The 56447-nt window shown below is 62.7% G+C and carries 58 protein-coding genes (1 of these 58 running past the window's edge); 30 read left to right on the forward strand and 28 right to left on the reverse strand.

What is annotated here, in order from left to right:
- Positions 1-122 precede the first annotated feature (122 nt).
- From ACE3P0_RS08155 to ACE3P0_RS08165, 3 genes are all read left to right on the forward strand, one after another.
- Positions 123-536: a S1/P1 nuclease gene (locus ACE3P0_RS08155; protein ID WP_374401916.1), complete on the forward strand. Its 414-nt coding sequence runs from the start codon at positions 123-125 to the stop codon at positions 534-536.
- A 407-nt stretch (positions 537-943) separates the two neighbouring features.
- Positions 944-1984: an SIR2 family protein gene (locus ACE3P0_RS08160; protein WP_374401683.1), complete on the forward strand. Its 1041-nt coding sequence runs from the start codon at positions 944-946 to the stop codon at positions 1982-1984.
- On the forward strand, positions 1981-3744 hold the full coding sequence (locus ACE3P0_RS08165) for an ATP-binding protein (protein ID WP_374401685.1): 1764 nt from the start codon (positions 1981-1983) through the stop codon (positions 3742-3744). The genes ACE3P0_RS08160 and ACE3P0_RS08165 overlap by 4 nt, the downstream gene beginning before the upstream one ends.
- 279 nt (positions 3745-4023) lie before the next feature.
- On the opposite strand, the gene ACE3P0_RS08170 is transcribed toward ACE3P0_RS08165, so the two are convergent.
- Positions 4024-5295: a hypothetical protein gene (locus tag ACE3P0_RS08170; RefSeq protein ID WP_374401687.1), complete on the reverse strand. Its 1272-nt coding sequence runs from the start codon at positions 5293-5295 to the stop codon at positions 4024-4026.
- Positions 5296-5443: 148 nt separating this feature from the next.
- On the opposite strand from ACE3P0_RS08170, the gene ACE3P0_RS08175 reads away from it, so the two are divergent.
- Positions 5444-7000, forward strand: coding sequence for a hypothetical protein (locus ACE3P0_RS08175; RefSeq protein ID WP_374401689.1), 1557 nt, complete (start codon positions 5444-5446; stop codon positions 6998-7000).
- A 16-nt stretch (positions 7001-7016) separates the two neighbouring features.
- Here the strand turns inward: ACE3P0_RS08175 and ACE3P0_RS08180 are convergent, their stop codons facing one another.
- From ACE3P0_RS08180 to ACE3P0_RS08190, 3 genes are all read right to left on the reverse strand, one after another.
- Positions 7017-8051 carry a DUF4145 domain-containing protein gene (locus tag ACE3P0_RS08180; RefSeq protein WP_374401691.1) on the reverse strand — a complete coding sequence of 345 codons (1035 nt, stop codon included), beginning with the start codon at positions 8049-8051 and terminating at the stop codon, positions 7017-7019.
- Between the two features lie 74 nt (positions 8052-8125).
- Entirely contained in the window at positions 8126-8932 is an 807-nt protein-coding gene (locus ACE3P0_RS08185) for a restriction endonuclease (RefSeq protein ID WP_374401693.1), read from the reverse strand.
- A gap of 14 nt (positions 8933-8946) precedes the next feature.
- Positions 8947-10293: a DUF4041 domain-containing protein gene (locus ACE3P0_RS08190; protein ID WP_374401695.1), complete on the reverse strand. Its 1347-nt coding sequence runs from the start codon at positions 10291-10293 to the stop codon at positions 8947-8949.
- A gap of 316 nt (positions 10294-10609) precedes the next feature.
- Here ACE3P0_RS08190 and ACE3P0_RS08195 point away from each other — a divergent pair, with 316 nt between their 5' ends.
- The 3 genes from ACE3P0_RS08195 to ACE3P0_RS08205 are packed head-to-tail and all read left to right on the forward strand — an operon-like array spanning position 10610 to position 12268.
- The gene (locus tag ACE3P0_RS08195) at positions 10610-11173 is read left to right on the forward strand and encodes a PAAR domain-containing protein (protein WP_374401697.1); all 564 of its coding nucleotides are present in this window, start codon (positions 10610-10612) and stop codon (positions 11171-11173) included.
- 1 nt (position 11174) lies between these two features.
- Positions 11175-11741: a hypothetical protein gene (locus ACE3P0_RS08200; protein ID WP_374401699.1), complete on the forward strand. Its 567-nt coding sequence runs from the start codon at positions 11175-11177 to the stop codon at positions 11739-11741.
- On the forward strand, positions 11738-12268 hold the full coding sequence (locus ACE3P0_RS08205) for a hypothetical protein (RefSeq protein ID WP_374401701.1): 531 nt from the start codon (positions 11738-11740) through the stop codon (positions 12266-12268). Before ACE3P0_RS08200 ends, ACE3P0_RS08205 begins: the two co-directional genes overlap by 4 nt.
- Before the next feature lie 91 nt (positions 12269-12359).
- Here the strand turns inward: ACE3P0_RS08205 and ACE3P0_RS08210 are convergent, their stop codons facing one another.
- The 6 genes from ACE3P0_RS08210 to ACE3P0_RS08235 all read right to left on the reverse strand — a co-directional run bounded on the left by ACE3P0_RS08210 (position 12360) and on the right by ACE3P0_RS08235 (position 19893).
- Positions 12360-13505, reverse strand: a complete 1146-nt coding sequence (locus ACE3P0_RS08210) for a TniQ family protein (protein WP_374401703.1) — start codon at positions 13503-13505, stop codon at positions 12360-12362.
- Between the two features lie 14 nt (positions 13506-13519).
- Complete coding sequence (locus ACE3P0_RS08215; protein ID WP_374401705.1) at positions 13520-14386, reverse strand: TniB family NTP-binding protein; 867 nt, start codon at positions 14384-14386, stop codon at positions 13520-13522.
- A 3-nt stretch (positions 14387-14389) separates the two neighbouring features.
- Positions 14390-16312 carry a Mu transposase C-terminal domain-containing protein gene (locus ACE3P0_RS08220; RefSeq protein WP_374401707.1) on the reverse strand — a complete coding sequence of 641 codons (1923 nt, stop codon included), beginning with the start codon at positions 16310-16312 and terminating at the stop codon, positions 14390-14392.
- A complete protein-coding gene (locus tag ACE3P0_RS08225; RefSeq protein WP_374401708.1) occupies positions 16296-17045 on the reverse strand; it encodes a TnsA endonuclease N-terminal domain-containing protein in 750 nt (249 codons plus the stop codon). Before ACE3P0_RS08225 ends, ACE3P0_RS08220 begins: the two co-directional genes overlap by 17 nt.
- Positions 17046-17902: 857 nt before the next feature.
- A complete protein-coding gene (locus tag ACE3P0_RS08230) occupies positions 17903-18682 on the reverse strand; it encodes a LytR/AlgR family response regulator transcription factor (RefSeq protein ID WP_374401710.1) in 780 nt (259 codons plus the stop codon).
- Entirely contained in the window at positions 18679-19893 is a 1215-nt protein-coding gene (locus tag ACE3P0_RS08235; RefSeq protein ID WP_374401711.1) for a sensor histidine kinase, read from the reverse strand. Before ACE3P0_RS08235 ends, ACE3P0_RS08230 begins: the two co-directional genes overlap by 4 nt.
- A gap of 209 nt (positions 19894-20102) precedes the next feature.
- Between ACE3P0_RS08235 and ACE3P0_RS08240 the strand changes: the two genes are divergently transcribed.
- The 12 genes from ACE3P0_RS08240 to ACE3P0_RS08295 all read left to right on the forward strand — a co-directional run bounded on the left by ACE3P0_RS08240 (position 20103) and on the right by ACE3P0_RS08295 (position 30937).
- Positions 20103-20561, forward strand: a complete 459-nt coding sequence (locus tag ACE3P0_RS08240) for a hypothetical protein (RefSeq protein ID WP_374401712.1) — start codon at positions 20103-20105, stop codon at positions 20559-20561.
- Positions 20562-20740: 179 nt separating this feature from the next.
- Complete coding sequence (locus ACE3P0_RS08245) at positions 20741-21049, forward strand: hypothetical protein (protein ID WP_374401714.1); 309 nt, start codon at positions 20741-20743, stop codon at positions 21047-21049.
- A gap of 28 nt (positions 21050-21077) precedes the next feature.
- Positions 21078-21950 carry a DUF2306 domain-containing protein gene (locus tag ACE3P0_RS08250; RefSeq protein ID WP_374401716.1) on the forward strand — a complete coding sequence of 291 codons (873 nt, stop codon included), beginning with the start codon at positions 21078-21080 and terminating at the stop codon, positions 21948-21950.
- A gap of 57 nt (positions 21951-22007) precedes the next feature.
- Entirely contained in the window at positions 22008-23942 is a 1935-nt protein-coding gene (locus ACE3P0_RS08255) for a hypothetical protein (RefSeq protein WP_374401718.1), read from the forward strand.
- Between the two features lie 60 nt (positions 23943-24002).
- Entirely contained in the window at positions 24003-24284 is a 282-nt protein-coding gene (locus ACE3P0_RS08260; protein WP_374401720.1) for a hypothetical protein, read from the forward strand.
- Positions 24274-24909 (forward strand): response regulator transcription factor, encoded by a 636-nt coding sequence (locus tag ACE3P0_RS08265; protein ID WP_374401722.1) that lies wholly within the window; start codon positions 24274-24276, stop codon positions 24907-24909. The genes ACE3P0_RS08260 and ACE3P0_RS08265 overlap by 11 nt, the downstream gene beginning before the upstream one ends.
- A gap of 558 nt (positions 24910-25467) precedes the next feature.
- Entirely contained in the window at positions 25468-26685 is a 1218-nt protein-coding gene (locus ACE3P0_RS08270; RefSeq protein ID WP_374401724.1) for a hypothetical protein, read from the forward strand.
- A gap of 50 nt (positions 26686-26735) precedes the next feature.
- Positions 26736-27473, forward strand: a complete 738-nt coding sequence (locus tag ACE3P0_RS08275) for a hypothetical protein (RefSeq protein WP_374401726.1) — start codon at positions 26736-26738, stop codon at positions 27471-27473.
- 298 nt (positions 27474-27771) lie between these two features.
- Positions 27772-28644 carry an alpha/beta fold hydrolase gene (locus ACE3P0_RS08280; RefSeq protein ID WP_374401728.1) on the forward strand — a complete coding sequence of 291 codons (873 nt, stop codon included), beginning with the start codon at positions 27772-27774 and terminating at the stop codon, positions 28642-28644.
- A gap of 467 nt (positions 28645-29111) precedes the next feature.
- Positions 29112-29453: a nuclear transport factor 2 family protein gene (locus ACE3P0_RS08285; protein ID WP_374401730.1), complete on the forward strand. Its 342-nt coding sequence runs from the start codon at positions 29112-29114 to the stop codon at positions 29451-29453.
- A 159-nt stretch (positions 29454-29612) separates the two neighbouring features.
- Positions 29613-29849 (forward strand): hypothetical protein, encoded by a 237-nt coding sequence (locus tag ACE3P0_RS08290; RefSeq protein ID WP_374401732.1) that lies wholly within the window; start codon positions 29613-29615, stop codon positions 29847-29849.
- Positions 29850-30694: 845 nt separating this feature from the next.
- Complete coding sequence (locus ACE3P0_RS08295) at positions 30695-30937, forward strand: hypothetical protein (RefSeq protein WP_374401734.1); 243 nt, start codon at positions 30695-30697, stop codon at positions 30935-30937.
- A gap of 561 nt (positions 30938-31498) precedes the next feature.
- Here ACE3P0_RS08295 and ACE3P0_RS08300 read toward each other — a convergent pair.
- On the reverse strand, positions 31499-32179 hold the full coding sequence (locus tag ACE3P0_RS08300) for a hypothetical protein (RefSeq protein WP_374401736.1): 681 nt from the start codon (positions 32177-32179) through the stop codon (positions 31499-31501).
- Between the two features lie 437 nt (positions 32180-32616).
- Between ACE3P0_RS08300 and ACE3P0_RS08305 the strand changes: the two genes are divergently transcribed.
- Positions 32617-33453: an abortive infection family protein gene (locus tag ACE3P0_RS08305; protein WP_374401738.1), complete on the forward strand. Its 837-nt coding sequence runs from the start codon at positions 32617-32619 to the stop codon at positions 33451-33453.
- Positions 33454-33749: 296 nt separating this feature from the next.
- Here ACE3P0_RS08305 and ACE3P0_RS08310 read toward each other — a convergent pair whose 3' ends face one another.
- Together ACE3P0_RS08310 and ACE3P0_RS08315 are read right to left on the reverse strand one after the other, a co-directional pair.
- Positions 33750-34133: a hypothetical protein gene (locus ACE3P0_RS08310; RefSeq protein WP_374401739.1), complete on the reverse strand. Its 384-nt coding sequence runs from the start codon at positions 34131-34133 to the stop codon at positions 33750-33752.
- 3 nt (positions 34134-34136) lie between these two features.
- Positions 34137-34892: a hypothetical protein gene (locus ACE3P0_RS08315; protein ID WP_374401741.1), complete on the reverse strand. Its 756-nt coding sequence runs from the start codon at positions 34890-34892 to the stop codon at positions 34137-34139.
- Between the two features lie 711 nt (positions 34893-35603).
- On the opposite strand from ACE3P0_RS08315, the gene ACE3P0_RS08320 reads away from it, so the two are divergent.
- From ACE3P0_RS08320 to ACE3P0_RS08335, 4 genes are all read left to right on the forward strand, one after another.
- The gene (locus ACE3P0_RS08320) at positions 35604-35852 is read left to right on the forward strand and encodes a hypothetical protein (protein ID WP_374401743.1); all 249 of its coding nucleotides are present in this window, start codon (positions 35604-35606) and stop codon (positions 35850-35852) included.
- A gap of 116 nt (positions 35853-35968) precedes the next feature.
- On the forward strand, positions 35969-36472 hold the full coding sequence (locus ACE3P0_RS08325; RefSeq protein ID WP_374401745.1) for a hypothetical protein: 504 nt from the start codon (positions 35969-35971) through the stop codon (positions 36470-36472).
- An 802-nt stretch (positions 36473-37274) separates the two neighbouring features.
- A complete protein-coding gene (locus tag ACE3P0_RS08330; protein WP_374401747.1) occupies positions 37275-38564 on the forward strand; it encodes a YifB family Mg chelatase-like AAA ATPase in 1290 nt (429 codons plus the stop codon).
- Between the two features lie 47 nt (positions 38565-38611).
- Positions 38612-39010 (forward strand): hypothetical protein, encoded by a 399-nt coding sequence (locus ACE3P0_RS08335; protein ID WP_374401749.1) that lies wholly within the window; start codon positions 38612-38614, stop codon positions 39008-39010.
- On the opposite strand, the gene ACE3P0_RS08340 is transcribed toward ACE3P0_RS08335, so the two are convergent.
- On the reverse strand, positions 39007-39414 hold the full coding sequence (locus ACE3P0_RS08340) for a hypothetical protein (RefSeq protein ID WP_374401751.1): 408 nt from the start codon (positions 39412-39414) through the stop codon (positions 39007-39009). The two genes, ACE3P0_RS08335 and ACE3P0_RS08340, sit on opposite strands and share 4 nt — an antisense overlap.
- Positions 39415-39770: 356 nt before the next feature.
- Here ACE3P0_RS08340 and ACE3P0_RS08345 point away from each other — a divergent pair, with 356 nt between their 5' ends.
- The 3 genes from ACE3P0_RS08345 to ACE3P0_RS08355 are packed head-to-tail and all read left to right on the forward strand — an operon-like array spanning position 39771 to position 42578.
- On the forward strand, positions 39771-40388 hold the full coding sequence (locus tag ACE3P0_RS08345) for a DJ-1/PfpI family protein (RefSeq protein WP_374401753.1): 618 nt from the start codon (positions 39771-39773) through the stop codon (positions 40386-40388).
- 35 nt (positions 40389-40423) lie between these two features.
- Positions 40424-41596, forward strand: coding sequence for a class I SAM-dependent methyltransferase (locus ACE3P0_RS08350; protein ID WP_374401755.1), 1173 nt, complete (start codon positions 40424-40426; stop codon positions 41594-41596).
- Positions 41586-42578: a DUF2804 domain-containing protein gene (locus tag ACE3P0_RS08355; RefSeq protein ID WP_374401757.1), complete on the forward strand. Its 993-nt coding sequence runs from the start codon at positions 41586-41588 to the stop codon at positions 42576-42578. Before ACE3P0_RS08350 ends, ACE3P0_RS08355 begins: the two co-directional genes overlap by 11 nt.
- A 6-nt stretch (positions 42579-42584) precedes the next feature.
- Here ACE3P0_RS08355 and ACE3P0_RS08360 read toward each other — a convergent pair whose 3' ends face one another.
- From ACE3P0_RS08360 to ACE3P0_RS08375, 4 genes are all read right to left on the reverse strand, one after another.
- Entirely contained in the window at positions 42585-42926 is a 342-nt protein-coding gene (locus ACE3P0_RS08360; protein ID WP_374401758.1) for a hypothetical protein, read from the reverse strand.
- A gap of 34 nt (positions 42927-42960) precedes the next feature.
- A complete protein-coding gene (locus ACE3P0_RS08365) occupies positions 42961-43155 on the reverse strand; it encodes a hypothetical protein (protein WP_374401760.1) in 195 nt (64 codons plus the stop codon).
- Between the two features lie 292 nt (positions 43156-43447).
- Positions 43448-44257 (reverse strand): alpha/beta hydrolase, encoded by an 810-nt coding sequence (locus ACE3P0_RS08370; protein ID WP_374401762.1) that lies wholly within the window; start codon positions 44255-44257, stop codon positions 43448-43450.
- Positions 44254-44874 carry a glutathione S-transferase family protein gene (locus tag ACE3P0_RS08375; RefSeq protein WP_374401764.1) on the reverse strand — a complete coding sequence of 207 codons (621 nt, stop codon included), beginning with the start codon at positions 44872-44874 and terminating at the stop codon, positions 44254-44256. Before ACE3P0_RS08375 ends, ACE3P0_RS08370 begins: the two co-directional genes overlap by 4 nt.
- Before the next feature lie 78 nt (positions 44875-44952).
- Between ACE3P0_RS08375 and ACE3P0_RS08380 the strand changes: the two genes are divergently transcribed.
- The 3 genes from ACE3P0_RS08380 to hemE all read left to right on the forward strand — a co-directional run bounded on the left by ACE3P0_RS08380 (position 44953) and on the right by hemE (position 46708).
- Entirely contained in the window at positions 44953-45147 is a 195-nt protein-coding gene (locus ACE3P0_RS08380) for a DUF2905 family protein (RefSeq protein WP_374401766.1), read from the forward strand.
- Positions 45144-45554: an STY0301 family protein gene (locus ACE3P0_RS08385; RefSeq protein ID WP_374401768.1), complete on the forward strand. Its 411-nt coding sequence runs from the start codon at positions 45144-45146 to the stop codon at positions 45552-45554. The genes ACE3P0_RS08380 and ACE3P0_RS08385 overlap by 4 nt, the downstream gene beginning before the upstream one ends.
- Before the next feature lie 86 nt (positions 45555-45640).
- Positions 45641-46708 carry a uroporphyrinogen decarboxylase gene (gene hemE / locus ACE3P0_RS08390; protein ID WP_374401770.1) on the forward strand — a complete coding sequence of 356 codons (1068 nt, stop codon included), beginning with the start codon at positions 45641-45643 and terminating at the stop codon, positions 46706-46708.
- 62 nt (positions 46709-46770) lie between these two features.
- On the opposite strand, the gene ACE3P0_RS08395 is transcribed toward hemE, so the two are convergent.
- The 10 genes from ACE3P0_RS08395 to ACE3P0_RS08440 form a co-directional block, all read right to left on the reverse strand.
- The gene (locus ACE3P0_RS08395) at positions 46771-47670 is read right to left on the reverse strand and encodes an FHA domain-containing protein (protein WP_374401772.1); all 900 of its coding nucleotides are present in this window, start codon (positions 47668-47670) and stop codon (positions 46771-46773) included.
- Between the two features lie 36 nt (positions 47671-47706).
- Entirely contained in the window at positions 47707-48678 is a 972-nt protein-coding gene (gene ttcA, locus ACE3P0_RS08400) for a tRNA 2-thiocytidine(32) synthetase TtcA (protein WP_374401774.1), read from the reverse strand.
- Positions 48679-48964: 286 nt separating this feature from the next.
- Positions 48965-49708 (reverse strand): pteridine reductase, encoded by a 744-nt coding sequence (locus ACE3P0_RS08405; RefSeq protein ID WP_374401776.1) that lies wholly within the window; start codon positions 49706-49708, stop codon positions 48965-48967.
- Between the two features lie 12 nt (positions 49709-49720).
- The gene (dusA, locus tag ACE3P0_RS08410; RefSeq protein WP_374401778.1) at positions 49721-50728 is read right to left on the reverse strand and encodes a tRNA dihydrouridine(20/20a) synthase DusA; all 1008 of its coding nucleotides are present in this window, start codon (positions 50726-50728) and stop codon (positions 49721-49723) included.
- 45 nt (positions 50729-50773) lie between these two features.
- Positions 50774-51556, reverse strand: coding sequence for a DUF2145 domain-containing protein (locus ACE3P0_RS08415; protein WP_374401780.1), 783 nt, complete (start codon positions 51554-51556; stop codon positions 50774-50776).
- A complete protein-coding gene (locus ACE3P0_RS08420; protein WP_374401782.1) occupies positions 51553-51996 on the reverse strand; it encodes a hypothetical protein in 444 nt (147 codons plus the stop codon). The genes ACE3P0_RS08415 and ACE3P0_RS08420 overlap by 4 nt, the downstream gene beginning before the upstream one ends.
- Positions 51997-52223: 227 nt before the next feature.
- The gene (locus ACE3P0_RS08425) at positions 52224-52523 is read right to left on the reverse strand and encodes a hypothetical protein (RefSeq protein ID WP_374401784.1); all 300 of its coding nucleotides are present in this window, start codon (positions 52521-52523) and stop codon (positions 52224-52226) included.
- 140 nt (positions 52524-52663) lie between these two features.
- The gene (locus ACE3P0_RS08430; protein ID WP_374401786.1) at positions 52664-53929 is read right to left on the reverse strand and encodes a hypothetical protein; all 1266 of its coding nucleotides are present in this window, start codon (positions 53927-53929) and stop codon (positions 52664-52666) included.
- 120 nt (positions 53930-54049) lie between these two features.
- Complete coding sequence (locus ACE3P0_RS08435; protein WP_374401788.1) at positions 54050-55642, reverse strand: response regulator; 1593 nt, start codon at positions 55640-55642, stop codon at positions 54050-54052.
- 167 nt (positions 55643-55809) lie between these two features.
- Positions 55810-56447, reverse strand: the 3' portion of a protein-coding gene (locus ACE3P0_RS08440; RefSeq protein ID WP_374401790.1) for an ABC transporter ATP-binding protein. The gene runs 196 nt beyond the window's last position; the window shows 638 of its 834 coding nt (coding positions 197-834); its start codon lies off the right edge, out of view; it ends in the stop codon at positions 55810-55812.

Genomic DNA, 56447 nt, shown 5'->3' on the forward strand with positions numbered 1-56447 from the left:
GACCATCCTAAAAGTGTCCATCCCTATGACCATCGTGATGGACAACCTAGTGTGGCCAATTTATTGATCTGCCAATAATCCCTTCGGTCCATTTTGTATAAACTTAGATGTAGCATCAGCCGCTGCATGTTTCCGACAACGGCGACCGAGGCGGCAACGACGTCACCGTCATGTTCGCTGGCGCGCGCAAACCACTCGAGCGCAACCTTCACGAAGTGTGGGACGTGGAACTGGTCAAACGGGAGTTACGCGGGGTCTCGGATGAGAAGTATGCCGAGCAACTCGTTGCATCGGCTAAGGCGGATCTCGACACGATTCGCCGAGGCAACATTAGCAACTGGGCGGCGCATAGCTACAGCCTAGCCAAGGAAGTCGCTTATGCGGATCTGCCGGGCTGGCGATGCGGTGCGACAGCGTCGACGGTAGTGGCGCTCGATGCGCGCTACCTCGCGACCGGCAGGGCCATCGTTCAAATGCAGCTGCGCGACGCGGGGGTACGTCTGGCCGAAGTACTCAATCGCGCATTCGGTCCTTAATCGCCGTAGCTTGCGCACAGTCTGCAGTCAGATACTCCTGCGGGAAAATGACGGCTTCGCATCGATAGCTGCCCCTGCCCGTTGGGGGATCTGTACCCGCTGAGCTGTTAGAAGCGATCGCTCCGCCTTGTTCCGGGCGCTAGTCTGAGTTGCAGTTCTACTAGAAGTTTTGGCAGTGGGGTTTCAACCGAAGGTTCGCGCCGCGCGGCTGACGTTTTCCCTTTCGTCGCGATATCTGGACTGATTTTGAGTCGCTGTTGGTTCGCGAACTGCGTTGCTGCCTTCTAGTGCAGTATGCGACGGCTCTCCACGCCGGGAGCTGTTCGAACTGCGTTGCCATTGTAGGCTGGCCTGAATGATCTCCAGGACGGTAGGATCATGAGCATCTTAAATTCGTAGCGCTGCTCATGACGCTGAACGAAATCAAGATGCACCTGCAAGGCCACCTTAGCGACGGTCTAGTCACCGTTATCGGGTCAGGACTGTCTTGTGCCGAAGGTTTGCCCGGTATGGGTGAGCTGGCGGATCATTTATGCGCCACCATCGGCGCGGGACTAGGTAAGGCCGATCTGGCTATTTGGGGGGAGATAGTTCCGCTCATCAAAGAAATGGGATTGGAAGGCGCTCTGCATGAAAAGGTGCCGACGCCGGCTCTGGAGTCGGCCTTGTCCGCTGCGACGGGCGCGATGCTTGCTGAGCGAGAGCGGCTTGTCATTTCCTCGGTGTTCAACGGTACGCGGCAGTTGCGGCTGACTCGGTTGCTCGGTCACATGCTAAAACCCTCGTCCGGCCTCCCAATCGTGACGACAAACTATGACCGTTTGGTCGAGGTGGCTGTTGAAGAGGCAGGGATCGGTGCCGACACGATGTTTGTTGGTCGGTTCGCTGGCTCCCTCAACGAACGCGAAAGCAAACTGAGCTTCTGCCGCAACGTCACCTACAAGAAGCCGAGGGTCATCTACCACTACACCCCCCGTGCGCTGATCTGCAAGCCGCACGGCAGCCTTGATTGGTATCTTCGGGGAGGCAAACCTGTCTGCTATGCAGGTGACCTGTCCGATGCTACGCGACTGATCATCACACCAGGGCAGAACAAGTTTCGCAACGGTTACGAAAGCCCGTTCGATCATCATCGAGCCAAGGCCAACGACGCGATTGATCGGGCTAGTCGGTTCCTCTTCCTTGGTTATGGGTTTAACGACGACCACTTGGAGACGCATCTGTCTCCCGCGATCAGGGGCGGAAAGCCGACACTAATGCTTTCGCGAACGCTTACGCCAAACGCTGCCGCGATTGCTCTTGCCAACGCGAATGTCACCGCTCTGGAGCACCACGTTGAGGCTGGCGTCGCGGGTACTCGGCTTACTATTAACAAGGCCCAGCAATTCCTTCCAGGGCTCACCCTCTGGGACGTGAACTCATTCATTGACGAGGTTCTTGAGCCATGAACGACACCCCTGCCGCCCTACAATTCACGGACGCCGAACTACTAGGCAAAGTCGCGGCCGTGGACACTAGCCGCGTCAGCATTGATGTCTCCAACTCGGTGCTCCTAACGCGCATTGGAATTGGCAACCTGATCGCCGTGCGCGGAAGCACCGAGCGCGAGTACCTAATCGCAGTGACGGAACGCGTCACCAGAAGCATGCGTGACGAACTTGCGGCTGAGCTGCCGGAAGATGGCGAAGACGCAGAACTCGTCCCGGTGCCGACCGATCTTGTGCGCGGTGCCTTGATTGGAACTTTCCGAACCGTCGATGGGGACAAGAAGAACACTTTCAAGCGCGGCGCTGACAGTTTTCCGCAGATCGACCGCGAGTGCTACGTTGTCGATGCTGCCAACTTGCAGCGCTTCATGGGTATCCTGGGTACAGACTTTCCCGAGAACGAACGCCTGCGGCTGGGTGTGTTCGTTGCCGACAGGAGTGCGGATGCCATTGTCAGCGGCGACAAGTTCTTTCAGCGACATGCCGCCATTCTTGGCAGCACGGGTTCAGGCAAGAGCTATGCCGTCGCCCTAATCCTGGAGCGAGCGGCCAAACTCAAGTTCCCCAACATCATCGTGTTCGACATGCACGGTGAGTATGCCCCTCTGGCTGACGCTAAGAACGGCGGCTTCGCGAAACGACTTCGAATAGCTGGCCCTGGCGATCTCGAAAACCCTGGCGACGACGCGCTATTCCTTCCGTACTGGCTATTGAATCGCGATGAAATGCTCTCGATGATTCTGGATCGCAGTGACCAGAACGCGCCTAACCAAGCATCGCGATTCACGCTGCACGTCCGAACGTTGAAGCAAAAAGCCCTTGAGGCCGAGAATAAGCCTGAGATCGTCAAGACATTTACGGTTGACTCTCCTGTCCCTTACGCAATCAAGAATCTCGTTTCCCTGCTGGGCGTCGACAACACGACAAAAGGCAAAGGAAAGAACGACACACCAATCAAGGGAGAGTGGGAAGACAAACTGACCAGGTTCATCTCCCGCCTCGAGGCTAAGTTGGATGATCGTCGCTACGGCTTCATGTTCTCGCCCCCGGCCAAAGCCAACACATATGGGTGGCTCGCGGCGCAGGTCGCCCAATTACTTGGGTCTAGTGGGGGCGACGGCATCAAAGTAATCGACTTTTCCGAAGTGCCATCTGATGTGCTGCCAGTTGTCACCGGCACGCTCGCTCGGCTCCTTTATGACGTGCAGTTCTGGATGGACCCGGCGAAGCGCACACCCGTCACGCTGCTTTGCGACGAGGCGCACCTCTACCTTCCTGTTCGCGATGACGCCGACGCGGTGCAGCGTCAGGCGCTTGGTGCGTTCGAACTAATCGCCAAGGAGGGGCGAAAGTACGGCTTCTCGCTGCTAGTGGTCAGCCAGCGCCCATCGGATGTCAGCAAGACCATTCTGAGCCAGTGCAACAACTTCCTGTCGCTGCGCCTCACCAACGACACGGACCAAGCCGTCATCAAACGCTTGATGCCGGATTCCTTAGCGGGCCTTACGAGCATTCTGCCTCTTCTGGACACTGGTGAGGCCTTGATGCTCGGTGATGCTGTTCTTCTCCCATCGCGGATTCGGCTCGACAAACCGGCGATTACTCCAGACAGCGCTACCCGCGACTTTTGGAAGGAGTGGGGCAGGCTGGCGCCCGATGTCACGGCCATTAACCTTGCAGTCGAAGCTCTCCGCAGTCAAACACGACCGAAGACGGCGTGATGCGCCGGCGACGCGATTGCTTTCAACTCGTGGCTAGTGGGTGTACCCACGCCAGCGTGATGGAGATGAAAAGGACGTCCACAGCGCTGGCTGTCGAATGCCCGGTGTTAGCTGCTGCGGTCGCTCGCTCCGCCGAGCGCGGACGTCCGACTTCAGCCTCGAGCGGGTTTCTGGCAGAGGCGAGCGACTCTAGACCTGCGCGCCACCGCGAACCTCGCAGGAAAGTTCCCCTGGCCTTTGACCTGCTGAGACATAACCCTTTGTGGGCAGTTCACGCAGCTACTTCGCGCCACCAGCCCGCACCGTCGCAACTCTCCAGTCGACGATTACAGCGCGCGGCAAGACCATGTAGTCGACGGCCTCGGTGCGGTTGTCCTTGGCATCGTCGACCGCCGTCAGCTCAACCGGCCAGTCGGCCCCCACCCTTGAGAGAATCGTCACCCCCCGAATTCTATACAGACGTCCGTTCGCCGAAACTGTCGAGCCGGAGGGCATCGCTGCCGAACCGCATGACGCGATATCGATCGCTTCCGAGGGCCTCGATGAGCCGTCTATAGCCTCGATCTTCGCCCCGCGGAGCTTGAGCGGACGACAAGCGGCCTCAGTAACAATCAGCGTCGCGTTAGGTACGCGCAGCGTCACGGCCGTCATCAGGTTATTGAGCATTGGGCGATTGAGTCCAAGCCCAATGGCGCCGGTAAGCAGAACGAGCCCCAATACGGCGGTGGCAAGAATGACTCCGTCGCGCCTCACGCGCGCGGCCAAGGAGATCCACAAGGCAAATGCTCCTACACAAGCACAAGCCAGCGGCGCGCCGTAGTAGATGACTGTAGCAAGAGGCTCGGAGACGTTTCGAAGGACCGGCGCACTACCAATGAGGAGAAACAATACAAGCAGCGGCGCGCTCGCAAGCGCGCCCACTGACGCGTAGGCGGCAACCCTGCGCCAGAAGAACTCACTGCTTAAATCGGCAAATCCGTATACCAGCGCCCCCACCACGAACGCCATCAACGCAAGCACAAAGGCCGGAGCCGCAGAGACCGGTGCCGAGGTCTGGAAGAGCGCGGCCACAAACAGTCCGCTTGCACCTTGAGAACACAGCAGGAACGCGAAGCAACGAGCGAAACCGATCCGCCGACGCGCCTTGCCAAAAAAGGGCGTCACCAGCGGATCCGAACGGCCGGCATCCGCGATTAGCGCAAACATCAGAGCCGGGGCGCCGAACAAGAACAAGAACGAGGCACCCCCAAGGCCACCTATCAACGCCACCGGTGCGGCCAAACCGGCGATCGCACTGGGACTCTCGAATGGAAAATACCCGATCGACATGTAATACATCAACACGATGAGCGTGGCGCACACAAGCGCGACCTCTGCAGTCTTCCTCACCGCCAAATAGCCCCGTTGGATCATGCTTGTGAGCTCGCTGACCTTCGGTTCCTTGGCGCCAGGCGACCTTCGCCGCGCCGACGAAGTGCTAGTCGTCAGACGCCATTTTGCTTTCATCGGCTTTGCTTGTTGAGCCACGCGAGGTTCTGTGCTGTCGTTCATGGATTTGGCCGTTCGGGGAACGAAAGGTTTCTGGGCATGTCCGGTTGCGATGCGACTTGGTTCAAACACTGCTGCAAAGCGTGCAGCAGCGCTCGGTGCGTGAAATATATGGTTTTCACATCCTTGACGGCAGAACCATTATCCCGCCATGAACTTTCTCGATCTACCGCCCGGACGTCGCGTTCTCAGTTGGTTCGGCGACCTCTCGTTTCCAGATTTGAACAATCGTTCCTCCAGCCCGAGCATCGCCGTCTGTTTCGTAGACGACGGCTCTGACGCATTAACCCGGTCGGCCGCCCCGGTTGAACGGTCGGTTGGCGTTGGTTTTCTGCCCATGCTCGCTATGGGCATGGTGTTCGATGGCACCCAACCCGCTGGGACGATTCCGCTCGATACACTGGTAGCCAACGTAGACACCACAGCGGTCGGCGTCGCACTCTTGAAGGCCGGGTGCACCGACGATCGCGACGACCGGACCGGTCCTTTTCTGCTGCCGTTCGACGCCTTCGCACTTCATCGAAGACACACGTCCGCCTACTGCCAGATATTGCCGATACTTGGCGATACGGCCGACCTCATCATCCCGTCTGTAGAGATCCTTTCTCGCTACTTCGGTAGTTCGTCGGCACTGATCAGCCGAATCTTGTCGACGGACGACAACGACCGCATCTATGGCTCATGGCACAGCGGCGGCGGATCTACGCCACCCTTCGTACAGTTGGCTCCTGGAATTCCCGTTACGTCCGCGTTCGATGTAGCGCGGGTGGTCTTTGACGACGCTGCGCGGCGCGCCGCCTTTGGTGTTCGACCATCACTCCAGCGCCAAGCACTTCGTGGTCAAAGACCATATGTCCAAATGTCGTTGCCCTTCCAAGGGTTCAGCGAGCTGACGGTTGAAGGCCGCTGGCTTCCAAGTACGGCCGGCGCTCGGCGTCGATTTATGGTTTTCCGGATCAAGCGCTGCACCCATCCATTTCCGGTAGATGCGCTACGTTGTCAAACCACTCGCGCCGACGAGTTCACGCCCAAGAAGGCGAAACGCAAACGGCTTGCTGAGGCGACGTCGAACGATGCAAAGGCACACAGCACGAAAGCCTTGGCGGCCGGACCACTGTCTGACGCAGAGCCACAGAAACGCTCACACGGACGCCCAGTTGAAATCGAGCTTGGTCCCCTGTTTCCAGATCTCATCTCGAAGCCACTCTACGCGTATCGAGAGACCACCGTCGGAACCGGCGATGAGGAGCCGGAGGCATCTGGGCGCTCGACACCAAATCGCGCCGAACGGGGTGTCGGAAATAGCCTCGAGGGCAAGTCCAAAGGACCCCGTGAGATGTCGGATTCTGAATGGGCGGCATGCCGGGAGGAGGTCGTCGCGCTACTCGCCAACGCGAGAGAAATCATCCGGTCGAAGGTCACCAACACGAATGCTGTCTTCCGCAAGATCGTCTGCGGTGAGGCGCGTCTTGAGATCGGCGTTCATGTAACTACGGCCGACAGAGCACTGATGATCCTCTGCGCTACTACAACCATCGGCTGCTGGGCGCCGTGTCGTCCGATCGCGGCAGCGTCAGCGGCTAACGACGACATCAACTGGGAAACCGCTGGGGGCGAGCTCAAACCTACCAAGAAATCGACTGAGTTCAAGCCGCTACTGAACTTCGAGGCGGCCATGAGAGCGGCGGCCGATAGTTTGGTGCTTTGACCGGGAGTTCAGCTCCTCAACGCTTTGGTTTGGGCGGACGAGGCGGGGTCGCAGCTCGAAGCTGTACTGTCACTCCATCAAGAACGTAGATCGATTGCAACAGCACCGAGAGCGCGGACATCATTGCTCGCAACTCGTCTGCTGACGGAGTGAAACCACGGTGAGCAGCCGCGTTGCCCGCCTCGACGACGGCATCTAACGCCTGGTGCTGCTGTGCAGTCAACCGTCCCGATTCTGCAATACGGCTAAGCTTCTCCTTGAAGGTACCGAGGTCCTCGCCAAAGTGGTCGAAAATGACAAGATCAACGATGGTCCTGATGCCCATCGCGGTGAGTGCCCTCAAGTCCGCGGCGATCCCGGTGTGAACCTCGCCGAATATGCTGGCAACCTGTCGCGGCAACTTATCTGCCCAACTCGGTAAGGGCGGCACGGCGACGGAGGGAGGCAAAGCACCGCCAACAAATTCGCTTTCATTTGATAGGAAGCTGATCACCTGTCCCGCGCGACTGTTTGCAATTCGGTCACTTTGCCAGCGCCGGACTTGAGCTACGCAATCTGAAAATCGCTCCCAGTCGAGCACGCGCTCCTGCACAGCGACGTACTGATACAGAGAGTCTGCAGGGCATGACTCAACGGGACAATCCGGAAACTCACGCATGTACGTATGCACACGGGAGACCGTCTCGACGTCTAGCTCCAGCTGCACGGACAGCTCCTTGAGCCCCACTGGCGCTTCGAAGTGCGTCTGGTAGTGCGACTGATACGCCGCCCACAAGGACTCGGCCACGCCCATGATTCGCCGTGCTTCCTCCGACGACTCTGACAGCTGCCAAATTCCCGGCAACAAGACTCTGTAGCAGTCGCGCTGACCGTCTCGAACTCTCCGGATGTACTCGTCGCACTCGAGCTCGTTGAGGGCGACTCGCCGCTCAGCGCTGGCGACCCGAAACGGCTTTGCGTCCGCATATCCGCCAGACGCTTCGCATTGCTGAAGTAGCGTCCGCAGGAGTTCCGCGTGTGCCTCGTCCAGCGCGTGGAGTCCGTCAATCATGCTGCCGCTGCGGCCACGTTGCTCCAACTAGTGAGACTCCTACGAGATCAACAAGACGCAAGCTGCCGCCGCTCTCAGAGCGGCGCGGTCCCCTTGCAGCGCGGGTAGTTTTGGCACCCCCAAAAATCCGCGCCGGCGTTCACTCCTCGACGTGCCCGCCTACGAACCATCGCGGCCCCACATCTTGGACAGGTGCGCTGGGTCTCACTAGTTGAGCGACGCGGCGCAGCGCCCCGAACCAACGAGACAGCATCGACAAGCTCGATGGAGCGTCCCTCAACGAAGCGCTTGGCTTCGGACGTGAACGCACCGGAGGCCACGACAAAGCCACCGACCGCGCCTTCAGCAGACATGACGCCAAACAGCTCTCGAACAGGAGCGACGCTGACGGACTTGGACTTCCAGTGCTTGCACTGCACGAAGTACTTGTCCGAACCGAGGCGCAGTTCCAGATCCACACCGCCATCGGGTCCGCTTCCACCGCGTTCGTGCACTGAGAATCCGCGTTGTCGGAACGCCTCACCAACAAGGGTCTCAAATTCCTTCCAGGTGAAGCCGGATAGACGATCCTCCTCCGGCACCGCACGAGCATCGAAGTAGAGCTGCTTGGCTTTTCTCGCCTTAAGGCCTGATACCAAAGCACCGAGCAACAACGCTCCCGGAACAACATACTGCAAGATGCCGCAGAAGGTCGTAACCAGCGTGTGTTGTACGGTCCCCGTCATGTCAGCAACCGTCCGAGGTGCTGGCATTGCCGGCAGCACAGCGAAGTGGTGCAGCACGAGGTACGCGGCAAGAGCTAAACCAACACCCGCCCACCAAGGGAGCATCGCGGCTATCGCCACGATGTCGTCAAAGACTCCAGACTGCTTCTTTGCCATAGGAATTCAGTGCACTAAGCCTGCATCATTTCGGCCAGCTTCTGGCTTTCGCGAAAATGCTCAGCGGGCGCGTGATGGACGAGATCAAAGACGCGATCGTAATTCTCACGCAGAACAGCCTCAATCTTCTTCAGGTCCGCTCGGAAGAATTCCTTTCGGTTATTGATCCTGTTCAAGCGGTCCGAGTCAAAATGACCATGCAACTTCGCCTCAAGGGCCGGGGCGTCGTCCGAAAAGATCATCGCGTGAACATCGAAGACAAACGGCACCGATGCATCGCCGAGTTCGTGCACCCGCTCGTACGGGTCCAAGCGCCGGGTCATGCCGATCTTGTAGACACCGTCGCCAAATGACCCCAGGTTCGAGATGATGTAAACGTAACCCGCCTTGGCGTTCTTCTCTCGGTAGTCGACGACCTTCTCTTCATCTTCCAAGGCGCGGAACAACTCGTTCACCTCAGTTAGCTTATCCTGCAGATTCTGGCGATCCGCGGCGTCTGATGAGGCCGCCAGCTTTGTCTCGAGATCCTTGATTGCCGCTGAGAAGTGCTTTTTCTCCTTGGCAATTTTGTCTCTTGCGGCCTTGATTTCCTGCTCAAGCTTCTGCTGTTCGCGCTGCTCTTCGCGCAACCGCCGCAGCTCTTCTTTCTCATCCTGTTTCTTGACCTGGTATTCGAACGCCAGCTGCAACTCGTCTAGCTTGAGCTGTTTGAATGAATCAGTAATCTGAGCATTCAGGATGCGGCCAAGTTTCTTGACTGCATCGAACGACTTCTCGATCCTCGCACGATGATTTTCGACGTTGCTGAACTTGACGTTATCGACGCAGTAATCGCACTCATTGTTGAAAGAGCGGAGCAGCAGCTTTTTCATGTCGGAGACCATCTTTCGGCCTTCTGACGCACTGCCGTTAACGGTCCACTGCTCATTGGCTGTAACGGCCAACCCTTCCTTGATGAGTAGCTTTTGTCTTTCTCTTACCTGATCCAAGCGTTCCTTGTAATGGGGACTGCTGGTGAAGGAGAACTTTGGCTTGTACAGCGCAAACGACTCCAGCAGCAGCTCGTCATCAAGAACGACAAGGTCTCGTGTTCGGTCGCGAATAGTCTGCTCAAGCGCCGCGTGACGCTGCTCTTGCTCCACGATGTTCTGATTGAGAGCGTGGGCTTGCTGTTCATACGACTGGATCACGTCTTTGAGCTTGAGCACGTCACCCGCGCCGATCTCAACGAACGTCGTCTGGAGCTGCTCATGCGCTTGAGTCAGCGCCGCGATCTCGGCGCGAGCAGCATCTCGTTCAGCCTCCAAACGCGCGCTCTTCGCCTTGATCTCCGAAATCCTGAAAACGTCCATGAGGCCCATGCTGTCACCAAGGTGAGAACGAATTGAGCAGATCATATGAGCAGAATGCGCGATCGGGCTATGAACGAGTTCTTCGATGACTTAACCGGCTTTGGCTGGGAGCCGTTCCGCCAAAAGGCGAAGCGTCGACACGGCTACTCCAAACACTCGTGCGCGGCGTGGGAGGTTGGGGCGCGGATTCCCCGCAGGGCGTACAACGCGGGGGGCCGCGCACCCGAAGTGATTGGGGCAAGACGTGCCGATGCCGTGACGTAAGTGTTCCTCCTTGCACTACCGTCCGCATAGAATTAGGCGATTGTCATTATTTGAATGTCGCATGAATCGCCCACTCATTCTCGTCGGCGACAAGACCGACAATGGCGGCACGGTGATTACCGGCGCGCCGGGCTCGGACGCTGGCGGCAAAGCAATCGCCCGTGTCGGCGACAAAGTCACCTGCCCGCATAAAGGGCACGGTGGCACCACCACGATCGTGTCGGGGGATCCCACCCTGATGATTGATGGCATGCCGGCCGCCCGCGAAGGAGACAAGACCGCTTGCGGCGCCACGTTGATCGCCGGTCAACGCGTGACGACTGACGGTAGCGGCGGGGGCTCAGGATCAGATTCAAAAGGCGCGGCGACTGCCCCGGCGGCACGCGCAGCATCCAGCGTCAATCCGGACAACTCCTACGACCAACATTTCGCCATCACCAACGAAGCTACCGGCGAGCCTCTGGCCGACTACCCCTACATCATCACCTTGGCATCGGGAGCGCGGATCGAGGGGCGCACAGACCGAGATGGTCTGACCGAAAAGATCTCAAGCGCAGAGGCAGAGACCGCAACGCTGGAAGTCTATGAAGAGACCCCGCCACTGAATCCTGGCTGGGACCGCTAATATGACTCAGAAGAAACTTGTTAAGCGCAGTGAGGCCGCTCTGACGCCTAAGGCGGACACCCAACCTGTATCGGTTCAAGTGGATGACGCCGCACGGCTGCGGGAGATCAGAAAGCTGGTGCAGGCCAACAATCAATCCAAGCTCGACGACAACGTGGTCATCTGCCAGATCTACATGGAGTCTCGCTTCGACGCCAATGCAGGCGCGGCGCATGACGCTAAAGGTCTGATGCAAATGCAGCTCAACGCCGTAAAGCAGGTCTACAAGTATCGGAAGCAGAAAGAGCTTGGGCACATGCCCAGCGACAAGCAAACGAAGGCTGCCTTCGACGAAGGCGCCAAGTTTCACGCAAGCGCGAGCATCCTCGACGAGGCCCAGAACATCCAGTTGGGTACCGAGTACATGCAGTACTGGCTCGACACCTCGAGTTCGACTGAAGAGGCCTACAAACGCTACCGCGGCGTCGCCAACGGGATCTACTACAAGAAGATCAGCGCTTGCGCTGAAAAGCTCAAAGCGGCACCTGAGTCCATGCAACTGCTGCGCGACATGGTGAAGGTGCAATGAAGCATTTGTTGCTTTCGCTTGGGTTGATCGCGGTGCCTGTCGCCGCGGCGCCGCCAAGACCGATTCTCTCGTGCCCGATGGCTGATGGGACAAGGGCCATTTTGCTCGCCCAGTCACACGGGCTGGATGGTAAGTCACTGTTCCTGCAAATCGACGGCAAGACGGCACCTGCCTTCCAGGACATGCCAGACACCGAATTCGTGGGTGACGTCGTGCTCGCGAAGTGCGCAGACAAGACGATCGTGTTCGCACTCAACTACGGTCCGCCGTATCAGAAAGGCATCGCCCTGCGAAAGAATCCCGTCTCGCATGCGGAGGAGCGCCTCTACTTCGCGGAGAAGGCGCTGCCACGGTGGCTCTACACGTCCGATCGCGACATGTTGGTCGTGATACCGAACGAGGGATTCGAGACTGACCAGAAATACCTCGTCTATCGCTTCAATGCCGGACAAGGACAGCCAGAGGAAAGCATGCCGACTGGAGTGCTGCCCCCTGCCGAGGGGCATCGAGTTTCGACTCTGCGATAGTCCATCGCGCTTCCACCGTCGCGCAGGCCGCCGGACGGGCCAACCATAACCCGCATGGCACGGGCACGGGCCACGATCGTGGGCGCTCAGCTCAGGATGCCCGCTTCGCCTTCTGTTTGTACGCGACACCTAAAGCCTTCCGAACAGTATTCGGATTGACGGTCCTTCCCGATCTCCGCAACCACTCCGCCGCAGCCGCCCACTCCATCTCGCTGGGCGAGTAGTGCTTTCCGTAGAGCGCCCATCGTATCGGCTGCTCGACCCAGTATGGGATCGTCGCCCGGTACCGCTGGAAGTACGAACTCGACAGTCTGATTTGCTTAGCCAGACTGACAAAACCCACCGGCCAGTCCATAAAGAGGTCTTGGACGTAGCTGAGCAATAGGAATCTGTCGCCGACGCGCAGGTTCTCAAAGCGCCCCCGGCATCGACCAAAGGCTGGCGACAGTGGCAGCAGCCCATGGCGTCTTGCAATCACGTCACGAAGCTTGGCGGTTGCTCCCATCGACGCCATGGCTGACGCAAGCACGTGCAGACCTTTATAGAGCACCAGCGGGATCGCGACATCTTCGCGGGGTGCGGACGACTCGTCGAGAGTAAGGATGTCTTGGAGTTGTCCTACGAAACCGCACAGCGCGTCAGGAGCTGCCTGGAGGTCATCGCGACTGAGCGTCCGAAGGTCTGCGCCACACGACACGCAACGCGCCAAGTTCATCGGGTGTCGATACAACCAATCGCCATAGTCCGCGGTATGGAACGCAACGCAGGACCGGCAGACAGGGCAGGCGTCGAGCATCACCACGCGGTGCTTCGGGCACACCACCGAGAACGCGAGGCGCCACATGCGTCGAAAGTACGGCTCGGGGTCCTCCGACAAACACAAAGGACAATACTGCTGCGCATATCCGAGTCGAGCCCGGCCGCGCTTCTTAATCTCAAGAAGCCATTGCGTATTCACGCAGCTTTCGGAATCCTCGAATAGCACGCCGCCCAGACCGCGCAACGTGGTTTCGCTGACGCGCGCCACAGGAACTCCCGTAGCGTTGGAGAGTCGCTCGAGGTATTTCTCCGGGCACGATCGATCGAGGTCAATCTGCCAGAGTGTTCGATCCCCGTCGAACAGTCTTCGCGTGAACGGATGAACCTTTGTCAGGTTCGCCCATGCCAAGCGGACCAGCCAGGAGGAGAGGAGTTCGTCATCCTTGGGGCGAGGGCGAAACAGCAGAAGCTGGCCCATCGCAGCGTCGGAGCCTAGGCCTCGGCCACCCGTTCGCGCGGTCTAGTCCAACGCACCGCAGCGAGCACCTCTTTCCCAATATCCTCCTCGACGATCACTCGCCGCCCCTGGGCTGCCGCCCGCTCAGCAATCCGAGAAAAGAGCGTGGCGGTCTCCCCGATCAGCCCGTCAGTCTGCCGGAGCCACTCTTTTACGAAGGGGCCGCGCGAAAACAGCGGCGACGCGTCGAAGCCGACGGCTTGTTCAAAGGTTTTGAGTAGACTCACATACTGCCGCGGTTCGCCCTCCCAAGAGGGGAGGTGGTAGGGTTCAAACCGATTGGCCAACTGCGGATCGCGCCGCAGAAGCGCTCCAATCTGAGGAACACCCGCAACCACAATCGGAATCTGCAATGCGTTACCTAAACCCTTAATGGCGTTCAGGAACTTCATCTGATGAACCGGCCCGCCAGCAAGCGCATTCGAGAATTCATCGAGGATCAGGATCCGCGTCCCCAGCCGTTCCAAGATGTGCTTGAGCCGATGGAGTTTGGTATCTATGGGTTCGCGGTTTGGGCCCGGCGACAGCAGCCTTTCCAGCAATGCCTGGTACAGCCGACTCTCGCTGGCCTCTGGCGGCACGTCGATCATGACGATAGGAATGCTCGACTGCTCGGCATCCGGATCTGGTTCCCCTACGTGCCTATCAACGAAACGCCGCAGCAGCAACGTCTTCCCGTTGTTCGTCGGCGCGGTGAGCACCATGTTCGGCATTCGGTGCGTCTTTGGAAGATTGATGAGCTCCTCAAGGCGGGCAAGCACACTCCTTGCAGCGGGATAGCCGACCCAAGATAGGCGCGGAAGTGGGGCGATAGCTACCGCGTCGGAATGCACTTGTTCCATGCGCTACTTCTCCGAGGATTGAGAGACTTCGATTTCGTCGAACGGCGTAACGTCCGAGTAGTCCTCCTCGTCCGGCCGATTGGCTTGCGGGAGCTCCACTGCGACCCGCGCGACGCGTTTGGGCTTGGGGGAGCTCGCAGCCTTCTTTCGTTGTTTCTCGTGCTGCCTTACGCGTTCCTGTTGCCGACGTGCATCGCGCGTCTTATCCGTGCTGTCGACGACGATCGACCGCATGCGCGTAGCGGCCCGAAAGACGGCGTCCTCGTCTTGTGAGCGATCCCCCCGCTCCTTAAGGTAACGCTGTGCCGCCTTCAGCTCCCAAAGACTGATCGCGGGGTGGGACGAATCGCGATACGGAACTTCCAGATAGGTCTGCAAGTCGGGGTCAAAGAACCAGATATGACTGATGTCCCGAGGATCCCGCTTGCATACGAACCGGCGCGCCTCCTTCCGCGAGTCCTTGTCACGCGCGCCGATCCATCGGGTCAAGGCGCCCGAGTAATAGAAGATGCCATCCAGCACGATCCCCTGCGCTGAGACCGAACGCTCGATACTCGGGAGAAAATCGAGAAGCAGCCGTTTAGGGTCGCCGACAACGGGCAGAACCCCGATCCCTGGCGCGTCGTCACTCCCCTCGATGCCTTCTCGAAACCGAGACAGCGGCGAACATCCGATTCCTTCGTGTTTGGTGTTGTGATAGCGCCCAAGAATCAACTCGGCCAACCACACTTCGAGCTCGCCGAGCGTGAGCACAGCATTGGCGGCGGAATCGTAGTCCTTTCGCTCTTGAACGTTGGAGAACGTCGTACCGGGAAGCTCATGGATCCACGTCGCAAGCGTCCCCATCAAGCGCTCAATGTGCGCACCGAACTGTGGGGTCTTCACGGGACGGAACTGCAGGTCGATCCCATGCTCTTGGCACGCGCGTTCAAGAGAGTTCCCGCGGAACTCTTTCGCGTTGTCCAGGAGAATCCGAGCTGGCTTGCCCTGACAAGGCCACGCGTAGTCGACACCAAGGTTCTTTAGCAGCTCGTGCTTCGGAAGAATGCCTTGAACAATACAGACCCCCGTGGCGAGCGTGCCTGGGCTGTCGAAGCTCACGTACCAACCGACGACGACTCGACTGAAGACGTCAATTGCGACGGTGATCCATGGCCGGCCGATCGGCGCGCGGTATCGCGAGTCTACGAGCTCCAGGTCCAACAGTGTGTGGTCGATCTGAATGACCTGGAGCGGCGTCGTTACATCAGCCAGCGCCCGTCCCATGGGCGTAAGCCGACTAGCGGCATGCCGATTACCGCGTCGCGTCGATTGCGCGTGCGGCGTAATCGCGTCGATTCGTCGAACAAATGTTGGTCGTGAGATTGGCTTCAACCTGAGCAAGCGACAACGCTCTTGTAGCACCCGATAAGCGGCGGCAAGGCTCTTCCGTTGCTTGTTGAGGTACTCGCTTTGGATCACCTCTTCGATCAGCGCTACGAGCCTCTTGTCCTTCGTCCTTGGCTTTCCATTGTCGGAGCGGCGCCGGCGCACCATATCAGTGACCGCACCGCCATTGTCGAATCGCTTGATCCACCGGTAGATGGTGGCGCGGGACACTCCCTCAGAGAGGGCAAGACGATCGACTGCCGCGACGGAACGGTCATTGTCATCAAAGAAACGAAGGAGCAGATCGCGACGCCGTACCGCCTTGTTCCAGTGATCTGCTGGGATCGTTGAAAGGTCCCTTACAGTGCTCGATTTCGGTGCGGCAGCCGCGATTTCCGAGATGGGAATCCGAACTTCGCTACCGTCCGAGACATCACGGCAGATCACAGCCTCAGTAGTATCGAGGCGTACTATCAAATACGTCTTACCGCCATGGTTAATATAATCACCGGGCGAGACCGCTACCGTCAGCGGTGTTGCTTCAGCGGGTGCGCCCATGTTCGATCCAGATACTACTCGCCATCGTCAGCGGCTCATTGAGATTGGTTCGGATCTGGCCGGTACCGATCAAATGCCACACCCATGGAAGCATCCGGCTACGTTCATCCGGATCCTTTGCCCATCGTTCGAGCAACCGACGCGGCGTTCCTTGACGCATGCCCGCTAGCAGCGAGCGCATGTGTTCCAGGGTCGCCGCCATTGATTGCGGGTCGTCGGTCAGGTCCTCTAGCCGAAAGCGTTTGAGAAACGTGATGTTTGCGAGTTCTGGGCCGCGAATCCGCGCCTCAGTGACCACACGGAACGCAAGCCCAAAGCTGCGACACCAACGACGCGCGGCGATCCACTTCGGTTTGAGCTCCTTCCACTGCGCCTGAATCACGCCAGCCGGCTTTACTTCAAACACGGTGTGTCGTCGCCAAGGATTCTTGGCGAGCTCGGCATCGGTGTATTTGACGATCACGTCAGGCGTGTAGTGCGAACGCCGGCCCGATGGCAGGACCCACGGAATGCAAACAGCTTGGGACGCAAACCGTTCGACGCGGTGATCGCTTTCGAGCAATCGAAGGAAATCTGCCTCCAACAGCGACTCGGCGTGCTGCGAGCGCGTGTTCTTGGTCGAGGCAACCTTGCCGGTCAGACTGACCGACGAAGGCGGCACGCGGCGCCGCTTGACGTCCGCGCCGTCCAATAGTTTCGATACCCAGAGCAGGTCTTCGTCACCGAGCGACAAGGTCCTTGTCCTTTGTCCAATTGCTAGTCTCCCGACCACTCTAGACGGTAAAACCCCTCGCTCGCAAATTACGGGCGCTCTACAAATCGCGCTTGGTATTCCCTAGACCGAGAGACGCTCGAGCGGCTTTGTGTGGCAGCCTGACTGCATACGCAGGCGACAGAGATAGTGATGGCTACTGTCGCGCCGGCTCTTCATCTATGGAACAGCAGTATGGCTTTCAACGTTGCCTCCCGCGACGATGGAAGAGCGCGTGAGAGCAGTGCGTCGCACGCACTCGCTGCGGGTGTGGATTGCAAGTATGTCGTCGCCGCGCCTGCTTGTGCCGTTGCCACGACGCATCGGTTCTGCCTACGGATTCCGGCGGAGCTGGCCAGCCGTGCCGGTGATCTCCGACCGGATCGTTGGTCATGACCTAAGCGGTGGGTCAGCCCGCGGCCAGGGGCGGCTTGTCACCCTTGGCGCAAAGCCGCAATCCGAATGGCCGCTGTGCTTTCAAGCCCGGCGGATGGGCAATTCACACTACTCGGCCGAAGCGGCCGGTGAGCACCAAGGGGAACCGCTCGCGAACGTCAGCTAACGAGCGTCGGGGCGCTCATCGGCAATCGGCCAGAAGGAGTCAGTGACCAAAGACAGCTATTCGGAAGCATGGAACTGGTTCCGCGGCATCAGAGCGCATCAATCAACGCCCACGCCAAGACCTCGCGGCGATCTGGGCAACGAGTTCGCGCAGGACCGAGGTAGTCGCAGTCGAAGGCTCGAAATTCAGTCGGCGCACAAGCACGTACACAAAGGAAGCGCGCGAAACGCGGGAAGCCCCTGGGCATGGTCGCCCCAGTTTTGAACGCCAAGACGGGTCACTGCATCTGCTTGAAGTGATAAGTGAAGTTCCGACTGGCGCGCAGCACCTCGGAGCGACCCTTCAGGTGGATGTCCGCCGTCTCGTTCGCGCCGCGCACGACATGGCTGATCGACCCGAGGTTGACGATTGCCGAGCGGTGCACCTGAACGAACTGGCCGGGATCCAGTTGGGCAAGCAGATCCTTGAGGGGCACGCTCACCACGGCTTCGCTGACGGCACCTTCGTCGTTGCGCCACGCCACGACGGTGTACTTGCTGTCGGCGCGCAGATAGTCGATGCGGTCCACTGGAATCAGCCGTAGCGCCGCACCGACTTGTGCCCGCAGCCATCGGAGCCCTGGCGGCCGGCCGCTGCGCTGCAGCTGATGCGCAAGCTGGCGCAGCAACTCCTCGGTGTGGTGTACCGGCGCGACGGCGTCGATGCGCTCCCTCAGTCGGCTGACGGTGTCGGCTAGGCGCAGCGGCTGCACCGGCTTGACCAGGTAATCCAGGGCGCCCCGTTCAAAGGCCTGGACGGCGTAATGCTCGAAGGCAGTCACGAAGACCAAGTGCGCGCGTCGGCCGATATGATGTGCCGCCTCGACGCCGCTCATGCCTGGCATCTGCACGTCCAGGAAGCAGACGGTGGGCTGCAGACTCTCGAACCGCTCTACCGCCTCCCGGCCGTTGCGGACCAGCGCCACGACGCGCAGCCCGGGCCAGGCGCACGCCAGCAGGTCGGCGAGCTCTTCGCGCAGTCGAGGTTCGTCGTCCGCAATGAGGGCGGTGGGCGTCATGACGAGTCTCCACAGCGCGCCGGGAACTCGGCTTCGGCCACCGTGCCACCGGTGCGTGCACTGCCGAGCCGAACCTGGGCATCGTCACCGAAGGCCAGTGCCAGGCGCTCGCGCAGGTTCGCCAGGCCCGTGCCGGCCGACTCGCCGCGTCGCGTCTGCAGACCGACACCGGTGTCGGCTACACGCACCTGCACTCGCTGACCGCGGACCGTCACAAGCACATCAACGCTACCGCCGGTTTCGCTGGGATCGATGCCGTGCTTGATGGCGTTCTCCACGAGCGTGAGCAAGGCCATGGGCGGACAGTGCAGCAGCAACGCTTCGGGATCGAGGTGCACCGTGTAGCCAAGTCGGTCCGGCATGCGCATCCGCATCAGCTCAAGGTAGGCGCAGACGATCTGCTGCTCATTCTCAAACGTCGCATGGTCGACGTCCAGCTTCGGCACCGCCGCACGCAGGTAGGCGATGAGGTGATCGAGCATTTCAGTTGCGTCCACGCTGCCCGAGCGGCGCACCAGCGTACGGATGTTGGCGAGCGTGTTGAACAGGAAGTGCGGTTCGACCTGCGAGCGCAGAAGTCGCAGCCGTGCGTCCAGCGCCTGGCGTTCCAGTTCGCTGCTTCTCAGCTGGAAGGCAAGGGCCTGCTCCCGCGCGAAGGCTTCGCTGCGGTGCAGCTGAGCACCCAGCGCGATCCAGGGGCCGACCAGAATGCCCATAAAGGACGTAATCAGCAACCCGTTGCGGTAGGTGGTTCCGAACGACAGCACATCGAGTGTGCCGAGGGTGGCGGCATAGCCGAGGTAGACCGCCGGCGGCATGACGAACAGCACGGCCAGCAGTTGCAGGATCCAGCGCGGTGCCCAGCGAGGCAGATGTCGCGGCCATTGATCCAGCACACCGTAGGTCAGAACACCCAAGCCGGCTGCCAGACTGCAACGGAGCAGCCATTCCACCAGACCGGTGGTCTCGGAGGTGAGCGCACGGATTAGCGCCCAAAGCACGGTCACGACCAGCCACAGCCTGATCCGCGGCCAGGAGACCAGGTGGTTGCTGCCGCGATGGCGAAGCTGATCGAGTTCGACGGCGGATGTCACGGTTCGTAGTGTTGCCAATCGGGGGGCGCTGGTTCGAGACCGAAATGTGCCGCAGCCGAGTGCCCCGCCATCAGCGACCTCCGACGGGATGCGGGACGGGGCAGCCGAGCGACGCATGGAGGCGATGAAGCGTCCGACGGGCCGCGACGCCGGCAAGATACAGCACCATCGCTGTTCGTCCGCGCCCGTCGTCGCTCGGGCGCCGATCCCCGTCTCTCATCGGGCTCCGCTGGGCGCCGACCGGCGGGCCGTCCACAGTGCGTGACCACGCCATCGGCACGTCTGTCGATCGCCTTCACGACCCAATCACTGTCTGCAGGACGGCCATGCAAAGCACCCGAGCACCTGAGTTTCCCTCCGTCGCGATGTGGCGCATCCACATGCTGCGCTTGGAATACCTGCTGATGGCTGGCGTGATGGGCATTTTCGTCTGGCAGCAGGTCCTCTTCGAGACCGGTCCCTGGCCGGCACCACGTGTCATTGCCAAGTCGATGCTGGCGGCGCTGGCTCTGTTGAGCATTCTGGGGTTGAGATACCCACTGCAGATGTTGCCCCTGATGTTGCTCGAGACGCTGTGGAAGACGGTGGCGATCCTGCTGATCATCCTGCCGGCTTGGCTGGCGCACCGGATGACGCCCGAACTGCAAGTGCTCTTTGGCGAGTGCATCGGGATCGCGGTGGTCTACCTGATCATGCCTTGGCGCTACGTCTGGATCCGCTACTTCCTGCATCCGGGGGAGGCCTGGCGCACCGACGGCCCGGGCCCTGGGAAGAACTTCGCGTGAAGCCGCCGCGGCGCGCACGCGGCATCGCGGCAAGACATTTCCGTGCTGAAACGGTCGCGATCCGAGCAGCCGAATCTTAGAACCCCCGCTCAAGACAGCGCCGAGTAGCTCCGGCGTCCTCGATGGCCCAGCCGGTGGGTCAGGGCAAACGCCTTCTTTCTCATTCGCCAGGAGACACCATGAAAACATCGCTGTTGCTTGCCATTTTGTCGTCGTCGCTGCTCGCCGGTGGCTGCGCCTCCATCGCCGTGAGCGACGAGGCGATCGTGGATCGGACTGCCTTTGCACTTGGACTCGCCAAGGGCGACTTCACGATCAGTAATCGTATGGACGACGGGGCCGCCACACGCTACCAGGTGCGTACCAAGGCGGGCAAGAACTACCGCTGCTTCGTCGGCGGATCGATCGGTCTGCTCGGGCGGGCGGTATCGGAGGCCGTGTGTACCAAGGAGGGCGAAACGCCCCGGAACCCATTGCTGAGCCGTTGAACCAGTTGCCGCCGCAGAGGAACGGTCCATGTCGAGCCGCGAAGCAACCGTCGCTGTCACCGGCCGGCACTCGTCGCCGACCCTTGGCCGCGATCGCTGGAAGACCTTTCTCCGTGTGGCGCTGTCAGGCAGCGCCACGGTCTGGCTGATCGTCACGCTGGCAGGCCAGGTGGTCTTCGCCGCGTATGTGGCGAACTTCTACGGCGGTGCCGCAATCGCCGGGGAGTACGAGCGATGGAGCAAGGTGCTGCCGAGAGGTTTTGATTCAACGGAGCCCCTGGGCAACGCGATGTTGGGACTGCACCTGCTGCTGGCAGTCGCTTGGGTACTGAGCGGCATGTTGCAGCTGATCCCGGCCGTCCGCGGGCACGTGCCGGCGCTTCATCGGTGGAATGGCCGCTTGTACATCGGCTTCGCGGCCGCGCTTGCTGTTGGTGGTCTGTGGCTGGTCTGGGTTCGCGGCGGTGTCGTAGGGGACCTCGCGCAGCACCTGGCCATCAGCATCAACGCGCTGTTCATTCTGGGCTGCGCAGCCATGGCGTGGCGCGCCGCGCGATTGCGCCGGTTCGGCGACCATCGGCGCTGGGCTCTCCGCTTGTTCGTGGTGGCCAGCGGCGTCTGGTTCTTCCGCGTCGGCCTGATGGCCTGGCTGGCTGTTCACCAGCGGCCAGTCGGCTTCGATGCCGCTACCTTCCAGGGCCCCTTCCTCACCCTTCTGGCGTTCGGCGTCTATGTCGTCCTGCCGCTGTCACTGCTGCAGCTGTACTTGACTGCGAAGGATCGGGGCGGACCTGCGGCGCACCTGGGTGTCACAGCGGTGATCGGCATCGTCACGCTGGCAACGTGTATTGGAACCTTCGCGGCCGCAATGGGGATGTGGCTGCCGCGCATGTCGCTTTGAGGAGAGCGGCCGCCACCCTCGGTGGCCGCCCCGTTTTTGTCATCTGGAGGCCTATCTATGTCATTGCTACGAATGAACATCTCCCGTCGAGGATCGGGGCTGCTGGCTCTGACCGCCCTCGGCTTGGCCGCCTGCGGCGGCAGCGACGACGCCGGCAGCACGCCGACGAACCACACCCTGGCGGTGACCGTCAACGGCAGCGGCCGCGTGACCTCACCCACCGGCCCGCTGGACTGCTCCAACAGCTGCAGCGCGCAGCTTGCCGAGAACACCGCCGTGACGCTGACCGCCGTACCGGCGGCCGGCTTCGTGCTGCAGGCGTGGGCAGGCGCCTGCAGCGGCAGCGCCGCGACCTGCACGCTGACAATGAGTGCGGCGCGCAGCGTCAGCGCCACCTTCGTCGCGAGCAGCCAGACGCCGCGCTTCACACTGGGCGGCATGCTCGCCGGCCTGGCCTCGGGCGCGAGCATCGTGCTGCGCAACAACGGCGCGAACGACCTCACGCTGGCGGCCAACGGCAGTTTCCAGTTCAGCCAGCAGGTACCGCAGGGCGCGAGCTACAGCGTCGCCATCGCGACGCAGCCGAGCGGGCAGACCTGCACGGTGGCCAACGGCAGCGGTACCATGCAGGCCGCGGTCAGCAACGTGACGGTGAGCTGCGTGAGCGGCGTTGCGGGCTGGCAGCCGGCGGCCGGCCTGTCGGCGCTCGGCGCCTCGTCGCCCCATGTGGTGATGGACGACCAGGGCAATGGCCTGGCGGTATGGGCCCAGCTGGACTCCGCCTCCGCCACCAACAACAGTCTCTGGTCCAGCCGTTACACCGCGGCCAACGGCCAGTGGTCGGCACCGGAGCTGCTGGAAACCCAGGCCGGCAACGCCGGTGCGGGTGCCGGCGAAGCCCAGCTGGCGATGCACCGCGCGACCGGCCGCGCCGTATTCACCTGGCTGCACACAGTGAACGGCACGGTCAACGTATGGGCGCGTGACTTCGACCCGTCAGCCGGGTGGGGCACCGCCACCAGCCTCGAGACGCTCGACGGCATGGCGGGCACGCCGAGCGCGGGCATCGACGCCTCTGGCAACGCGATGGTGGCCTGGACGCAGATGACGCCGCGCTGGAGCATCTGGGCGAATCGCTTTGTGCGCGGCACGGGGTGGGGCACGGCGCAGTTGCTCGAGTCGAACGACACGGTGGGCGGCGTCGACACGAATCCCGCGCTGGCTATGTCGGACAACGGCCAGGTGCTGGTGGCCTGGAAGGCGGCGTTGCACAACGCCACGATCAACGGCCTGTGGAGCGCGCGCTTCACGCCGGCGTCCGGCTGGGGCGCGGCCGAGCGGCGCATCGCCACGCCGGCGGGCGGGCCGACGCGCTCGCGCCCAGCCATCGCCGCCGACGGGCAGGGCCGCGCACTGCTCGCGTGGGGGCAGCTCGACGTCGACATGACCGGCATCTGGCACGGCGTGCAGACGCTGCGCTTCGATGGCTCGGCGTGGACCATGACGCCGGCACTGATCGGCGTGCGCCAGACGGTGCGCTCCACTGTCGCCAATCCGGTGCTGGCGATGGCGCCCGGCGGTACTGCGCTAATCGCCTGGGGAATGGGCGAGAGCGGCACACTGCAGGCCGCCGTGGCGCCGGCCGGAGGCAGCTTCGGCACTGTCGCAACGATAAACGGCGGCGTGCCGGCGGGCGAGATCACCGGCCTGCCCGCCGTGGCCGTCAACGACGCGGGCACGGCAATGGTCGGCTGGCGCCAGAGCGCCACGGCCGGTGCGGCGATCCACGTGCAGCGCATGTCGAGCGGTGCCGCCTGGACGCTGGACACCATCGCCAGCGACGTCTCGGCGAACGACAAGACCTGGAACTTCCACGCCGGCCTCGGGATGAACGCCAGCGGCCAGGCGCTTGCCGGCTGGAGCGCCTACACGACATCGGGCGGCACCTCGGGCACGGTGGCGCGCGCGCGACGCTACGTCGCGACGCCTTGAAGCCAAGCGCATCGGGCGAAGTCTTCTGGCCTTGCCATGCCTGAAACCAAGGAACCACGCATGAACCGCAACATCAACTCGCTCCTGCTGACCGTCATGCTAGCCGTCGGCGCCGCCTCCACGACCGGCTGTGCCTCGATCGCGGTGAGCGACGATGCCATCGTCGAGCGCACCGCCTTCGCGCTCGGCGCCGGGCGGGGTGACTTCACCGTCAGCACTCGTGTCGACGACGGCACCGGAGCCCTTCCTCAAGCATCGCGTCTGCACGGGCCTCCAGCGCTGCCCGCAATCGGCCATCGATATGAAATGCTCATTGCGCGGACAGCACGCGATGTCGCTTGATCGCCAAGACCCGGCGCCCATTAATGTTCTCCTCATCGATGACCAGCCTCTGTTTAGCCTCGGGGTCGTACATGCGCTCAAGGGCCATAGTGAGTTCATAGAAATACGCACTGCGCAGACGCTTGATGATGGAATAGAACTAGCTTCGCGATGGTCGGGCCTGAATACAGTATTACTGCACGAACGATTGGCGGTCATGCCAAGTATGTACGGCCTGCGATGCGTGGCGTTCAAGTGCCCAAACGCGGCCCCGGTATTGATGGCCGCGAGCGAGGACCCGACGCTGATTGCACAGGCACAAGCAGCTGGTGCGCAGGCTGTTCTCCAGACAACCAGTTCTCCGTTGGAACTTACGCGCGCCCTAGAGTCTGTTTGCCGTGGCCACTCTCGCTTTGCCTATCACCCGCCGGCCAGACAAGTTGAGGAATGGCAGCCGCCGACTCCGCGCCAAGTCGAAGTGCTGCGGTTGATCGCCCGTGGGCGGCAAAACAAACAGATTGCGTGCGAATTGGGCATAGCGGAACGGACCGTAAAGCTACACGTCACTGCTCTTTTCAGCATCACCGGCGCGCGCAACCGCACCCACCTGTTGGTAAGGGCCAAGGAGCTAGGACTCCTGTCGTGATAACGCAGCTCGCTGTGACGCACATGTCGAAACCTTCTGAACGGTACTCCTCGCCTGATCCGCACAACTGTCCGTGCCTGGCGGGTCCTCGCTCTCTGTGCTGGCAACACTTGGCCACCAATTCGGTAGCCCATCCGTCGGTCATCGAAAAGCACAGCTATGCAACGCAACGGCAGCCCACTTCGTTCTTGAAAAACAATTCCTCAGTACGGCCAAAGGGCCTGATTCCAAATCCTCGGTAGAGGCGTACTGCCGATTGCACCTCACCTCGAACGCTCGATGAAGAATAGGAGCTAAGAAATGAACGCACGCGAAGCACAGCAAGACATCCTGGAAGACATAAAGGATAAATATCGAACTGACCACCCCCTGCAGCGTCCGAACCATGGCAGGTCAGGATTTCAAGTGCTTCGTCGGCGGCTCCATCGGCCTGCTCGGGCGCGCGGTCTCCGAGGCCGTTTGCTCGAAGAAGGGCGAGCCCGCGCGCAACCCTTTGCTTCGATGATCTCCGCCCCGGGGACGTCATCATCGGGTGCCCCCACCTGTTGCATACAGAGAATGAAAAGAAATCTTCTCCTCGCAGTTTCGGTGATGGCGGCAATGACCTTGACAGCAAAGGCATTCGCCTTCGGTGCGGTCGTGCATTACGAAGGTGAGGTCGATGACCGTGTGGCGTACTTCGCCGACGTCCGGTACTTGCTGAACAAGACACCGCCCGATCAGCTGGGCGGGGGCGTGGAAATTCGCGAGATTCCCGTCACGGCGGTCTACGAGCATGCAAGCAAGCCTGAGTTCGTCCACATGAAGCTCCAGTTCCAGTGCCCGAGCGGCTACACGCTGGACAGGACCACGTCCAAGCTCTCCGAGAACAAGAATTCTGCCCGGGCAGGCAATACGGTCAGCTTCCGCATCGGCCCTGGGAGCTACAAGCTGAGGCGATCCGACCTGCAGACCGAGCCGGTGGCCGAAAGCGCCTGGAGAATGTCCAGTGCACCGATGCTCTCCAAGGCCGGCGCCATCGCCTGCAACGACATCGAGTTCCATCAGGCTCTGCACGCGGCCATCAAGGGCAAGGATTTCGATTTCGATGGTTTCGGAAAGCGCATCGCGAAGCTAGGGCTGCCGGCGGACTTGGCTGTCATCGGCGAAAGCCTGCCTTCGGAAGTACTCGAGTTCGCGTGGGAGAACTTCTGGTGGAACAAGGTGCTGTCCGGCCAGCGTCCCGACCCCAGTGGAAAGTGGGCGACGCCGGCTTCGGATGCCGACAAGCAGGCTGCGCTTGAAAGGCTCCGAAGTAAGCAGCAGGAACTGGAGGCCGGCGCCGCGTCAATCCGGACCGGCTTGCTCAAGAGTCTCAAGAAGACCGACGGGGAAATGAAGGCGGATCTGGAGGCGGCCAAGAACGCGGACAAGCATCCGGACGGCTCGAAGATGAACAAGTACGAGGCCAAGCTGGCAGCAGTCTTCCGCGGTCAACCGGAGGAGAAGGTCGTCCAGATCATGGGCAATCCGGGATTCAATCAGGTCGCAGGTGCGCGGTTCTTGCGTTACACGCAGTACTGGGAAAAGGCAGGTGTCACGGTCTACGGCGCGCAGGGTGTGGTCGGTGGTGAAGTCGGCGGCTATGCCGAGTGCTTCGCCGAATTCCGGGTTCGACAAGACGCCAAAGGTGACTGGCGGGTGGACGACGTACTCGTCAGAGCCGACTACCAGGGTGCCGGACTGGGGCGCCACAAACTGATGTGCGACGACGTGCTGAGCCGCGCGAGGTTGTGACGACGGATCGGTCGCTCGGACATAGTGGGCCGTATCGGCTCTGCCCCTTCTTGAAATACCTTCGTCAACCGAATTCAGAGGACTCGACAGCAATGAGGAGAATCACGATTGTGGCTGCGGGGTTCGTCGCCGCAACCCTGTCTTGCTACGCGAAGGCCGAAGTGCAGGCCGAATCCTTCGATGTGCTGGCGTCCGTCATGGAAACCCACAACAAGGAGATCAACGCCAACGACCGCCTCGACTCGAACAAGGAAGAAGCGATCCGGTATCGAGAGGCGATCATTGCCGGCTGGTGGGAATTCATGCAGGCCAAATCGAACGCCCTGCCGGGCGAGTACTGCGCCGCGTCATTCCTGCGAGCCAAGCATGTGGTGGAGGCGGGCAAGATCGACGAGATGAAGGCAGGGGTCGTTGTCACGCTGTTTGGCCCGGGCGGAAATTATCGGGGCGCACTGCTTGCATTCTCCCTGCTGGGTAGCGACAGCGCCGAAGCATTGCCGAAGCTTCCGAGCGGAAAGCCGGTACTGGTCACCTTGACGCAGGGCAACACCAAGCCTGTGACCCTGAATGCCATCTACATGGAGACCCGGCCAAAGGCACCGCCCCTGCTGGCGTTTGCCGTGCCGAACATCGACGCGCTGATGAAGGGTATGGAAGACCAGTGGAGCTTTGACGTGAGCTACCAGGGCAGATCCATAGCCAGCATCGAGTGGCACGACGGACTGAAGGCCCGCGATGAATTGAGAAAGTGCCTGGCGGGGGCGTCCTTCGAAAGCAAGCGACAATGAAAGCAGTAAACCGACACGCCGGCTGGCATCAGCGGCGCTGCCACGCATATAGCTCGGTCGCACTGGCATCATCTTCGGGGCCACTTGCTGGTTCGTCGGTGAGCGCGACAGTGCAGGGGATGATACGCAGCGTCGCATTGCTGGATGCGCTTCAACTCGAGAGGTGGAGCCGCGTTTTCTGGCAATCAGTGATGACCTTACGCCAGTCACAACCAATCCACGTGGAACTGACTGACCAGGTGGCGTCTCGCGGGTATCCGCCAACAAAGGCTGAGGAATCCGCCGTGGACGTGTTGGTATGACGATGGCCGCATCGCCCGTCACGGCCGAGGAATTGCGCATCGTTGCACGCGATGGCCGCTCGCTCGCGGCCACGCGCTATGCGGCGGCGTGCGACGTCGACCGGGTCGTGATCGTCAACGGCGCGACTGGCGTCAAGCGCGGCTTCTATGACCGCTATGCGCGCTTCCTCGCCGAGAATGGTTTCGCGGTACTGACTTACGACTATCGCGGCATCGGCGGTTCGGCCGAAGGAAGCATCCACGCGGAGGTCTGCGACATGCGTCAGTGGGGTGAAGTTGACGTCGCCAGCTTGATCGATGCAGCTGCCCGGCTATATCCCGGCAAGCGTCTGCTCGCGGTTGGGCACAGCGTTGGCGGCCAGTTGTTCGGACTGGCGGACAACAACGCACTGGTCGATGCGATGTTTGCGGTAAGCGCACAGAGCGGCTACTGGAAGCACTGGAGCGGCCCGCCGCGCTGGTATCTGGCACTCTTGTGGCACGTGCTGATGCCTGGATTGGTTTGGATGCTCTCGTATTTCCCGTCGCGCCGAATCCGATTCGGCGAAGACCTGCCAGCGGGCGTCGCTCGCGAGTGGGCACGCTGGTGCCGGCATCCGGACTACTTGGTCGATCGCGAAGGTTGCCCATTGCGCAAGCATTTCGCGCGCTACCGCGGGCGCATCCGCGCCTGCGTGGTGACCGACGACTGGATGGCGCCGCGTGCTGCGGTCGAGGCGCTCATGGGTTTCTTCGTCGTCGCGCAGGTCGAGATCGCGTCCCTGGCGCCGGCAGACGCCGGCGCCAGGGCACTCGGGCATTTCGGCTTCTTCCGGGAAGCGGGAAGGCCGGCATGGCGGGAAAGTCTGGAATGGCTTCAACGACAGTGAGTGTTGGGATGCGGACTCCCGAGGAAGCGAACGCGGAGGGCTGCCGCCAGTTGCGGATCCAGCCATCGTTGGCGTATCGTGGCCGCCACGGACGGCGATCTTCCTGGCGGCAACCGGGGCAACCCAGAGCCGGTTCGTGTGCACGCTTACTGCTCGCGCGCGGCCAGCAAGCGCTGACCATCGGTACCGCAGCGTCGGCGAATCGACGGCGCCCATGGCCCGGATTGACAAGGTGTCGATGCATCCCTGGGGCCAGAAGGATCCGGCAGCGATGATCGATTAGGCAGTCGCTGCGCTCGGCGATCCCCGGATCGCGCTGGTCATTCACTGCGTGGGCGCCCAGTTCCTCCCGCTCGAGGCAGAGAGTGGCGAGCCCGGGCACCGCTGGATCACGCTCAGGGGCATGTGCGGGCCGCTGAAAACACCCTCGCCTCCTCGCACCTGTTCCGTCCGATGTGAGTCCGGAAATGAAGAACCTTGATCGCTTCAGAACCTACCTCGCCGCATACGAACGGAAGGATCTCGCTGCCATCGGCGATATGTTCACCGACGGCGTCCATCTCAGGGACTGGAAGATCTCCGTGAGAGGAAAGCATGCCGCGCTCGCGGAGACCGCGAAGAACTTCGAGGCGGCGCGTTCGATCGAGATCGACACACTGTCCACCCAGGAATCCGTCGACACGGTCGCTGGAGAACTGCGGATCCTGGTCGACGGCGAAATCGAACTCTTCGTGATCGATGTCGTCGACTTCGACGAAAGCGGACACATTCTTGCGATCAGGGCCTACCTGGGCCGCTCCAACCACTGACGGGAGAGCACATCGGGTTGCGGCCTCGCGTCCGGTCAACGCGCAGGCATGCCAAGCGTTCACCATTGTGCGACCGAAATCTAGGAACCTATGAGGCATCAATCCATGTCGATCTCGCGAGTGCTCGCGCTCCCCCTGCTAGCCGTCCTCGCATGCTCCATGGCAGTGGCCCAGGATGCCCGTGAACGCGGTTTCATCCGCAAGGGCATGCCCAAAGGGGAAGTTCTCTTTCGCATCGACAAGCCCGATCATGAGGCCCTCATCGCCAACACCAAGGGCCAGCCCGAGGAGAAGACCTGGACCTACTTTCCTCGCTCGCGCGATCCTCAGACGCCGACCATCATCACCCTGAGATCCGGCGTCGTCGCCGAGATCGAGCGCAAGAGCGCTCGCTAGCAGCGTGGGCGCGGCATGAGCTGGCGCATGCCTATCGAGCGCGCCGTCGCTGCGCGTGGGCCATCTCTTGCGACGCGGCTCATCTGCCTGCAGATCCGCTGGCTGTTTAGGCCGCCGCAGGTTCTGCCCTTCGTGCGGCGCTTGCAGCTTCAGGCCAGCAGCTTGTCGTGACCGTACTTGCCGCACGCAGCCTTAGGAAGCCATGCCGCACTCGAGGAAGGCGTCGCTCGTCCTTGATGAATCGAGGCAGCTCGGCGCCGGAGCTGGCCTCGGTGTGGGTGATGAAGCTGGCGGTGTGAATCAATGGGATGGACCAGGCGGTACGGCGCGGTCTGCTCGGGGCGGTGGCGCTCGTAGCGGAGCGGGGTGCCGTCCGCCCCGCAGAGGACTGCCGGCCGGTGGTATGTACGATGGGCTCCCGAAGCGGTGAGCCCGCACGGTCTCAAGCCGTGCTTCACGCCTCAATCGCCTTGAGGGCTGCCCGCCGGCGTATGCCCTCCGCTGTAGGGCCTCCTTCAGGTGGCTGTGTTCGATCGACCGGCAGCTTTGCGGCGGCGAGATTCGGTCGAAGTATGTCGCCGATGGGTCGGATCCGTAGCCCCTGAGATTTCAAGGCCGACGTTCGCGTGCTCACGGAGCACGATCGCATGAATGTCCGCTAAGGCCGAAGTGCGTCCGTAGGTCGTCTGGCAGCTTTCAGAGTGGAAGCAACCGCTTGGATGACGGGCCTGACTGCATTGCTAACGGCGACCACTTGCCGTTTTCGCCCTTGGACGAGTCTCCTTTGACCCACAGCTGGTCGGAGATTAGGCTGTCCGTACCAATCGCGGGCATGAGGTACAGCCGTGAACGTCAAAATCGAAGCAGCTGAAGCTGTGATGTCGTTCCAGACGATGTTAGATGCCGTCGTGGCGGGCAATCGCTTCACCATTACGGTTCGCGGCGAGCCTGTAGCTGAACTCGTTGCAGTCGAAGTGATCAGAAACGCCAACGCCTCGGTAGCCGTAGATCGGATGCTCGAGTTCATCCGGGAAACGCCGAGGCGAAGCGTAGAACTTCGTGCGTTGCGTGACGAGGGACGTGCTTGAGACTTGACAGACGCCAGAGGCGGCTGCTACCCACAAGCGTGTCGGTCAGCCGCATCGGTGTGGTTCCGGATTCGTAGTCACCGAGAGGCCCCATTCGCGGAGCAAGCGGTCGGTCCGGCCAACAGCAATCACCGTCAGCTTCGGCCGAGTTGCGCGCTTGGGCTTTCCGGCAGCTCCGCAATACAAAGCTGTCTGCTGGCCTGAGGAAGCTCCTCGGCCTTAGCCGACATTCAATTGGTCGTGCACTCAGAGCGCGGAAACGTCAGCTGCGGGCACTCATTGGCGTGAGGTTCCGGCGCGGAGCCGCTCTACAAGGTCGCGTTCTGCGATTTCGGCTCAAGCTGACTGCGGCAGCTCGTGGCAAATTGATCGATCGCCTGTCATCCCGCGGTGAATATGTACCACACGGCGGGCCACTTCAGCGCGACCCCCCTCCGATAGCGAAGATGAGGGCGACGAGCACGAGCCGGACATCACGGGACACTAACGCCCACTTCCGTTCTCGGTCGTCCTTGAACGCAACGTAGGGGCTGTCGCCGCCTACGCTGGAACGGCGCGTACTCATGGGACCTCCTGGGTGGCGGGCCGGACCGGAATTGGCGGTTGGGCCGGCATGATGACCGCCTTGCTCTGAGGCGTCGTCTGCTTAGCCGGCCTCTTTTTCGCCGCGTCCTTCTTGGTGTCCTCGGCTTTCTCGCGAAGCAGGTCCCAGTACGCTTGGATGTCGTCAATCTCGCTGTAGGCGCCCACGTCGGTCGCTCGGATCAGGAACCGGCTGTAAAGGTTCGTCTGTACGAGGCCTTGCTGGTGCATGTGCTCCATAGCAACATTTGGGTTGAGCAGCAGCACGTAGTTGAAGTCTCCGGCATCACCCTTCTTGACGTCGATGAAGTGCAGTTCCTGAAGGCGCTTCATGCGACGGCGCCAAGTGTCCACGATGCGCTCACCGCTGAAGCCGGCATCAGCGGCAAACGTGGAGGGGTTCTCGATGACCAGCAGCGGATGATCGGGCGACCTGGCCCAAAGGCAGAAGAGCGTGTGGCCCGCGGGGTGGCCCTTGGAAGCTGCGTCAATAGCCTGCATCACGAGCGGCAGTGTGCGCGGCACGGTCGTGTAGCCATCGTTCACCTTGCGCTTCCACAGCCACCGCTTCTCGTAGTTCGGGAAGTGCAACTCCAGTTGCTGCTCCGCCCGCTCCGACATGCTGAGCCGCTTTGCCCTCGCCTGCTTTCCTGTTGCCATCGTCGTTTCTCGGAGGTTATTGCGTTGCTGGAGAGTATCGAGGTCCGCGACCTCTCCAGCAAGGATTCGAGACGCGCGATACTGGCGATTCAATCCATCCAGTATCAATATTTAGTTAAGCGAAATCTCTACATTTGCACGATATACATTCGTATGAGTTGTGCGAATCCGCACAGATTTTGAAGAGCATCCCCATTTATATGGGTGCTGGCGTCGAATCTGTGGTGCTCACTGTGCTCCAATGTGCTCCGTGTACTCTCTGTGCTCGCCGTGCTCCTGGGTAATGGTGCAGGAAGAGGGGACCCGGCGGCACGCATTCAGAGGCAGGACATGTGGTGCGGCCGCAAGTCAAGACAATCGGAAGAGTCCTGTAACTTCGCTCGGCCATAAACGATGCAGCTGTGTGTCGCGCTGGCCGGCGCACACCATCGCGAACTATGTCCAGTCTTCCCATCACTGACACTGTCGTCCATGCGTTTGCCCAGTTGGTCGACGACTCTGGGAACAGCGGAAGCTATCGCGAGCCCACCCATTCTGATATCGAGTTTCAGGTAAATGCCGCGGGGCTTGCCGCGTTCGATCCGAAGCAGCAGGGGCAACAGATCGGCAAGGCCAAGCGAGTCAGAGCGGTGCTGTACGAAGCGATGACCGCCAATCCCGTTGGCGGCTCAAGGTTTGTCATGGGGCTCCTGGGGAAGATTCGTGCGTGTGGCGGCTTCCGTGTTGGTGCACCAAACTTCGTTGGCTCCGACGCGATTGCAAACGCCAAGTCGGCCTGCGACGGCGTTGGCTTTGTCCTCGCAGACGACGGAGCTCTCTCCCCGAAAGTGCTCACAGCTCTTCGTGGTCCTGAGTTGACCGACGCGCTGTTGGGCTACGCACGGCGCGCACAGCGAGGCGCGGAGGATGCGGCCCTTGTAGCTGGAACGGGGAAGGACCTACTTGAGGCCACTGCTGCCCATGTGCTCATGACCATACGAGGCAGCTATCCCGTTGGTGCCAACTTCCAGGGCCTATTGGGTATGGCCTTCATTGCGCTGGACCTCGCAGTGCCGGAGATGCCTGAAGTTCACGGCGAGTCGCCTATCCGCGCGATGGAGCGAGGCCTGTTCGCCACCGCGCTTGGTGTAAACCGCGTTAGGAACAAGCAGGGATCTGGCCACGGCCGCCCGTGGTTGCCGACGCTCACCGATGCTGAAGCCAAAGCAGCGATTGAGTCTGTTGGCACGGTTGCCGGCTACTTGCTAGCGAAGTTAGCGACACACGGAAGGTAACCCCAAAAGCGCAGCTGATGGGCGCGCCCTCTCGACGGAGGTGCCGGGCGACATTTGTCTTCAACCTCACTCGCCGTGGCGTACCGGCAGTCGTGAGAGCTTGTCACTGTTGGCAATCACCGTTACTGACCGATTGGCTCGTCGTGGGTAGTGACCGCTTCTGGCCGGATGCTGATGCCCGGCCCAGCGCCTGCTTCTGCCACTACATGGGACGTTTGCACATAGGGTGGCTCACCCAACGGCGTCGGTTTGTGGACGTGCGTTGCCTCCAACGACGAGCAACGGCGACGAGACGGTTAAGCGAGAAGTGGCTGCAGTCTCTGCCAGCGTGCCCGAAGGATTGGATTGCTGAGCGGGTCGCGCCTGACGAAGCGAAGAACCCTTTTGAAGATGCCACTTGCAGCGCGCTGCTCCGCCAACACCTTCGTGCACACGACGTCAGCTGACCATCCGTCGAACGCGGGCATCGGATTGAGCGAACTGAGATTGCGCAGGAACGTCGGCGCGACTTCGTCTACCAGGACTCGCCGTATCTCTTCCTGGGAAAGATCCGACGCTTTGAGCGCGCGCGCTATCGCTTGGTAGTCGTAGTCCTGCAATTCACGGGCAACAAAGAGCTCGGCCAGATTGATCCAAACCGCCGCACGTAGATCACTGGCGTCAGCAGCGTCCACCGGCATCGCTCACCTCCCAGCCTGGGGATAGAGGGTGCCGAAAGTGAGGTCGGCACCAAACGCGAACAATACGCCACCGATGAGTGCCGCGACGCCGACGCAGACGGGCGCCGTTGCGGCGCAAACGCCCATACCAACGGCCGCTGCACCACCCGCAACGCCACCGGCGACGCCTGCTCCGGCAAGAACACCCTGGCGTGCAACCTCCCGGGGTTTATCCTCGGCCTCGTAGATTTCGTAGGCAGCCACGGCCAACGAAACAAGGAAAATTCGTCGCCCAACCTTTCCCAACGTGCGCGAGAGCGCCATCACGGCGGGATCCGCGCGCCCGCCCGCAGCAACCATCTCGGCATAGACGCTTGCCTGCTGTGCTTCAGTCAGTGCCGAAAATGGCTTTTGGAAAAGGCGAACCGCGTATTTCTCCGTCAGCTCCGCCAGCGTTCGTCCCTGCTGCTTGAGACTTGTCGCATAGGCACGGCCGACCGGACTGCTGCGCAAACGACTGAGATCCATGATCTGGTTACGAAGCGCATTGACTTGTTCAGCGGCCGACCTCGCGGACATACGACCCGTCGTCACGGCCTCTGTGAACTCGCGCGACACAGACTGAATGTCTTGGGCGTACTGCGTGCGTACCCGGGCATCCTTGATGCACATGGCGGCAAAGTTGCTCGCGGTCGCTTGCAGCTCCGCGAGCGCTCGCTTCAGAGAGAGAAGCTCCTCGGCTTCCGACGATCCAGAAGGCTGCCCCATATTCAAGCTCACGCAATATGCCAAAGGCATCATCCTGCCACTGATTGCATATACCTTGTGCAAAGTGGCATCGTGGTTTGAGGTATTTCTCACAACGTTTGGGCAAGCCTCAACCCCAACGGTCGTTAGGGATCTTCTCCGCTAACCTCGGTTCCGAAATCGGACTGAAGGCGGCGGGAAGCACCCGAATGGAGCAGCGTTGTGGCGGACGCCAAGCGGGAGCCAAACCGCGTGACACCTCTGTTCAGGTGGTGCGGATCTACTGTTCCCTTGCGTCGGTGACCAAAGCGGTTCCAAGCAAGCGTAATTTTGCGTGCCGGTCACACGCTTCACCGGCCGATCCCCGTGCCCGGTGATCCACAAAGACATGCACTGCCCAGAAGGTGGCGCGCCGTCCTCACGTCGCGGAATTGCAGCTCGAAAGAAGACGTTTACAGCTGCACCAGCGGACGACAGGTACGCCCCGCCACTCCTGCGTCATGTTGGCTGTTGTTCCGGCCACACCCGCACTGTAAAATGCGAGTTGTCACCACCTACTAGATCTAGTATCTATTGATTTATTGGTGGCGATATATTGTGGTTTTGTCACCGCATGGAGGCGAAGTCGGCCGGGTTGCCGCCCGGCCGACTTCGAGCTTGCTCGCGCAAACCCTGAAGCGGGGCGCATTGTGCGTGAGGCTCCCATTGGAGGCAACCACCTTTTCAGTGTTTTTGGAGTTAAACATGAGCAATAGCAAGCGCACTTCCGCCCCTGAGGCGGCCAAAGCGGCTCAGGTCCTTCGTGACCCTCAGTCGTCAGCTGTTCAACGTCAGATCGCGGGATCGGTGCTGTCGCAACGAGCGACGGGCCGCGTCACCGGACCCGAAGTCGAGCACAAGGCGGGCCGCGTTCTGGAAAGCAATCACTACAACAGCACGACACGGTCTCTCGCCGGCTCTGCCGTCAGTCAATCCGACAAGAACCGTAAGTAGTAAACGCTTCCCCCCGGACTCCGCGTCCGGGGGTATTCAACGGCCCTTTGATGTCGTCAAACCCATATCACACCGTCGGCAAGCCTCCGACTCTGCAGCGCTCTGTACTCGCGCTGATGGACATCCTCGGTTACAAGGATCTAATGGTTGCTTCCAGTAAGGTGGGCAACGAGCAGGAGGTCCTAGAAAAACTTCACGGCGCGCTCGAAAGGGCAAGAGAGCTCCTGAAACCAACCGAGGCCATATCGCTGAGCGATACGCCACCCAAAGATCGTTTCTCCTTGAAGGCCTTTACAGACAACATAGTTGTCGGCTGGCCCGTCAAGAGCGATGCCGAATCAGAATTCGGCGACGCCTTTTCGCGGCTGGCTGAGTTTCAATTGCAAATGGCAATTGACGGCTACTTCATTCGTGGCGGACTGTCTGTCGGACCTGCCTACGTTGATGAAATTGCCGTCTTCGGCGGTGCGCTCCTGGAAGCCTATGATGGGGAATCCACTCTTGCCCGAGACCCCCGCGTTGTCTTGACCCAAATCAGCCGTCGAGGTGACTCATCGGCACCTGAGTTACTACAGTCCAGGAACTGCGCCTCATATTCGACACATTCTCAAGGACTCTGACGGGCAATGGTTTTTGAACTACCTAGAAACAGTGATGTGGCTGGGCGATGAATATGGGCCGTTGTATGAATTGCTTCTACAACACAAGACATCTGTGGAGCAAAAGCTAAGCGAATATCGCCGAACCCCCGCGATCTGGTCAAAATACGCGTGGGTGGCCAGTTATCACAACTTCTTTTGCGACCTCCATCCTGAGCACTGCAGGGGCGAGCACCGTATTAACGTTGAGTTGTTCAGAGCTACGCCCTCGCTGATCGTCGAGTAGATCAGATCGTAATTTCGTTGCGGTTCTTTGGGGGACGCACGTCTAAGCAACGGTTGCGGCGAAGCCGCCCGTCCGTGTGCTCACAAGACCGGCCCTCTAGTGATCGTAACTGAAGGCCAATCGCGGAACGACCGCTTATCGGATCTTCAAACCCGCTAGCGGTCCCGCATCACGAGCAGAATTTTCTGGCCGACCGAAATCCGATCTTGCCGCCATGGGAACAACAGAGCTCGTGGCAGCGAAGGACCGCTCGGGGTTGTCTGGCGATGGTCAGGACCAGCAGCGGAGGTCGGCGATGGTCGGCAGCACGGTTGACCGTCGCCAGCGCCTGCAGCGGACCGCGGCATAGTCGGCGGACCTTCTTCCAACGTGGGCCCCACGCAACCTTCTGCTTCAATAGTCATTCGCGGCCGATGAACTCACTGCGCAAGCACGGAGGTGCGCTTTTGCTTCTCGATCTCCACACTCGACGCGTTACAAAACGCATACTCCGCAAGGGTTTCGCGTCTAGTCTTTCGCCATTTCGCATTTAATTTGTTGTACGAGACGAAGGAAGGTGGGCGTTTCGATCTGCCGATCGCACTCGGCATCCTCGCTGCATCGGGCCAGATCCGTAGCGGCGCACTCGACGGCATCGAGTTCGCCGGCGAACTCTCGCTCGATGGCCGCCTGCGCCCGGTGCGTGGCGCGCTCGCGATGGCTCTGGCAGCCAGCCGCGCCGGCCGACGCTTGGTGCTGCCGGCGGATAACGCCGGCGAGGCCGCACTGGTTGCCGACGCCGCCGTCTTCGCAGCCCGCAGCCTGCTCGAAGTGGTGGCGCACCTGAACGGACAGCATCTGCTGGACCCGGTCGCCGCCGGCACGCATGCCGTGGCCGCGCCCAGTTATCCGGATCTCGCTGATGTGCGCGGTCAGCAGAGTGCCAAGCGCGCGCTCGAAATCGCGGCCGCGGGGCGACATTCGCTGCTGATGTATGGCCCGCCTGGCAGTGGCAAGTCGATGCTGGCACAGCGCCTGCCGGGCATCCTGCCACCGATGAGCGAGACCGAAGCGCTGGAGGCTGCGGCGGTGCAGTCCATCGATGGCGGCTTCGATCCGGCGCGCTGGGCGGTGCGGCCTGTGCGCGCACCGCATCACTCGGCGTCGGCCGCCGCGCTGGTTGGCGGCGGTGCGAGTCCGCGCCCGGGCGAGATTTCGCTCGCACACCACGGCGTGCTGTTCCTCGATGAACTGCCAGAATTCGACCGGCGCGTACTGGAGAGCCTGCGCGAGCCGCTCGAAACCGGCCATATCACCGTTTCGCGGGCGGCGCGGCGAGCGGATTTCCCGGCCCGCTTCCAGCTGGTCGCGGCGATGAATCCCTGCCCCTGTGGCCATCACGGCAGCGACAACGGCCGCTGTCGCTGCACGCCGGATCAGGTTGCACGCTATCGCGGCCGACTCTCTGGCCCGCTGCTGGATCGCATCGACATGGTGCTGGAAGTCGCTGCGGTGCCGGCGACCGAGCTGCGCGCCGGCACGCCGGGAGAAACCAGCGCCGTGGTACGGCAGCGCGTCGTCAGCGCCGATTCAGTGCAGCGCGCACGCCAGGGGCGGCCGAACTCGGCCCTTGACGCACCCGGCGTGGAACACCACTGCAGCCCCGATGACGCGGGCGCCCGCCTGCTCGCCAGCGCAATCGCTCATCTCGGGCTCTCGGCCCGCGGCACCCACCGGCTGCTACGCGTGGCACGCACGATCGCCGATCTGGCCGGTTGCGAGCGCGTCGGCGCGAGCCACGTCGCCGAAGCGATACAACTTCGACGCAGCCTGCCGATGCCAGCCTAAGGTCGGCCTGCTATCCTTGGCCCCTACGTCTACCTGCCTGAAGAGTCATGGACACCTCCATTCCGTCGAACCAAGACAAAACGGTGCGCAGCGTGCGCAAATGGGCACTGATCCTGATGCTCGTCCTCGTCGGCGGCGCAGTGCTCTACACCGTAGCGGTACTCAACTTCGCCTATTCGAGCGGCGAACGCGCCGGCTACGTGCTCAAACTCTCACGCAAAGGCTGGATCTGCAAAACCTGGGAGGGCGAGCTGCAGATGCTGGCGATCCCCGGCGCGCTGCCTGAGAAGTTCCACTTCACGGTGCCCGACGACAAGGTCGCTGGGCAGATCAACCAAGTGCTTGGCAAGCAGGTGACGCTGCATTACAACGAGCACGTCGGCATTCCCTCGACCTGCTTCGGCGACACCGGCTACTACGTGACCGGCGTCGAAGCGATCCGCTAAGGGACGCAAACCGCCAGGGCGTCGCGCACTGCGGCGGCCCCGGCGGCGGTATCGAGCCGCGCCGCCACGATGCCCTCGGGGGAAAGGAGGACGGCGCGTTCGCCGGCCACCAGCCCTGCATGGCGTGACCAAAGACCAAAGAGGTCTTCCACCATCGGCAATCGCTGATCGGCCCGCAAGCCCCGCGTCATCAGGCGCTGCCCCATTTCACCAAACGGCGTCACCGCCACCACGTCGGCGCCCACCTTGGCGAATTCGCTACGCAAACGCGCAAACGCGCGCAAATCCTGCCTCGCCAGCGCGAGGTCGTTGCCAAGGAAAACCAGGACCCGCCAGGCGCAGCCCGGATTGGCCAAGGCTGCGGGCACGCGCGGCAAGGCAAGCGATTCGTTGGGTGCATTCATCCTTGCGTACCCTCCGGTGCCGGGCTGACGTGCGCGCGTGGCACGCCAACCTGCTTGCTGCGGCGTAGCGAAAATCCATTCGCCGAAGCACGAGGCCAGCGCCCCCGCGCGTGCCGATCGGCCGCCTCGTTCCCGCCCAGGCGCGCAACGCGTGCCCCCTTCGAGACCCGCATGGATATTGGGCGACGATCGCCCAAATATGCCATTGGACTATCTTGAATCATTGCCGAATCATCGCATGTCGAAGGGGCGATGGTCCAACCGGAATGGCTTGCGAAATGTAAGCTGACGCAGTGCAGCAGAACATGCCACAATCGTCGCCGCCGCATCCCCCCACTGTGGCTGGAGAGTGTGTGATGACGCTGTGCATCGGGCTCTACCTGTTCGACGAGGTCGAAATTCTCGACTTCGCCGGTCCGCTTGAGGTCTTCTCCACAGCCAGCCGCGTCTTCGCGCGCCTGCATCCGGGCGCACCACCGCCATTCACCACCGCATTGATCGGCCGCGAGCCCACCATCCGGGCGCGCGGCGGCCTGCGCGTCAGCCTGCCACATCGTATCGACGACCATCCGCCGCTGGATCTGCTGCTGGTGCCGGGCGGCGTGGTCGATGCGGAACTGGAGCGGCCCGAAGTCATCAGCTGGATCGCGGCACAGGCCGCGCGCAACGGCCGCATCGCGTCGGTATGCACCGGCGCTTTCCTGCTCGGCGAGGCCGGTCTGCTTGATCGCCGGCGCTGCACCACCCACTGGGAAGACGTCGCTGCGCTGCGCAGCCGCTACCCGAATGCACATGTCGTCACCGACTCACGCTTCGTCGACGACGGGCCGATCATCACCTCGGCCGGCATCTCGGCCGGGCTGGACATGAGCCTCTATCTTGTCGCACGGCTCGCTGACCGCTCGCTCGCAGTGCGCACCGCAAGGCAGATGGACTACGCATGGCAGGGCTCGCCGGAGAGCGGCACGCAGTAAATCGCCGCGGGCGGAGCCGGCGGTAGAATCCGCCGATGACCGCAGAACGCCCCGACCAGCTCCCACCGCCTTCGCCCGACGCGCTCGCCGCCAGCGCTGCGCTCCTTGAACGCATCCACACCGCCATCGACGAAGCCGGTGGCTGGATTCCTTTTTCCGACTACATGGCGCTGGCGCTCTACAGCCCCGGACTCGGCTACTACAGCGGCGGCGCGCGCAAGTTCGGCCCCGGCGGCGACTTCATCACCGCGCCGGAGCTCACGCCACTATTCGGCCAGGCGCTCGCCACGCAGATCGCAGACATCCTTCAGCAGACCGCCGCGCAGGTGCTGGAAGTCGGCGCCGGCACCGGCCTGCTCGCGGCCGATCTGCTCGCCGCGCTGGCAGAATTGGGCCAACTGCCCGAGCGTTACCGGATACTCGAAGTGTCGGGCGAGCTGCGTGCCCGCCAGCAGGAAACGCTGCAGCAGAAGGTGCCGACGCTAGCGGATCGGGTCGAATGGATCGACACACTTCCTGAAAACTTCGATGGCGTCGTGATCGCCAACGAAGTGCTCGACGTGATGCCGGTAGAACTCGCTGTCTGGCGCGACGGCGCCGTGTTTCAGCGCGGCGTGGCTTGGCACGATGGCTTGCGCTGGGCCGATCGCCCCGCGACCGGCGAACTCGCGCGCGCAGCCGCCGCCCTGCCAGCGCCGATGCCATCGGTCGGCGAATACGTCAGCGAAGTCTGCCTCGCCTCTCGCGCCTGGGTCGCCGAGTGGGCGCGCAGACTGACACGCGGCGTGATGCTGCTGGTCGACTATGGTTACCCGCAGCGCGAGTACTACCTGCCCTCGCGCAGCACCGGCACGCTGATCTGCTACTACCGCCACCGCGCGCATCCCGATCCTTTCCTGTGGCCAGGGCTGACCGACATCACCAGCTTCGTCGATTTCACCGCGACCGCCGACGCCGCCTACGACGCGGGCCTTGATGTGCTGGGCTACATCGACCAGGGCGCTTTCCTGCTCAACTGCGGCCTGCTCGATCGCGTTGCCGCGCGCGGCCCGACCGAAAACGCCGACTACATCCGCGCTGCGCGGGCCGCCCAGCGGCTGATCGCGCCGCACGAGATGGGCGAACTCTTCAAGGTGCTGGCGATCGGGCGCCGGATCGCCGGCCCGCTGCGCGGCTTCATGCGAGCCGACCGACTGCATGCACTCTGAGCCGGCGCAGCCGCTGAACGGCCCGCCCCCAACGCTGCTGACGCCGGACGGTGCGCCGCACTTCGGCGCCTGGGCCGGGTGCATGGCCGGCGTGGACTGGCGCCCGCTACGGCTACCGCGCCGCCCTGGCTGGCTGGATTTGCGGCTGCGGCACAAGCGCTGGCAGTACGTCGCTTTCGCGCACCCGGACGTCTTCGTCGGCATTGCGGTCGTCGATCTGGGCTGGGCCGCACACGGTTTCGCCTACGCCTTCCTGCGCGGGCCGCGGCAGCTGGTGTCGATCTCACGCGATGGCCTGCCGCGCGCATCGCGTGTCGCACACCCGCTGTCAGACGCCGCTGCGCACCTGCCCGGCCTGCGCATCGACATGCAGTCGGCGGGCGGCAAGATGCAGGTTGCCGTCCGTAGCCGCCACCTCGAACTCGATGCCGAACTGGATCTCGGCGCGATGCCGGCGCCCGCCTGCGTCGTCGCGCCCGCAAATCTGCTCGCGCACTGCACGCACAAGACCGGCGCGATACAGGCGAGCGGGCGACTACGCGCCGCCGGCACGACGCTGGACCTGCGCGCCTGCCACGCGAGCATCGATCATTCGGACGGGCTGCTCGCGCACGACACACGCTGGAACTGGGCCTCCGCCCACGCGGATGGCTGCGGATTCAACCTGCAGGCCGGCTACATGGCGGATGCAGAGAACATCGTGTGGCTCGAAGGTTTGCCTTACAAACTGGGGCCAGTGCAATTCGACTACAACGCGGCGGATCCGCTCACGCCGTGGCAGATCCGTTCGCACTGCGGCAACACTCAGCTGCGTTTCGCGCCGGAAGGCCTGCATCGGGGCAACAAGAACTTCGGCATCGTCGCGAGCCGCTTCGTGCAGGCGATAGGTTGTTTCTCGGGGCACATCGGTGTGCCGGGCTCGGCACGCATGGAAGTCAACGCCGTGCTGGGCGTGACCGAAGATCACGCGTCGCGCTGGTAAGCAGAATCAGCCGCGTAGTGTTGCGAGCCGCGCAGAGGTGGCAGCGTCGAGCAACACCGGTTTACCGCTCGCCGCATCCGCCAGGGTGTAGACAAGAGTCACCCGCGCAGACGGGCGCGGCGCGTCAGCTTCGGCGATGAACGCAAGCACCCGCACGCCGGCACGGCTGGCATCCTGCACCGACCATGCGAGCGTCGTCTTGCAGTCGGCCGGTGCGCTGCGTTCAATCTGAAGCTGCAGATCACCGAGGCACAGGCGATACGGCACAACGGCCGCGTGCAGCGGCGCAAGCGCCGCCTCAACGCGCACCAACAAGGCACTGCCTTCGCCTGAGGCCGCGGTGCTCACCCTTGGCGGGCACCGCCTGAAGCCACAAGCAGGCTCATTCCTGGCTGCGGTAAATCTGGCGCAGGAAATCGTCCGGATCGCCCGGCGGCAGGTCTCGCACCCGCTGTGCGGCATGCACCGGCTGCAGACCGAGCTGTTCCACCAGTGCCTGCGGCAAGCCGCTTGCGTTGAGGACTTCTTCCGCGAATTGCCCGAATTCGTCGAGCAGCCTGCCTGTTGCCATATCCATGATCATCACCGTCTCGCCCTCTGTCTGGGTTGCCCCCAACCCATGTCCGTCTGGCTAGGCCAGCGGACACACCCCTTGTGCCGGGCTCTTTTACGGAGCCCTTGTTTGCAGTGAACGTTCAAACCCCGAAAAAGTTGAGGCCTGATGTTGCATCGACGCGATTTATTTCACGAAGTTCCACAGTCGATGCGCCTGCAAGCCAATAGTGACCGGATCTGCGGGCCAAACGGGCAGTGTTGCGAGAAAGCGACAGACGGGAATACAGCGCCTTTCGCAGGCGCTGTATTGGTGATCAGATAGATAAGTTATCGAGCCAGGCAGCAAGTGGGTCGGCGGCTGCACGCCAGCCCGCCTCCAGCATCATGCCGTGCCCGATACCCGGCACGATCAGGGGCTCGACGCCCCAAAGACGGGCGGTCTGGCGCACGCCGGCAACCGGGATCAGCGCATCGTCCGCCGCCCCCATCACCATCACATGCGCGCAGTTCCGGCGATTCGGATGCGGCAGCGCAAAGCCCAGCATGTCCCAGATCGCGCGTTGCGACTCCCCGTGCATCTGCAGGAAATAGCGCTCCAGCAGCTCCGCCGGCAAAGGCTGATGGAACATGGCTTCGACCAATGCGCGCGGGCCGATGTTGCCGCCACCCGCAAGCCGGTTCAGATCAAAGAGCAGACCAGGACGCCGGATCGCCAACCCCAGCGCGGATGACCACATGCCGCCCGGCGGCACCGCGCACATCAGCGCTGCCGCGGGCGCCGGCTGCGTTTCGAGCAGTTTCTGGACGACGAAACCACCCATCGAATGGCCGATCAACACCGGCGACGCCGGCAGGTTCGCGATCGCCTCGCGCAGGTCGCGCACATAGTCGTCGATCGACAGCGCATCGAGATACTCGCGCCCCGGACTGCCGCCGTGGCCGGACAGCGATACGGCATGCGCCGCCCAACCACGTTCGGCGAAGTACGGCAGGAAGTGTTCCTGCCAGCACCACGCGCCTGCGTGGGCGCCATGCACGAAGAGCAGCGGCGGCTTGTCGCTGTCGGCGCACGTGGCCGGCAAGGCGCTCAGTATTTCGAGTGAGGTCGGTGCGCGCGCGTTCATGCCGGCACCTTCATGCCACGTTGCACCGCGGGGCGCTGCGCAATGCGCGCATGCCAGGCCTGCACCTTGGGATAGTCGGCGAGATCGATCTGCTGATGGTCGTGGCGATCGATCCACGGAAAGGCCGCGATGTCGGCGATCGTGTAGGTGTCGGCCGCAAGCCATTCATGCTGCGCCAATCGGCCCTCCAACACGCTGTAGAGGCGCCGCGCTTCGTCGGAATAGCGCTTCATCGCATACGGCACCGCCTCCGGCGCGAAACGCAGGAAGTGGTGGGCCTGACCCAGCATCGGTCCCAGTCCGCCCATCTGGAACATCAGCCACTGCAGGGCTTCGAAGCGGCCACGGTCGTCGATGGGCAGGAGTTTTCCAGTCTTGGCGGCAAGATAGACGAGGATCGCACCGGATTCGAACAGCGTGATCGGCGCGCCATCTGGCCCCTCGTCATCGACCAGCACCGGAATCTTGTTGTTCGGGTTCAGGGCGAGGAACGCCGGGTCGAATTGATCGCCGCGGCTGATGTCGATCGACTTCACCGAGTAGCGCAGCCCGCACTCTTCCAGCATGATCGAGACCTTGCGGCCGTTTGGCGTTGCCCAGGTGTACAGCGTGATCATTCCCGTCTCCGATGTTGCATGTGCACATCATCCCACTCTTCCGTACGGCGCGGTATCGCCCGGACGACGGAGTAAGCCATGATCAAATGGTTGCTGGTGATCGTGTTGCTGGCGGTGGTATCCGGCGTGTTCGACGGCTGGTTGCGGGCGCGTTTTCAGCGCGGCTTGCCGGGCGACCTGCGCCTGCGGCTCGGCGGCCGTGAGATCCGTATCGCGCTGGGCATGACGGTGTTGCTGTCGCTGCTGGCGACCTTGCTGTTGAGGCGGCTGTGAAGGCGCGCGCGCTTGTCGCGGCGCTGGCCCTGCACGCACTGGCCGCTTCCGCAGCACCCACTTGCCCCGCCACGCTTGAAAGCCAGCAAAGCCTGGCCGCCGCGCCGGAGGGCTGGTCGGTCGTGCCGATGCGCCAGGTGCAGCGGCTGATCGGGATTTCCGTGTTCGACGGGCCGCCGTCCGAGGGCGCCGAACTCAAGCCCGAGAGCAGCCACGGCGGGCAACGGCAGTTGTGGCGCTTCGACACGGCGGCCGCGCGCGGCATCTGGATCGGCTGTCGCTACGACGGCAGCCGGCTGATGCTGACACGTCGGATCGAACCGGCACCGCGGATTTGCGAACTGATCACCGGCGGACGGGTGCTCGCCGGGGCCGATCCGTCGCCGTTGAGTTTCAACTGTCGCTGATCCGGTACGCCGCTGCAAGCGCCGGATTCGCCGCCGATCGTGACCGGTCGCGCTAAAATCACGGTCTTTCCATCCTAGGTCGCGCCATGTCCCGTCCTCGCAACGATACTTTTCTGCGTGCTTTGCTGCGCGAGCCCACGGACTACACGCCGACCTGGCTGATGCGCCAGGCCGGGCGCTATCTGCCGGAATACTGCGAGACGCGCCGCCGCGCCGGCAACTTCCTCGCGCTGTGCAAGAGCCCGCAGCTCGCCTGCGAGGTCACGCTGCAACCGCTGACGCGCTTCCCGCTCGACGCCGCGATCCTGTTTTCGGACATCCTCACGGTGCCGGACGCGATGGGCCTCGGCCTCTACTTCGCGGAAGGCGAAGGGCCGCGCTTCGAGCGCCCCTTGCGCGAGGAATGGGCAATCCGCGATCTGACGGTACCGGACCCGCACGACAAGCTGCGTTACGTGATCGACGCGGTCGCCGAAATCCGCCGCGCGCTCGACAACTCGGTGCCGCTGATCGGCTTTTCGGGCAGCCCCTTCACGCTGGCTTGCTACATGGTCGAAGGCAGCGGCTCGAGTGACTACCGTCACCTGAAGGGCATGCTTTACGCGCGCCCGGATCTGCTGCACCACATCCTCGGCATCACCGCCGACGCGGTGACGCGATACCTCAATGCGCAGATCGAAGCCGGTGCGCAAGCCGTGCAGATCTTCGACACCTGGGGCGGTACGCTGACGCCGCATGCCTACCGCGAATTCTCGCTGGCCTACATGCAGCGCGTGATCGCGGGCCTCAAGCGCGAGCACGACGGCGAGCGCGTGCCGGTGATCGTGTTCACCAAGGGCGGCGGACAGTGGTTGGAAGACATTGCCGCGATCGGCTGCGACGCAGTCGGGCTGGACTGGACCACCGACATCGCGCAGGCGCGTGCCCGCGTCGGCGACAAGGTGGCGCTGCAGGGCAACCTGGATCCGTCGGCGCTGTTCGGCTCGCCGGAATCCGTGTCAGCCGAAGCGCGCCGTGTGCTGGATGCCTTCGGCAATCACCCGGGCCATGTGTTCAACCTCGGCCATGGTATCTCGCAGTTCACCAACCCGGACAACGTGACCGCGCTGGTGGAAACCGTGCGCTCGCACAGCCGCGCGATCCGCAGCGCCTGAGAAGGCGACACCAAAGCAAAAGGGCCGCGATCGCGGCCCTTTTCATTTCAGCGACGGACGCCTCAGCCTTCGCGCACTTCAAAGGCCACCAGTTCGCCCTGGCTATCCTCTTCGCAGGAAAAACCGCAGCCAACCTTGCCGGTTGCCGGCAGCGCACATTCCTCGCGCTTGAGCATGATCTCGGCTTCGTCGTCGGGCGCCACGAAAGTGCCGTTCGAGCTCTGGTCGATCAGGAAGAAGCGGCCATTGCGCCATTCGATGCGGGCATGGTGGCGCGACGCGCGGCGGTCGAGTACGACGATGTCGTTGCCCTCTTCGCGGCCCATCAACAGGATCGGGCGCGCCTCGGTGACGATGTGCGCAACGCCGCGGTGGCGCAGCACCAGCCGCGTGCGCGAGAGGCCTGGCTCGCTGTGCGGGCCGGTCGCCGTCATCGCGGATTCGGGGCCGTCCTGCATGAAGAGTTCGAATAGCGGCACCTCGACGCCCTCATGGCGGAAGCCGCGATCGAGTACGGCTGACGCGAGCGGGCGCACGCCTTCGGTGAGGTGCAGCGCAAGTTCGCCGGTCAGCAACACCTGGCCCGGCTGAGCGGCATCGGCCAGACGGCCGGCCAGTTCAACCGCCGACCCCGCCGGCTCGTCACCCGCACGCAACTCGCCGCAATGCAGGCCGATCTTGAGGCCGAGGTTGATACCGGAGACCGGCGGCAGGCGACGCACTTTCTCCTGCATGTCGGCCGCGGCCTGCACCGCATCGTCAGCCTTCTTGAAGACCGCGATCAGGCGGTGCGCACGATCGAGCAGCGCCTTGCCATGGTGGGCGTCCACCGAGCGCATGATGCGGTTGCGGCCCCGGTCGAGCGCGCGCTGCGCCTCCGCCTGCCCGAGCTTGTCGGCAAGCTTCTGATTGCCAAGGATTTCGGCAAACAGCACGCAATTGAAATCGGTCCGGTTCGACATCTGGTCACGTCCCGCGGAAAACGGATGCATTCGGAATCAACATTTACGGCTCACGAGCATAGAGCCTGAAGCCTCTTGTGCGCCACCCACGGCGTCACGGTCGACGCGCACGATGCTGGCAATACCCACGGCAGCTTCCGGTTGCGGCAGATCGGGGGCGTCAAAGGCAACGTCACCCTCTGCAAGCGGCTGACCCTTCTGCAAACCTTTGAAATCAAAGAGACGCTGATCCTGAAGGTGTGAAGGCACCACATTTGCAAGCGCCGTCGTGAGCGACTGGATCCGCCCCGGATGGCGTTGTTCCCACTCTTGCAGCATAGCCTTGACGTGCTTGCGCTGCAGGTTCTCCTGCGAGCCACACAGGTTGCAAGGAATGATCGGGAAATCCATCGCGCGCGCGAAGCGCGCAACGTCGCGCTCGCTGCAGTAGGCAAGCGGGCGGATCACGACGTGCTGGCCGTCGTCGCTGGTGAGCTTGGGGGGCATCGACTTGATACGGCCCCCGAAGAACATGTTCAGGAACAGCGTTTCGAGCATGTCGTCGCGGTGGTGGCCGAGCGCGATCTTGGTTGCACCCAGCTCGCGCGCAACGCGGTAGATGATGCCGCGGCGCAGTCGGGAACACAGCGAGCAGGTGGTCTTGCCCTCGGGAATCTTGTCCTTGACGATCGAGTAGGTGTCTTCGGTGACGATGCGGTACTCGACGCCCAGCTTCTCGAAGTAGGCTGGCAGCACCTCGGCCGGGAAGCCAGGCTGCTTCTGGTCAAGGTTCATCGCGATGATGCGGAAGTCGATCGGCGCGCGCTCGCGCAGCGACAGCAGCAGCGACAGCAGCGAGTAGGAATCCTTGCCGCCGGAGCAGCAGACCATCACCACATCGCCGTCTTCGATCATGTTGAAGTCGCCGATGGCGCGGCCAACCTGACGCTCGAGATGCTTCTTCAGGCGCAGGAAAGTATTCGAAACGGTAGTTTCACCTTGCTCGGGCAAGGCGGAGATGGTGTCCACGGGCGTCTTGGCGGGGGGTCAGGATAACGCGTGATTATAGCCGGCACCCGAGGGCTTTCGGAGCGCCCTTCGCGCCGCACGCACGGCGTCGATACACCTCTCGGCAAAGTCGCCGCAAATCACTGATCGAAAAGGATTTAATTGGACCCAACGCAGCACGCATGAGTGGCGCTGCGAGTACTCTCGCGCGCGTTCATCCGCATGGCATGGGAAATCGTCCCGTTTGTCCCTCAAAACCGCCTTCGACGCCCCGCATTCGCCCGAGCAATCGGACGAAGAACAGCATTCAGAGTCGCGCAGAGCGGCCGCCATCCACAGCAAGAATCTGGCCGGTGACGTAGGGAGCGTCGAGCATCAGGAAACGTACCGCGCCGGCAATATCCTGCGGCGAGCCGACGCGCTGCAGCAGCGTGTGCCGGACAATCGCCTCGCGTTCATCAGGCGGGAACTGGCCGTCTTCCGGCCACTCGATCGCGCCGGGCGAGACGCCGTTGACCCGCACCCGCGGCGCAAGCTCGATCGCCAGCGCACGTGTGAGTCCTAACAGACCCGCCTTCGCCGCAGAATAGGCGGGGTAGCCCGCAAGCGGGCGCTCGGCATGGATATCGACAATGTTGACGATCGCACCGCTGGCTTCGCGCAAAGCGGGCGCCGCGGCCTGCGACAGGAACAAGGGCGCACGCAGGTTGGACCCCGAAAGGTCGTCCCACTGGGCAGCGGTCAGCGTGCCGACTGGTGTGGGGAAAAAGCTTGAGGCGTTGTTGACCAAGCCATCGAGCCGCCCGAAGGGGGCCGTCACGCCGGCGACAAGACCGGGCAGCGCATCGAGATTCAGCAAATCGGCCTGCAGCACCGCCGTCGTACCCGGCCGCGCTGCTTCGAGCGAGGCCGCCAGCGCATCGGCCTCGGTGCGCGAACCCCGGCAATGGATCGCCACGCTGCAACCCGCGGCATGCAGCGTGCGGGCAATGCAGGCGCCAACACGGCGCGCAGCGCCGGTGATGAGGATCACTTTCTCGGGATGGGTCATCGCATCGTCTCGTCAGTCAGTGGCCGTATCCGCCGATCCGGCGCTGACACAAGCCCAGGCTTCCCACAGCAACTGCGGATCGTCGGCGCGCAACCGCTGCGGATCGGACAGCAGCCGGCGGAAGCCCCGCGCACCGGGCAATCCATTCGCAAGACCCAGCACATGCCGCACGATCGCGCGGACGGCGGTGCCCTGCGCCTTCTCGCGCTCGCAGTAGCTGACCAGCGCGGCGATGACATGTTCCCGCGAGGGCGCCCATCCCGGCGTAAACAGCGCGCGCTCCCACTCAGTCAGCGCCCACGGGTTCTGGTAGGCCTCGCGACCGATCATCACGCCGTCGACATGCTTGAGCTGGACTTCGATCTGCTCGGTGCTGGCGAGCCCGCCGTTTACCAGGATCTCGAACTGCGGGAACTCCTGCTTCAGTCGATGCGCGAACTCGTAACGCAGCGGCGGGATCTCGCGATTTTCCTTCGGCGACAGACCCTTCAGCCAGGCGTTGCGGGCGTGCACGATGAAGGTCGTGACGCCGGCCTCGGCCACGGTGCCGACGAAGTCGCGCACGAAGGCGTAGTCCTCGATGCGGTCGATGCCGATGCGGTGCTTCACCGTAACCGGGATCGCCACCGCGTCGCGCATCGCGCGGCAACCGTCGCGAACCAGCGCGGGTTCTGCCATCAGGCAGGCACCGAAGGCCCCGTTCTGCACCCGCTCCGAGGGGCAACCACAGTTGAGGTTGATCTCGTCATAGCCCCACTGCTCGCCCAGCTTTGCAGCATGCGCCAGCGCCGCCGGGTCGGAGCCGCCCAGCTGCAGTGCGACCGGGTGCTCCTCGCCATGAAAGCGAAGATGGCGCTCGACATCGCCGTACTGCAAGGCGCCGGTGGTCACCATCTCGGTGTACAGCCAGGCGTGCGGCGCCAGCAGGCGGTGGAAGTAGCGGCAGTGCCGGTCGGTCCAGTCGAGCATCGGCGCGACGGAGAGACGGCGAGGGGGCAGCGGTTTTGAAGCGTGAGTCATCCGACCGATTCTAGCGGATCGCCGCGGCCGCCCTGCCCGCTTACGCTACAGCCTTACCAGCGTGCGCCGCGCTACCGGTGTGTAGCGTGCGAGCCAGGCATACACCGATTCCACCGTTACCGTATCGATCTGCCCCGCCATGCGGCGGTCGAAGGGCTGGTCGTCGAACGCCACGTTGGCGCGGAAGATGCGGGCGCCGAGGCGGGTGGCGGCGTCGATCTTCAACGTCGTTGGCTGATAGCCGGCCTGCCGCAACCAGCGCTGCGCCTCGGGCCGCCCGGTGAAGGGGCCGCCTTCGGCGTCGGCCAGCACTTCGATCGCCCACTGGTTGGAGTTCTGATAGCGCACGTCGAACGGGTAGGCGAGCATGTTGTAGCGTGCGTCATGCATGGTCATGAATGCGCCGCTGCGGAAGGCGGCCGCGAGGCGCTGCTGCATCGCCGGCGGAGGAATCAGGATCAACCCCTCCCAGCGGAACAGGTCGTCCGCGTAGAAGTTCGCCAGGCCTTCGGCGTAAAGCGCCGAGCTCGCACCGCCACACTCGTTGAGCTCGTGCAGCACCGTCCAGCGGCCGTCGGGCGAATCGCGCCAGACGTAACCCAGGTGTGTGTAGCGCAAGCCCCACTTGGACAGATCCTGCCCGACGCGTGCCAGCATCACCACCTCGGCGCCGCTCTGGTCGAGCGCCTCGCGAGTCTTGAGTGCCAGGCCAAAGGCCTTGCGCAGGCTGTCGGGATCGAGCGGCGGCTCGGTGCAGGGCTGGCCGGCGTGCGCCAGCGAGCCTACAAGCAGTGCTGCAAGCAACAGAAACGCGCGCAGCGGGCTCATTTCGCGGCCTCGGTCAGGCGCGTGTGATGCAGCAAGGTGTTGCCGACCTCATTGGGCACGAAGGCAATCGCCTTGCCCGCCGAGGTCAGCACATAGCCGGCGGCTTCGGTGAGCACCTGTACCGTGGTGCCGACCGCCACCGACATCCCGCCCGCCGCCTGCCCGGCCAGCTTGACCGACACCTCGAGGCCACTGCCGACCTGCCTGAGCACCAGCACGGTCGCTTCGCTGCCGTGCTCAACCGCAGTCACCGACAACTCACCGCCAGCCGACAACGCTTCGGCGGTGCCACCCGCAACGGCAGCAATCGCCGATGAGACAGCCGCGGAGGACTGCGCAGATGCTTGTGAAGCCTCGCGTGCCGCAAACGCCGGCGCAGCCGCGACAATCGCCGCCACGAGGAATCCGCTTTGCGGCCAGTTGCGATATCGGGTCATCACGATGTGACTCCAGAACACGGCACATGCCGTGCGCAGAGTCTAGGCAGCAAGCACCTGTGACCCGTGAGCGACAGGATGTAAGCGGGCGTGAGGGGCATGGGGGCAGGACGTGCCAGTGTCCCAAGCACGGCGCGCGCTGCAGCAAGCCATGCCGCGTTGCCGAGCGTCGCGGCGCGGCCGACACGTTTGGCAACGCTTGCTGACACGGCGGATACGGACGCCGCGGGTCAGAGTGCAAAGAGGGGTTTGAGCCGCGCCATCGCGGCGCTCTCGGCTGGCATGAACACGACCGTGTTCGGATCGTGGTCAAGTTCGCGCAACGCCGCGTCCACATCGCCAACGATTCGTGGCGGTCGGCCCTTGCCACTGAACACCAGACGGGCCCACAAAGCGCGCATCTGAACCGGAGAGCGGCCGAGCAGGCGCGCATAGAAGGCCTCGCGCGCCCACGGCGGCACGTCGAGTTCAAGAGCCCGTAGCGAAGCCTTGCTGCCCTCAAGACGCTCGCCGAGGTACAGACGCGTCACCTCCTCTCGGCTCAAACCAGAGAAGGCGTTCGCGTGCCCGGCCACGACAACCACCTCACCCGACTCAACCGCAAACGCCGCCCCCGGCAAACAGAGCATGAACAAACAGAGGAGGGCGTGGCGTGCTGATCGCGACATAGTCAGAAGATCAGATTGGCGGCGACGCTGAGGACATCGCTGTAACGCCGGCCGGCCGGTAGCGCCTGCGTAAAGCTGCCACGGGCGCCGTCGCGCGGCGTGACGCGGTCGAATTGCGCCTTGAGCGCGAAATTCAGCGCGAGATCCCAGCGCAGGCCGAGCGTCGCGGTGTCCTGCGAGTAGTTTTGCGCAGCGAGCAACTGCGCGGTTACGCGCGCCGCCACCGGGTCGGTGATGCGGGCGTCGGGATCAAGGTCGTTGCTGCGGCGCCAGGCGTAGCCAAGGTAGGGTTGCCAAGCACCGAAGCGGCGCCCCACGGTGAGGTAGGCACCGACGTCGTCGCCAAGCATGCGGCTACCGCCGGTGCGCGTGCCCGCGACTTCGCCCAACAGCAGCCACTGGTCATCCTCATAGCGCACGCCAAAGGTGTGATAGCCCGTGTGTTCAAGCTTCTCGTAGGCATAGTCGGCCGCCACATCCGGCGCGCGCTGCTGCAGCATGCTCAACACCGAGCCCAGCAGCGGCGAATCGATTTTCGTCGTGCCATCCAGCCACATCAACCGCACGGTCCAGTGCGCATCGTAGGCACTCAGCGCGACGCCATAGGCGGTGTTCGACAGCGAAGTGTTGCGGTTGCGGTCATCGCTCATGCCGACGAAGAGTTCGGTAACGCAGGTCCAAGCGCCCACTGGCATCAGGTTGCGCAGGTAGGCGCCATCGTGGTTCTCGTTGTTCGCAACCAGGCTGTACACCTCGGCGGGCGGCCTAACCCAGGGCTGTGCGTAGCGCACATGCCGCGTATCCGAGAACATGAAGAAGGGCAACATGATGCGGCCGAGCTTGATCTCTGTTCGATCGCTCGCCTGCCAGCCGAGGTAAGCCCAATTCACGATCAGCGGCGCGCCCTCCACCGGGGCTTCGCGTGCGAGCAACTGGGCGGTGAAGTGCAGCGTGTCGCTGTGCTCGTAGCGCAACTGCACGCCGGCGAGGCTGTCGATACGAGGCGACGGGGCAGTGCCGATTTCGGCGTCGGCGGTGGGCACATAGCGGTAGCGCGCATCATCAAAACTAGATCGCGCCACGCCGAGGTTGGCAAAGCCGTTGAGCGACCATGCGGGCTCGCCGCCGGCAAGGCTCGCCGGCGCCGCCAGCGTCAGGCTGCACAGCGTTAAGCACGCTGCACTCAAACGCATCAGGGCCGGCAGGGGCCGCTGGTGCGCGACCCTGGCGAAGTCCGACCGACCCGTTGCATGAAGCAGCCGACGCATGAAATGAAGCCTTGCGGGAGATGCCGGCTTCAACGGCCCGCGAGGCGACAACTTGAGGCGACGGCGCGCTGGAAACGCGTTACCGGCCCGACAGGCGCAGCGCTGGCAGGTGCGCCCCCGTTACACCGCACCCGGCAGTTCAATCGTGATCGTGGTTGCCTGCTCTGCATCGCTGGTACTCATGCGGATTTGCCCATGCTGGGCCTCGATCAGCAGGCGCGCCGAGTAGGTGCCCAAACCAGTGCCGTCGCGTTTGCCGGCGGTGACGAACTTCTCGAAGAAACGCTGACGGATATCGGCGGGCACCACACCATCGTTGCGAATCGAAATCCGCAGCGGTGGGCCGGCTTCGATTTCAACCACCACCTGCCCGCCCGCTGGTGCGGCTTCGCAGGCGTTCTTCAGCAAGTTCTGCAACGCGGAGTACAGCAGCGCCGGGTCGCCCGACGCCCGCAGCTGCGCCGCCGACACCCCTTCTGGCAGCTTCAAGCCGAGCGACAAGGCTTTCGCGGAGAAGGTATTCGACAGCACGTCGATCAGGCGCTGCAGGAGCTTGGCCGGATAGATCTCGCGCGCCTGCAAAGTAAAGCGCCCGGTCTCGATCTTGTACACCTCGGCGGACAGGTTGATCAGGTCCATCGCGGCAAGCGCGGAGGCTTCGATCAAACCCAGTTGCGCACGGACGCCGTCAGGCAAGCTCGAGTCGTCCAGCAAGCCCTGCGCGAGCAGCGCGACGCCGGAAAGCGGCCCCTTGATGTCGTGACGGGTGATGTAGTCGACGTCTTCGCGCAGCCGCGCGGCCTGCAGCATCGTGTCGTAGTCCTGCTGCAACCCGCGGTGCAGCTCGATGTAGCGGAGGAAGTTCTTCACCCGCAGCTGCAGGGTGAGCGGGTCGATCGGTTTGGTGACGAAGTCGATCGCACCGAGCCCCAGGGCGCGCAGGCGTGTCGCATCGTCGCCGAGCGCGGTGACGAAGATGATCGGGATATGTTCGGAAGAGGGATGACTGCGGATCGCTTCAGCCACCTCGAAACCGTCCATGCCCGGCATCATGATGTCGAGCAACACGATGTCGGGCGGCGTGTCGGACTGGCAGATATGCAGCGCGCGTTCGCCACTGTTGGCGATTTTTACCTGGAAGGTGTCGCGGAAGAGGCCGGCCAGCAGCGCCAGATTGTCTTCCGCGTCGTCGACCACCAGCAGCGTGGCGCGTTTTTCGGCGGCGGCCAAAGCGTCCGCGCGCGCTTCCGTGGTGTCTTCGCCCGCGTATCCGTTCGATTCATGCTCGGCCGCACCCGGCGAGCCACCGACCGCGCGCCGCACGCGTGCGGCCAGACGCGCGGCGGTATACGGCTTGACGATCAGATCCGTTACGCCGGCAGCAATCGCCTGCATGATGCGCCGACGCTCACCCTCGGCCGTGACGATGATGAACGGCAGATTGCGCGTATCGGCCGCTGCACGTACCCGCAGCAGCAGCTCGTAACCGTCCATCACCGGCATGTGCCAGTCACTCAGCACGAGCGACGGCGATTCGCGCTGGATGATCTGCCACGCGTCCTCGCCATTGGATGCCTCAAGGATCGTTTGCACCCCAAGCTGGCGCAACTGATTGACCATGACCTTGCGCATCGCGTTGAAGTCATCGACGACGAGGACCGAACCCAGATCGTCACTCGTCACCGAGGCTTCCCCCAAGCCGCCACCGGTCATCGAAATCGCCTCCCTGCCACCCGAGCCGCCGGACGCAGTCGCCCGAATTCAGCCCGATGATAGGGGGCACCTGTCGATCACGCCAGCGCGCAGGCTTGATCTGGCGGCACCGCCTGGGGTACGCGCGTAGCGTGCGACGATTACCTGCGGGCGGGCCCCACCGACACCTACAGCCAGCGCTTCCTGCGGCGGTAGTGTTTGACGTCGCGGAAGCTCTTGCGGCCGGTGCTCGATAGGCCGAGGTAGAACTCCTTCACATCCTCGTTGTTGCGTAGCGTCTCGGCGTCGCCTTCCATCACAACGCGGCCGGATTCGAGGATGTAGCCGAAGTGCGCGTAGCGCAGCGCGACCATCGTGTTCTGCTCAGCGAGCAGGAAGCTCACGCCTTCCTTCTGGTTGAGGTCGCGCACGATCTCGAAGATCTCTTCGACGATCTGGGGTGCGAGGCCCATCGAGGGTTCGTCGAGCAGGATCATCTCGGGCTCGGCCATCAGCGCACGGCCGATCGCGCACATCTGCTGCTCGCCGCCCGACGTGTAGCCGGCCTGTGAGCCGCGCCGCTGCTTGAGCCGCGGGAAATAGGTGTAGACCTTTTCGAGTTTGTCGGCGAGTTGCTTGCGCGAACCATTGCGCGTGAAGGCGCCGGTCAGCAGGTTTTCCTCGATCGTCAGGTGGCCGAAGCAGTGGCGACCTTCCATCACCTGGATCACGCCGCGGCGCACCAGCTCGGCCGGCGTCAGGCGATCGACGCGGGTGCCGGCGAATTCGATGCTGCCCTTGGTGACATCCCCCCGCTCTGCGCCGA

Source organism: Niveibacterium sp. (assembly GCF_041909475.1).
Taxonomy (GTDB): domain Bacteria; phylum Pseudomonadota; class Gammaproteobacteria; order Burkholderiales; family Rhodocyclaceae; genus Niveibacterium.

Bases quoted from the DNA above. Each gene is read 5' to 3' on its own strand.
- ACE3P0_RS08365 (WP_374401760.1), bottom strand. From the start codon at position 43,155: ATGGATATGGCAACAGGCAGGCTGCTCGACGAATTCGGGCAATTCGCG.
- ACE3P0_RS08305 (WP_374401738.1), top strand. From the start codon at position 32,617: ATGTCCAGTCTTCCCATCACTGACACTGTCGTCCATGCGTTTGCCCAG.
- ACE3P0_RS08250 (WP_374401716.1), top strand. From the start codon at position 21,078: ATGTCGAGCCGCGAAGCAACCGTCGCTGTCACCGGCCGGCACTCGTCG.
- ACE3P0_RS08200 (WP_374401699.1), top strand. From the start codon at position 11,175: ATGACTCAGAAGAAACTTGTTAAGCGCAGTGAGGCCGCTCTGACGCCT.
- ACE3P0_RS08210 (WP_374401703.1), bottom strand. From the start codon at position 13,505: ATGGGCCAGCTTCTGCTGTTTCGCCCTCGCCCCAAGGATGACGAACTC.
- ACE3P0_RS08285 (WP_374401730.1), top strand. From the start codon at position 29,112: ATGAAGAACCTTGATCGCTTCAGAACCTACCTCGCCGCATACGAACGG.
- ACE3P0_RS08320 (WP_374401743.1), top strand. From the start codon at position 35,604: ATGAGCAATAGCAAGCGCACTTCCGCCCCTGAGGCGGCCAAAGCGGCT.
- ACE3P0_RS08370 (WP_374401762.1), bottom strand. From the start codon at position 44,257: ATGAACGCGCGCGCACCGACCTCACTCGAAATACTGAGCGCCTTGCCG.
- ACE3P0_RS08270 (WP_374401724.1), top strand. From the start codon at position 25,468: ATGAAAAGAAATCTTCTCCTCGCAGTTTCGGTGATGGCGGCAATGACC.
- ACE3P0_RS08340 (WP_374401751.1), bottom strand. From the start codon at position 39,414: ATGAATGCACCCAACGAATCGCTTGCCTTGCCGCGCGTGCCCGCAGCC.
- dusA (WP_374401778.1), bottom strand. From the start codon at position 50,728: ATGACTCACGCTTCAAAACCGCTGCCCCCTCGCCGTCTCTCCGTCGCG.
- ACE3P0_RS08180 (WP_374401691.1), bottom strand. From the start codon at position 8,051: ATGATTGACGGACTCCACGCGCTGGACGAGGCACACGCGGAACTCCTG.
- ACE3P0_RS08165 (WP_374401685.1), top strand. From the start codon at position 1,981: ATGAACGACACCCCTGCCGCCCTACAATTCACGGACGCCGAACTACTA.
- ACE3P0_RS08245 (WP_374401714.1), top strand. From the start codon at position 20,741: ATGAAAACATCGCTGTTGCTTGCCATTTTGTCGTCGTCGCTGCTCGCC.
- ACE3P0_RS08260 (WP_374401720.1), top strand. From the start codon at position 24,003: ATGAACCGCAACATCAACTCGCTCCTGCTGACCGTCATGCTAGCCGTC.
- hemE (WP_374401770.1), top strand. From the start codon at position 45,641: ATGTCCCGTCCTCGCAACGATACTTTTCTGCGTGCTTTGCTGCGCGAG.
- ACE3P0_RS08255 (WP_374401718.1), top strand. From the start codon at position 22,008: ATGTCATTGCTACGAATGAACATCTCCCGTCGAGGATCGGGGCTGCTG.
- ACE3P0_RS08265 (WP_374401722.1), top strand. From the start codon at position 24,274: ATGTCGCTTGATCGCCAAGACCCGGCGCCCATTAATGTTCTCCTCATC.
- ACE3P0_RS08160 (WP_374401683.1), top strand. From the start codon at position 944: ATGACGCTGAACGAAATCAAGATGCACCTGCAAGGCCACCTTAGCGAC.
- ACE3P0_RS08380 (WP_374401766.1), top strand. From the start codon at position 44,953: ATGATCAAATGGTTGCTGGTGATCGTGTTGCTGGCGGTGGTATCCGGC.
- ACE3P0_RS08170 (WP_374401687.1), bottom strand. From the start codon at position 5,295: ATGAACGACAGCACAGAACCTCGCGTGGCTCAACAAGCAAAGCCGATG.
- ACE3P0_RS08195 (WP_374401697.1), top strand. From the start codon at position 10,610: ATGAATCGCCCACTCATTCTCGTCGGCGACAAGACCGACAATGGCGGC.
- ACE3P0_RS08395 (WP_374401772.1), bottom strand. From the start codon at position 47,670: ATGTCGAACCGGACCGATTTCAATTGCGTGCTGTTTGCCGAAATCCTT.
- ACE3P0_RS08350 (WP_374401755.1), top strand. From the start codon at position 40,424: ATGACCGCAGAACGCCCCGACCAGCTCCCACCGCCTTCGCCCGACGCG.
- ACE3P0_RS08310 (WP_374401739.1), bottom strand. From the start codon at position 34,133: ATGCCGGTGGACGCTGCTGACGCCAGTGATCTACGTGCGGCGGTTTGG.
- ACE3P0_RS08280 (WP_374401728.1), top strand. From the start codon at position 27,772: ATGACGATGGCCGCATCGCCCGTCACGGCCGAGGAATTGCGCATCGTT.
- ACE3P0_RS08185 (WP_374401693.1), bottom strand. From the start codon at position 8,932: ATGGCAAAGAAGCAGTCTGGAGTCTTTGACGACATCGTGGCGATAGCC.
- ACE3P0_RS08335 (WP_374401749.1), top strand. From the start codon at position 38,612: ATGGACACCTCCATTCCGTCGAACCAAGACAAAACGGTGCGCAGCGTG.
- ACE3P0_RS08190 (WP_374401695.1), bottom strand. From the start codon at position 10,293: ATGGGCCTCATGGACGTTTTCAGGATTTCGGAGATCAAGGCGAAGAGC.
- ACE3P0_RS08300 (WP_374401736.1), bottom strand. From the start codon at position 32,179: ATGGCAACAGGAAAGCAGGCGAGGGCAAAGCGGCTCAGCATGTCGGAG.
- ACE3P0_RS08230 (WP_374401710.1), bottom strand. From the start codon at position 18,682: ATGACGCCCACCGCCCTCATTGCGGACGACGAACCTCGACTGCGCGAA.
- ACE3P0_RS08405 (WP_374401776.1), bottom strand. From the start codon at position 49,708: ATGACCCATCCCGAGAAAGTGATCCTCATCACCGGCGCTGCGCGCCGT.
- ACE3P0_RS08355 (WP_374401757.1), top strand. From the start codon at position 41,586: ATGCACTCTGAGCCGGCGCAGCCGCTGAACGGCCCGCCCCCAACGCTG.
- ACE3P0_RS08290 (WP_374401732.1), top strand. From the start codon at position 29,613: ATGGCAGTGGCCCAGGATGCCCGTGAACGCGGTTTCATCCGCAAGGGC.
- ACE3P0_RS08415 (WP_374401780.1), bottom strand. From the start codon at position 51,556: ATGAGCCCGCTGCGCGCGTTTCTGTTGCTTGCAGCACTGCTTGTAGGC.
- ACE3P0_RS08235 (WP_374401711.1), bottom strand. From the start codon at position 19,893: ATGCGTCGCTCGGCTGCCCCGTCCCGCATCCCGTCGGAGGTCGCTGAT.
- ACE3P0_RS08205 (WP_374401701.1), top strand. From the start codon at position 11,738: ATGAAGCATTTGTTGCTTTCGCTTGGGTTGATCGCGGTGCCTGTCGCC.
- ACE3P0_RS08220 (WP_374401707.1), bottom strand. From the start codon at position 16,312: ATGGGCGCACCCGCTGAAGCAACACCGCTGACGGTAGCGGTCTCGCCC.
- ACE3P0_RS08175 (WP_374401689.1), top strand. From the start codon at position 5,444: ATGAACTTTCTCGATCTACCGCCCGGACGTCGCGTTCTCAGTTGGTTC.
- ACE3P0_RS08435 (WP_374401788.1), bottom strand. From the start codon at position 55,642: ATGACCGGTGGCGGCTTGGGGGAAGCCTCGGTGACGAGTGACGATCTG.
- ACE3P0_RS08345 (WP_374401753.1), top strand. From the start codon at position 39,771: ATGACGCTGTGCATCGGGCTCTACCTGTTCGACGAGGTCGAAATTCTC.
- ACE3P0_RS08375 (WP_374401764.1), bottom strand. From the start codon at position 44,874: ATGATCACGCTGTACACCTGGGCAACGCCAAACGGCCGCAAGGTCTCG.
- ACE3P0_RS08215 (WP_374401705.1), bottom strand. From the start codon at position 14,386: ATGGAACAAGTGCATTCCGACGCGGTAGCTATCGCCCCACTTCCGCGC.
- ACE3P0_RS08325 (WP_374401745.1), top strand. From the start codon at position 35,969: ATGGACATCCTCGGTTACAAGGATCTAATGGTTGCTTCCAGTAAGGTG.
- ACE3P0_RS08240 (WP_374401712.1), top strand. From the start codon at position 20,103: ATGCAAAGCACCCGAGCACCTGAGTTTCCCTCCGTCGCGATGTGGCGC.
- ACE3P0_RS08430 (WP_374401786.1), bottom strand. From the start codon at position 53,929: ATGCGTCGGCTGCTTCATGCAACGGGTCGGTCGGACTTCGCCAGGGTC.